At 67.2% G+C, this 48,443-nt stretch carries 79 protein-coding genes (2 of these 79 cut by a window edge); 40 read left to right on the forward strand and 39 right to left on the reverse strand.

Annotation, left to right across the window (positions count from 1 at the left end):
- Both ACO2Q0_RS02780 and ACO2Q0_RS02785 read left to right on the forward strand, forming a co-directional pair.
- Positions 1–56: the 3' end of a hypothetical protein gene (locus ACO2Q0_RS02780; RefSeq protein ID WP_423349945.1), read on the forward strand. The gene continues 133 nt to the left of window position 1, outside the view; only the last 56 of its 189 coding nucleotides appear in the window; its start codon lies off the left edge, out of view; the stop codon is at positions 54–56.
- Between the two features lie 237 nt (positions 57–293).
- Positions 294–527 (forward strand): hypothetical protein, encoded by a 234-nt coding sequence (locus ACO2Q0_RS02785; protein WP_423349946.1) that lies wholly within the window; start codon positions 294–296, stop codon positions 525–527.
- On the opposite strand, the gene ACO2Q0_RS02790 is transcribed toward ACO2Q0_RS02785, so the two are convergent.
- Genes ACO2Q0_RS02790 through ACO2Q0_RS02800 form a run of 3 tightly spaced genes read right to left on the reverse strand, consistent with a single transcriptional unit; the run spans position 478 to position 1,178 of the window.
- The gene (locus ACO2Q0_RS02790) at positions 478–786 is read right to left on the reverse strand and encodes a hypothetical protein (protein WP_423349947.1); all 309 of its coding nucleotides are present in this window, start codon (positions 784–786) and stop codon (positions 478–480) included. The genes ACO2Q0_RS02785 and ACO2Q0_RS02790 overlap by 50 nt on opposite strands.
- The gene (locus ACO2Q0_RS02795) at positions 787–966 is read right to left on the reverse strand and encodes a hypothetical protein (RefSeq protein ID WP_423349948.1); all 180 of its coding nucleotides are present in this window, start codon (positions 964–966) and stop codon (positions 787–789) included.
- Positions 963–1,178, reverse strand: a complete 216-nt coding sequence (locus tag ACO2Q0_RS02800; RefSeq protein WP_423349949.1) for a carph-isopro domain-containing protein — start codon at positions 1,176–1,178, stop codon at positions 963–965. The genes ACO2Q0_RS02795 and ACO2Q0_RS02800 overlap by 4 nt, the downstream gene beginning before the upstream one ends.
- 11 nt (positions 1,179–1,189) lie before the next feature.
- Between ACO2Q0_RS02800 and ACO2Q0_RS02805 the strand changes: the two genes are divergently transcribed.
- The 29 genes from ACO2Q0_RS02805 (at position 1,190) to ACO2Q0_RS02945 (ending at position 16,428) form a co-directional block, all read left to right on the forward strand.
- Positions 1,190–1,870 (forward strand): LexA family transcriptional regulator, encoded by a 681-nt coding sequence (locus ACO2Q0_RS02805; protein ID WP_423349950.1) that lies wholly within the window; start codon positions 1,190–1,192, stop codon positions 1,868–1,870.
- Between the two features lie 15 nt (positions 1,871–1,885).
- Positions 1,886–2,524, forward strand: coding sequence for a hypothetical protein (locus tag ACO2Q0_RS02810; protein ID WP_423349951.1), 639 nt, complete (start codon positions 1,886–1,888; stop codon positions 2,522–2,524).
- A 5-nt stretch (positions 2,525–2,529) separates the two neighbouring features.
- Positions 2,530–2,769: a hypothetical protein gene (locus ACO2Q0_RS02815; protein ID WP_423349952.1), complete on the forward strand. Its 240-nt coding sequence runs from the start codon at positions 2,530–2,532 to the stop codon at positions 2,767–2,769.
- Positions 2,766–3,098, forward strand: a complete 333-nt coding sequence (locus ACO2Q0_RS02820) for a hypothetical protein (protein WP_423349953.1) — start codon at positions 2,766–2,768, stop codon at positions 3,096–3,098. The genes ACO2Q0_RS02815 and ACO2Q0_RS02820 overlap by 4 nt, the downstream gene beginning before the upstream one ends.
- Positions 3,099–3,229: 131 nt before the next feature.
- Positions 3,230–3,661: a hypothetical protein gene (locus ACO2Q0_RS02825; protein WP_423349954.1), complete on the forward strand. Its 432-nt coding sequence runs from the start codon at positions 3,230–3,232 to the stop codon at positions 3,659–3,661.
- 2 nt (positions 3,662–3,663) lie between these two features.
- Positions 3,664–4,032: a hypothetical protein gene (locus ACO2Q0_RS02830; protein WP_423349955.1), complete on the forward strand. Its 369-nt coding sequence runs from the start codon at positions 3,664–3,666 to the stop codon at positions 4,030–4,032.
- On the forward strand, positions 4,032–4,253 hold the full coding sequence (locus ACO2Q0_RS02835; RefSeq protein WP_423349956.1) for a hypothetical protein: 222 nt from the start codon (positions 4,032–4,034) through the stop codon (positions 4,251–4,253). Before ACO2Q0_RS02830 ends, ACO2Q0_RS02835 begins: the two co-directional genes overlap by 1 nt.
- A gap of 2 nt (positions 4,254–4,255) precedes the next feature.
- Positions 4,256–5,443: a hypothetical protein gene (locus ACO2Q0_RS02840; RefSeq protein WP_423349957.1), complete on the forward strand. Its 1,188-nt coding sequence runs from the start codon at positions 4,256–4,258 to the stop codon at positions 5,441–5,443.
- Between the two features lies 1 nt (position 5,444).
- Positions 5,445–5,687, forward strand: coding sequence for a hypothetical protein (locus ACO2Q0_RS02845; protein ID WP_423349958.1), 243 nt, complete (start codon positions 5,445–5,447; stop codon positions 5,685–5,687).
- A complete protein-coding gene (locus tag ACO2Q0_RS02850) occupies positions 5,687–6,091 on the forward strand; it encodes a hypothetical protein (RefSeq protein ID WP_423349959.1) in 405 nt (134 codons plus the stop codon). Before ACO2Q0_RS02845 ends, ACO2Q0_RS02850 begins: the two co-directional genes overlap by 1 nt.
- Positions 6,088–6,282, forward strand: a complete 195-nt coding sequence (locus ACO2Q0_RS02855) for a zinc finger domain-containing protein (protein ID WP_423349960.1) — start codon at positions 6,088–6,090, stop codon at positions 6,280–6,282. Before ACO2Q0_RS02850 ends, ACO2Q0_RS02855 begins: the two co-directional genes overlap by 4 nt.
- A 94-nt stretch (positions 6,283–6,376) precedes the next feature.
- Positions 6,377–6,580 (forward strand): hypothetical protein, encoded by a 204-nt coding sequence (locus tag ACO2Q0_RS02860; protein ID WP_423349961.1) that lies wholly within the window; start codon positions 6,377–6,379, stop codon positions 6,578–6,580.
- The gene (locus ACO2Q0_RS02865) at positions 6,577–6,846 is read left to right on the forward strand and encodes a hypothetical protein (protein WP_423349962.1); all 270 of its coding nucleotides are present in this window, start codon (positions 6,577–6,579) and stop codon (positions 6,844–6,846) included. The genes ACO2Q0_RS02860 and ACO2Q0_RS02865 overlap by 4 nt, the downstream gene beginning before the upstream one ends.
- A 3-nt stretch (positions 6,847–6,849) precedes the next feature.
- The gene (locus tag ACO2Q0_RS02870; RefSeq protein WP_423349963.1) at positions 6,850–7,680 is read left to right on the forward strand and encodes a hypothetical protein; all 831 of its coding nucleotides are present in this window, start codon (positions 6,850–6,852) and stop codon (positions 7,678–7,680) included.
- Positions 7,681–7,691: 11 nt separating this feature from the next.
- Positions 7,692–7,949: a hypothetical protein gene (locus tag ACO2Q0_RS02875; protein ID WP_423349964.1), complete on the forward strand. Its 258-nt coding sequence runs from the start codon at positions 7,692–7,694 to the stop codon at positions 7,947–7,949.
- The gene (locus ACO2Q0_RS02880) at positions 7,946–8,485 is read left to right on the forward strand and encodes an NUMOD4 motif-containing HNH endonuclease (RefSeq protein ID WP_423349965.1); all 540 of its coding nucleotides are present in this window, start codon (positions 7,946–7,948) and stop codon (positions 8,483–8,485) included. The genes ACO2Q0_RS02875 and ACO2Q0_RS02880 overlap by 4 nt, the downstream gene beginning before the upstream one ends.
- Positions 8,482–9,225 carry a hypothetical protein gene (locus tag ACO2Q0_RS02885; protein ID WP_423349966.1) on the forward strand — a complete coding sequence of 248 codons (744 nt, stop codon included), beginning with the start codon at positions 8,482–8,484 and terminating at the stop codon, positions 9,223–9,225. The genes ACO2Q0_RS02880 and ACO2Q0_RS02885 overlap by 4 nt, the downstream gene beginning before the upstream one ends.
- Entirely contained in the window at positions 9,222–9,536 is a 315-nt protein-coding gene (locus ACO2Q0_RS02890) for a hypothetical protein (protein ID WP_423349967.1), read from the forward strand. The genes ACO2Q0_RS02885 and ACO2Q0_RS02890 overlap by 4 nt, the downstream gene beginning before the upstream one ends.
- Positions 9,533–10,045 carry a hypothetical protein gene (locus tag ACO2Q0_RS02895; protein ID WP_423349968.1) on the forward strand — a complete coding sequence of 171 codons (513 nt, stop codon included), beginning with the start codon at positions 9,533–9,535 and terminating at the stop codon, positions 10,043–10,045. The genes ACO2Q0_RS02890 and ACO2Q0_RS02895 overlap by 4 nt, the downstream gene beginning before the upstream one ends.
- 350 nt (positions 10,046–10,395) lie before the next feature.
- Positions 10,396–10,701: a hypothetical protein gene (locus ACO2Q0_RS02900; RefSeq protein WP_423349969.1), complete on the forward strand. Its 306-nt coding sequence runs from the start codon at positions 10,396–10,398 to the stop codon at positions 10,699–10,701.
- Entirely contained in the window at positions 10,702–11,079 is a 378-nt protein-coding gene (locus tag ACO2Q0_RS02905) for an HNH endonuclease (RefSeq protein ID WP_423349970.1), read from the forward strand. It abuts the gene before it with no gap.
- Positions 11,080–11,182: 103 nt separating this feature from the next.
- Positions 11,183–11,716, forward strand: coding sequence for a hypothetical protein (locus ACO2Q0_RS02910; RefSeq protein ID WP_423349971.1), 534 nt, complete (start codon positions 11,183–11,185; stop codon positions 11,714–11,716).
- A 121-nt stretch (positions 11,717–11,837) separates the two neighbouring features.
- Positions 11,838–13,268, forward strand: a complete 1,431-nt coding sequence (locus tag ACO2Q0_RS02915; RefSeq protein WP_423349972.1) for a hypothetical protein — start codon at positions 11,838–11,840, stop codon at positions 13,266–13,268.
- An 88-nt stretch (positions 13,269–13,356) separates the two neighbouring features.
- Entirely contained in the window at positions 13,357–13,530 is a 174-nt protein-coding gene (locus ACO2Q0_RS02920) for a hypothetical protein (protein ID WP_423349973.1), read from the forward strand.
- A complete protein-coding gene (locus ACO2Q0_RS02925; protein ID WP_423349974.1) occupies positions 13,530–13,787 on the forward strand; it encodes a helix-turn-helix domain-containing protein in 258 nt (85 codons plus the stop codon). Before ACO2Q0_RS02920 ends, ACO2Q0_RS02925 begins: the two co-directional genes overlap by 1 nt.
- On the forward strand, positions 13,784–14,077 hold the full coding sequence (locus ACO2Q0_RS02930) for a hypothetical protein (protein WP_423349975.1): 294 nt from the start codon (positions 13,784–13,786) through the stop codon (positions 14,075–14,077). The genes ACO2Q0_RS02925 and ACO2Q0_RS02930 overlap by 4 nt, the downstream gene beginning before the upstream one ends.
- Positions 14,074–14,652, forward strand: coding sequence for an HNH endonuclease signature motif containing protein (locus ACO2Q0_RS02935; RefSeq protein ID WP_423349976.1), 579 nt, complete (start codon positions 14,074–14,076; stop codon positions 14,650–14,652). Before ACO2Q0_RS02930 ends, ACO2Q0_RS02935 begins: the two co-directional genes overlap by 4 nt.
- The gene (locus tag ACO2Q0_RS02940) at positions 14,642–15,130 is read left to right on the forward strand and encodes a hypothetical protein (RefSeq protein WP_423349977.1); all 489 of its coding nucleotides are present in this window, start codon (positions 14,642–14,644) and stop codon (positions 15,128–15,130) included. The genes ACO2Q0_RS02935 and ACO2Q0_RS02940 overlap by 11 nt, the downstream gene beginning before the upstream one ends.
- A gap of 227 nt (positions 15,131–15,357) precedes the next feature.
- On the forward strand, positions 15,358–16,428 hold the full coding sequence (locus tag ACO2Q0_RS02945; protein WP_423349978.1) for a tyrosine-type recombinase/integrase: 1,071 nt from the start codon (positions 15,358–15,360) through the stop codon (positions 16,426–16,428).
- Positions 16,429–16,574: 146 nt separating this feature from the next.
- On the opposite strand, the gene ACO2Q0_RS02950 is transcribed toward ACO2Q0_RS02945, so the two are convergent.
- Positions 16,575–17,039, reverse strand: coding sequence for a pyridoxamine 5'-phosphate oxidase family protein (locus ACO2Q0_RS02950; protein ID WP_423349979.1), 465 nt, complete (start codon positions 17,037–17,039; stop codon positions 16,575–16,577).
- A 139-nt stretch (positions 17,040–17,178) separates the two neighbouring features.
- Between ACO2Q0_RS02950 and ACO2Q0_RS02955 the strand changes: the two genes are divergently transcribed.
- Positions 17,179–17,715 carry a DUF2239 family protein gene (locus ACO2Q0_RS02955; protein ID WP_423349980.1) on the forward strand — a complete coding sequence of 179 codons (537 nt, stop codon included), beginning with the start codon at positions 17,179–17,181 and terminating at the stop codon, positions 17,713–17,715.
- Positions 17,716–17,889: 174 nt separating this feature from the next.
- Here the strand turns inward: ACO2Q0_RS02955 and ACO2Q0_RS02960 are convergent, their stop codons facing one another.
- The 6 genes from ACO2Q0_RS02960 to ACO2Q0_RS02985 all read right to left on the reverse strand — a co-directional run bounded on the left by ACO2Q0_RS02960 (position 17,890) and on the right by ACO2Q0_RS02985 (position 21,754).
- The gene (locus ACO2Q0_RS02960) at positions 17,890–18,276 is read right to left on the reverse strand and encodes a hypothetical protein (protein ID WP_423349981.1); all 387 of its coding nucleotides are present in this window, start codon (positions 18,274–18,276) and stop codon (positions 17,890–17,892) included.
- Positions 18,273–18,704, reverse strand: a complete 432-nt coding sequence (locus ACO2Q0_RS02965) for a D-Ala-D-Ala carboxypeptidase family metallohydrolase (RefSeq protein ID WP_423349982.1) — start codon at positions 18,702–18,704, stop codon at positions 18,273–18,275. Before ACO2Q0_RS02965 ends, ACO2Q0_RS02960 begins: the two co-directional genes overlap by 4 nt.
- Before the next feature lie 19 nt (positions 18,705–18,723).
- Entirely contained in the window at positions 18,724–18,960 is a 237-nt protein-coding gene (locus tag ACO2Q0_RS02970; RefSeq protein ID WP_423349983.1) for a hypothetical protein, read from the reverse strand.
- Positions 18,944–19,216 carry a hypothetical protein gene (locus ACO2Q0_RS02975; protein WP_423349984.1) on the reverse strand — a complete coding sequence of 91 codons (273 nt, stop codon included), beginning with the start codon at positions 19,214–19,216 and terminating at the stop codon, positions 18,944–18,946. Before ACO2Q0_RS02975 ends, ACO2Q0_RS02970 begins: the two co-directional genes overlap by 17 nt.
- Entirely contained in the window at positions 19,216–20,043 is an 828-nt protein-coding gene (locus tag ACO2Q0_RS02980; protein ID WP_423349985.1) for a hypothetical protein, read from the reverse strand. Before ACO2Q0_RS02980 ends, ACO2Q0_RS02975 begins: the two co-directional genes overlap by 1 nt.
- A gap of 178 nt (positions 20,044–20,221) precedes the next feature.
- Positions 20,222–21,754: a hypothetical protein gene (locus ACO2Q0_RS02985; RefSeq protein ID WP_423349986.1), complete on the reverse strand. Its 1,533-nt coding sequence runs from the start codon at positions 21,752–21,754 to the stop codon at positions 20,222–20,224.
- Positions 21,755–22,229: 475 nt separating this feature from the next.
- On the opposite strand from ACO2Q0_RS02985, the gene ACO2Q0_RS02990 reads away from it, so the two are divergent.
- Complete coding sequence (locus ACO2Q0_RS02990) at positions 22,230–22,631, forward strand: hypothetical protein (protein WP_423349987.1); 402 nt, start codon at positions 22,230–22,232, stop codon at positions 22,629–22,631.
- 573 nt (positions 22,632–23,204) lie between these two features.
- Here ACO2Q0_RS02990 and ACO2Q0_RS02995 read toward each other — a convergent pair.
- The 10 genes from ACO2Q0_RS02995 to ACO2Q0_RS03040 form a co-directional block, all read right to left on the reverse strand.
- Positions 23,205–23,612 (reverse strand): hypothetical protein, encoded by a 408-nt coding sequence (locus tag ACO2Q0_RS02995; protein WP_423349988.1) that lies wholly within the window; start codon positions 23,610–23,612, stop codon positions 23,205–23,207.
- Between the two features lie 10 nt (positions 23,613–23,622).
- Positions 23,623–24,213, reverse strand: coding sequence for a hypothetical protein (locus ACO2Q0_RS03000; protein ID WP_423349989.1), 591 nt, complete (start codon positions 24,211–24,213; stop codon positions 23,623–23,625).
- A complete protein-coding gene (locus tag ACO2Q0_RS03005; RefSeq protein ID WP_423349990.1) occupies positions 24,213–24,458 on the reverse strand; it encodes a hypothetical protein in 246 nt (81 codons plus the stop codon). Before ACO2Q0_RS03005 ends, ACO2Q0_RS03000 begins: the two co-directional genes overlap by 1 nt.
- Entirely contained in the window at positions 24,458–25,081 is a 624-nt protein-coding gene (locus ACO2Q0_RS03010) for a phage adaptor protein (RefSeq protein ID WP_423349991.1), read from the reverse strand. Before ACO2Q0_RS03010 ends, ACO2Q0_RS03005 begins: the two co-directional genes overlap by 1 nt.
- Before the next feature lie 13 nt (positions 25,082–25,094).
- Entirely contained in the window at positions 25,095–25,697 is a 603-nt protein-coding gene (locus ACO2Q0_RS03015) for a hypothetical protein (RefSeq protein ID WP_423349992.1), read from the reverse strand.
- A gap of 12 nt (positions 25,698–25,709) precedes the next feature.
- Entirely contained in the window at positions 25,710–26,660 is a 951-nt protein-coding gene (locus ACO2Q0_RS03020; protein WP_423349993.1) for a hypothetical protein, read from the reverse strand.
- 190 nt (positions 26,661–26,850) lie between these two features.
- On the reverse strand, positions 26,851–27,018 hold the full coding sequence (locus ACO2Q0_RS03025) for a hypothetical protein (protein ID WP_423349994.1): 168 nt from the start codon (positions 27,016–27,018) through the stop codon (positions 26,851–26,853).
- A gap of 94 nt (positions 27,019–27,112) precedes the next feature.
- Positions 27,113–27,532 (reverse strand): hypothetical protein, encoded by a 420-nt coding sequence (locus ACO2Q0_RS03030; protein ID WP_423349995.1) that lies wholly within the window; start codon positions 27,530–27,532, stop codon positions 27,113–27,115.
- A 281-nt stretch (positions 27,533–27,813) separates the two neighbouring features.
- Positions 27,814–28,254 (reverse strand): DUF6973 domain-containing protein, encoded by a 441-nt coding sequence (locus ACO2Q0_RS03035; RefSeq protein ID WP_423349996.1) that lies wholly within the window; start codon positions 28,252–28,254, stop codon positions 27,814–27,816.
- A gap of 83 nt (positions 28,255–28,337) precedes the next feature.
- Positions 28,338–29,513: a P22 phage major capsid protein family protein gene (locus ACO2Q0_RS03040; RefSeq protein ID WP_423349997.1), complete on the reverse strand. Its 1,176-nt coding sequence runs from the start codon at positions 29,511–29,513 to the stop codon at positions 28,338–28,340.
- Positions 29,514–29,836: 323 nt separating this feature from the next.
- Here ACO2Q0_RS03040 and ACO2Q0_RS03045 point away from each other — a divergent pair, with 323 nt between their 5' ends.
- Both ACO2Q0_RS03045 and ACO2Q0_RS03050 read left to right on the forward strand, forming a co-directional pair.
- Positions 29,837–30,409 (forward strand): hypothetical protein, encoded by a 573-nt coding sequence (locus ACO2Q0_RS03045; RefSeq protein ID WP_423349998.1) that lies wholly within the window; start codon positions 29,837–29,839, stop codon positions 30,407–30,409.
- Positions 30,410–30,419: 10 nt separating this feature from the next.
- Complete coding sequence (locus ACO2Q0_RS03050; protein WP_423349999.1) at positions 30,420–30,770, forward strand: hypothetical protein; 351 nt, start codon at positions 30,420–30,422, stop codon at positions 30,768–30,770.
- Positions 30,771–30,830: 60 nt separating this feature from the next.
- On the opposite strand, the gene ACO2Q0_RS03055 is transcribed toward ACO2Q0_RS03050, so the two are convergent.
- From ACO2Q0_RS03055 to ACO2Q0_RS03065, 3 genes are read right to left on the reverse strand one after another with little or no spacing between them, the layout of a single operon-like run.
- Positions 30,831–31,448, reverse strand: coding sequence for a hypothetical protein (locus tag ACO2Q0_RS03055; protein WP_423350000.1), 618 nt, complete (start codon positions 31,446–31,448; stop codon positions 30,831–30,833).
- Positions 31,448–32,269: a hypothetical protein gene (locus tag ACO2Q0_RS03060; protein ID WP_423350001.1), complete on the reverse strand. Its 822-nt coding sequence runs from the start codon at positions 32,267–32,269 to the stop codon at positions 31,448–31,450. Before ACO2Q0_RS03060 ends, ACO2Q0_RS03055 begins: the two co-directional genes overlap by 1 nt.
- Positions 32,270–32,284: 15 nt before the next feature.
- The gene (locus tag ACO2Q0_RS03065) at positions 32,285–32,767 is read right to left on the reverse strand and encodes a hypothetical protein (RefSeq protein WP_423350002.1); all 483 of its coding nucleotides are present in this window, start codon (positions 32,765–32,767) and stop codon (positions 32,285–32,287) included.
- A 51-nt stretch (positions 32,768–32,818) separates the two neighbouring features.
- On the opposite strand from ACO2Q0_RS03065, the gene ACO2Q0_RS03070 reads away from it, so the two are divergent.
- Positions 32,819–33,583, forward strand: a complete 765-nt coding sequence (locus ACO2Q0_RS03070; protein WP_423350003.1) for a hypothetical protein — start codon at positions 32,819–32,821, stop codon at positions 33,581–33,583.
- Here the strand turns inward: ACO2Q0_RS03070 and ACO2Q0_RS03075 are convergent.
- Positions 33,580–34,017 carry a hypothetical protein gene (locus ACO2Q0_RS03075; RefSeq protein WP_423350004.1) on the reverse strand — a complete coding sequence of 146 codons (438 nt, stop codon included), beginning with the start codon at positions 34,015–34,017 and terminating at the stop codon, positions 33,580–33,582. The genes ACO2Q0_RS03070 and ACO2Q0_RS03075 overlap by 4 nt on opposite strands.
- Before the next feature lie 70 nt (positions 34,018–34,087).
- Between ACO2Q0_RS03075 and ACO2Q0_RS03080 the strand changes: the two genes are divergently transcribed.
- Positions 34,088–34,726 carry a hypothetical protein gene (locus tag ACO2Q0_RS03080; RefSeq protein ID WP_423350005.1) on the forward strand — a complete coding sequence of 213 codons (639 nt, stop codon included), beginning with the start codon at positions 34,088–34,090 and terminating at the stop codon, positions 34,724–34,726.
- Here ACO2Q0_RS03080 and ACO2Q0_RS03085 read toward each other — a convergent pair.
- Complete coding sequence (locus ACO2Q0_RS03085) at positions 34,698–36,569, reverse strand: portal protein (RefSeq protein ID WP_423350006.1); 1,872 nt, start codon at positions 36,567–36,569, stop codon at positions 34,698–34,700. The two genes, ACO2Q0_RS03080 and ACO2Q0_RS03085, sit on opposite strands and share 29 nt — an antisense overlap.
- Before the next feature lie 239 nt (positions 36,570–36,808).
- Here ACO2Q0_RS03085 and ACO2Q0_RS03090 point away from each other — a divergent pair, with 239 nt between their 5' ends.
- On the forward strand, positions 36,809–37,255 hold the full coding sequence (locus ACO2Q0_RS03090) for a hypothetical protein (protein WP_423350007.1): 447 nt from the start codon (positions 36,809–36,811) through the stop codon (positions 37,253–37,255).
- On the opposite strand, the gene ACO2Q0_RS03095 is transcribed toward ACO2Q0_RS03090, so the two are convergent.
- From ACO2Q0_RS03095 to ACO2Q0_RS03115, 5 genes are all read right to left on the reverse strand, one after another.
- Positions 37,215–37,682 (reverse strand): hypothetical protein, encoded by a 468-nt coding sequence (locus tag ACO2Q0_RS03095; protein ID WP_423350008.1) that lies wholly within the window; start codon positions 37,680–37,682, stop codon positions 37,215–37,217. The genes ACO2Q0_RS03090 and ACO2Q0_RS03095 overlap by 41 nt on opposite strands.
- Positions 37,639–38,394, reverse strand: a complete 756-nt coding sequence (locus ACO2Q0_RS03100) for a hypothetical protein (RefSeq protein WP_423350009.1) — start codon at positions 38,392–38,394, stop codon at positions 37,639–37,641. The genes ACO2Q0_RS03095 and ACO2Q0_RS03100 overlap by 44 nt, the downstream gene beginning before the upstream one ends.
- A gap of 655 nt (positions 38,395–39,049) precedes the next feature.
- Positions 39,050–39,415 (reverse strand): hypothetical protein, encoded by a 366-nt coding sequence (locus tag ACO2Q0_RS03105; protein ID WP_423350010.1) that lies wholly within the window; start codon positions 39,413–39,415, stop codon positions 39,050–39,052.
- Positions 39,416–39,610: 195 nt separating this feature from the next.
- Complete coding sequence (locus ACO2Q0_RS03110) at positions 39,611–40,180, reverse strand: hypothetical protein (RefSeq protein ID WP_423350011.1); 570 nt, start codon at positions 40,178–40,180, stop codon at positions 39,611–39,613.
- 39 nt (positions 40,181–40,219) lie between these two features.
- Positions 40,220–40,888 (reverse strand): hypothetical protein, encoded by a 669-nt coding sequence (locus tag ACO2Q0_RS03115; RefSeq protein WP_423350012.1) that lies wholly within the window; start codon positions 40,886–40,888, stop codon positions 40,220–40,222.
- 267 nt (positions 40,889–41,155) lie between these two features.
- On the opposite strand from ACO2Q0_RS03115, the gene ACO2Q0_RS03120 reads away from it, so the two are divergent.
- A complete protein-coding gene (locus ACO2Q0_RS03120) occupies positions 41,156–41,515 on the forward strand; it encodes a hypothetical protein (protein WP_423350013.1) in 360 nt (119 codons plus the stop codon).
- 8 nt (positions 41,516–41,523) lie between these two features.
- Here the strand turns inward: ACO2Q0_RS03120 and ACO2Q0_RS03125 are convergent, their stop codons facing one another.
- From ACO2Q0_RS03125 to ACO2Q0_RS03160, 8 genes are all read right to left on the reverse strand, one after another.
- The gene (locus ACO2Q0_RS03125; RefSeq protein WP_423350014.1) at positions 41,524–41,907 is read right to left on the reverse strand and encodes a BlaI/MecI/CopY family transcriptional regulator; all 384 of its coding nucleotides are present in this window, start codon (positions 41,905–41,907) and stop codon (positions 41,524–41,526) included.
- Positions 41,908–41,909: 2 nt separating this feature from the next.
- Positions 41,910–42,407 (reverse strand): hypothetical protein, encoded by a 498-nt coding sequence (locus ACO2Q0_RS03130; protein ID WP_423350015.1) that lies wholly within the window; start codon positions 42,405–42,407, stop codon positions 41,910–41,912.
- Between the two features lie 83 nt (positions 42,408–42,490).
- Positions 42,491–44,035, reverse strand: coding sequence for a L,D-transpeptidase family protein (locus ACO2Q0_RS03135; RefSeq protein WP_423350016.1), 1,545 nt, complete (start codon positions 44,033–44,035; stop codon positions 42,491–42,493).
- 56 nt (positions 44,036–44,091) lie between these two features.
- The gene (locus ACO2Q0_RS03140; RefSeq protein WP_423350017.1) at positions 44,092–44,331 is read right to left on the reverse strand and encodes a hypothetical protein; all 240 of its coding nucleotides are present in this window, start codon (positions 44,329–44,331) and stop codon (positions 44,092–44,094) included.
- Positions 44,332–44,509: 178 nt separating this feature from the next.
- Positions 44,510–44,767: a GlsB/YeaQ/YmgE family stress response membrane protein gene (locus ACO2Q0_RS03145; protein ID WP_423350018.1), complete on the reverse strand. Its 258-nt coding sequence runs from the start codon at positions 44,765–44,767 to the stop codon at positions 44,510–44,512.
- Positions 44,768–45,047: 280 nt separating this feature from the next.
- Positions 45,048–45,521, reverse strand: coding sequence for a response regulator (locus tag ACO2Q0_RS03150; protein WP_423350019.1), 474 nt, complete (start codon positions 45,519–45,521; stop codon positions 45,048–45,050).
- A 382-nt stretch (positions 45,522–45,903) separates the two neighbouring features.
- Positions 45,904–47,244, reverse strand: coding sequence for a hypothetical protein (locus ACO2Q0_RS03155; protein WP_423350020.1), 1,341 nt, complete (start codon positions 47,242–47,244; stop codon positions 45,904–45,906).
- Positions 47,241–47,534, reverse strand: a complete 294-nt coding sequence (locus tag ACO2Q0_RS03160; RefSeq protein WP_423350021.1) for a hypothetical protein — start codon at positions 47,532–47,534, stop codon at positions 47,241–47,243. Before ACO2Q0_RS03160 ends, ACO2Q0_RS03155 begins: the two co-directional genes overlap by 4 nt.
- A gap of 170 nt (positions 47,535–47,704) precedes the next feature.
- Here ACO2Q0_RS03160 and ACO2Q0_RS03165 point away from each other — a divergent pair, with 170 nt between their 5' ends.
- Positions 47,705–47,926: a hypothetical protein gene (locus tag ACO2Q0_RS03165; RefSeq protein ID WP_423350022.1), complete on the forward strand. Its 222-nt coding sequence runs from the start codon at positions 47,705–47,707 to the stop codon at positions 47,924–47,926.
- A 295-nt stretch (positions 47,927–48,221) separates the two neighbouring features.
- Here the strand turns inward: ACO2Q0_RS03165 and ACO2Q0_RS03170 are convergent, their stop codons facing one another.
- A protein-coding gene (locus tag ACO2Q0_RS03170) for a hypothetical protein (protein WP_423350023.1) crosses the window boundary here: on the reverse strand, positions 48,222–48,443 show its 3' end. It continues 345 nt past the right edge of the window; the window shows 222 of its 567 coding nt (coding positions 346–567); its start codon lies off the right edge, out of view; it ends in the stop codon at positions 48,222–48,224.

Raw genomic sequence — 48,443 nt, forward strand, 5'->3', positions numbered from 1 at the left:
ACCTGGACAACGTGAAGCGGCTGGCGGTCGAAGTGGCCGCAGCCCTGAAACCGTGACGAAGGAAGGCGACCGCTGGCCGGACGCTCAATACGGCCAGCGGTCGAAGGTTCGCGCGCCAGAGTGGCCCTCTGATCGGTGCGCGCGGGTCGGATGGCCCCGCCGGCCGGGGAGGTCTTCGGCCGGCGGGGCTCTGCGCACCGACGGGGGGGGCGGTTGGCGCGCAGATGGCGATTGTCGCTATGGCTCGGGTGTGCTCCGGTGACGCTGTTCATCGACAGCGGGAGCGCGGGGGAATGGCGGGGATCGAACTTGCTCGGGTGGACTACGGCCGAAGCGCCGAAACGGGCGCCGCAACGGTGCTCATCACCTTTGCGGTCGACACGGGCCAGATGCCCGATCCGGTGGTTCAGAACTTCAAGGTCGAAGTCTTCGGCTTGGCGAGCGGGGATGTGGCGGAAGACGTCGCCGTGGCGCGCGCTACGCTGCATCGGGTCCTCCGCAGTCTTGGGGAGGAACCTTCGGAATAGCGCCCTTGAGCGTGCGGGGCTCGCCGCCGGCCAGCGGGTGGAAGGCAACGCCATGGACGCTGCCATCCACGCCCTTCCAGTGCTCGGTGTCGGCGGGCTCAGGCCGCACCGCCCCAGCCAGGAGGTCGGCGGCAATGGCGAGCAACTCGCCAAGCTCACCGGCCGCCGCGAACGACGCGCCCTTACAGCGCTCGGCCACGGTGAGGTACAGCGCTGCGTCGAGCGCGTCCTTGGGGTCTTGGGACATGGGGGTTTCCATCTAGGCGGCCTCCCCATCGGGCGGGTTGTGGTCGCCCAGGATGAGGTCGGCGCGAGCATCGAAATCGACACAGCAGCTCGCTGCGCACCGCTTGGCCGCGATGCGATCAAGCACGGTGATGATGGCTGCTGCGTAGCCGCACAGGCCGCCAATCATGCCGAAGAGGTCCAGGGCGCTCATGCTGCAGCGCCTTGTTGGTCAGAGACCACGCGAGCGAGTTCCGGCGAGAGTTCCTCGAGCGTGGTGCAGCCGGCCGCGATCAGTGCGGCCCAGCGGTCATGAGGGATCGCCCCCCGCTGCGCCCACGAACGAACCGTGTGAACGCTTACGCCAAGGCTGTCCGCCAGCACCTGGGGCCCAGCTTCTTTGATGATTTGCTCGTGTGTCCGCATCGGGGGCCATGATGCATTCTGCACTACAGGAAGGCAAGTGCCTTTTGCATCACTCTCGCCGCTACTCTGTCGCGGTGCAGGGGCCGGGGGACAGACTCAAGCAGGCGCGGGAGCGTCGCTTTGCGACCGCCAAGGAGGCGGCCGAGGCGATGAATGTGCCCGTCTCCTCGTACATTCAGCACGAGAACGGCTTGCGGGGCTTCCGCGCCGACAAGGCGAAACAATACGCCGATTTCTTCAGGGTGACGCCAGAGTGGCTGCTCTACGGCCGCGAAGGCCCGAAGCCGCCGACCATAACCGCGCGTCCGTCACGCGGCTATGTGCCCCTCGTTGGCTACGTTGGAGCGGGCGCCGAGGCGCATTACTACGCGAGCGCAGACGAGGGGCTTGGAGAGGTTGAAGCGCCAGACAATGCCACGCCCCAGACAGTCGCTGTAGAAATTCGTGGAACGAGCCTCGGGCCGCTATTTGAGAGCTGGCTGGTCTTTTATGACGAGGTCCGCTCACCAGTCACACCAGACATGTACGGGCGTCTCTGCGTCGTGGGTCTGCCCGACGGGCGCGTCCTCGTGAAGCGAATACGCCCAGCGCGCACGCCAGGCGTCTACCATCTGGAATCGAACACCGAACCCACCATGCCCGACGAGGAGGTCGTGTGGGCTGCGCGGGTTAAGAGCATGACGCCGAGATAGAGGGGGCGGTAAGCCATGATCAAGCACGCCATCGCACTCGCCACTGCGTTGAGCCTAGCAGGCTGCGCAACCACACCCGGCCCGACAATGACGCAGAGCCGCTACACCCGGCCGGACGTAGGGCAGGTAAGCACCCGCGAGATCGGGGAGCCTCTGTTTGAGGTAGAGGTGGCCACGAGGTTCCCTGGGGCCCGCCTCACTGGCGGAAACCAGATCGCCGGCCCGTTCGGGTCCAAGATCACTTTCGCGACGGACCAGCTCTTCGCAATGCCATTCGGTGGCAAAACCGCCTACTGCGGGCCGGCCACAATGCAGCCGGTGCTCGGCTTTCCCTCGCCGATGCCGAACTACTGCATGACTGAGGACCAGCTTCGGAAGGCGAACGCGGCCTTCGTGGTCACAGACCTGACCCGGGTAGATCCAGCCAACTTCCGCCAGGAACTGCTCTACCAGGGCAAGTCGGGTAATACGCTCAAGATCAGCTATCGGGAGTTCTCCGCGGACCTGGCCCGGCCGGCGTTTTCGCAGGATTTGACCTTCGACCTCTCAGAGGGATCGACGATCGGCACCAAGGGCGCGCGCCTGGAGGTGATCGAGGCGACGAACACCTCGATCAAGTACCGCCTTCTGCAGCCCTTTACCTCGGCTCGTTAGCCCCCATGGCCGAGAAAGAGCCCGATCCTTGGGCGAAGTTCAGCCCCGAAGAGAAAGCGTGGCTGCTCGCGCCGCCCACCCGCAGCGAAGTCTACCGCCTCTTCCTACAGATTACAGTCATCCTGGGACGTCTTTCTGCTGCTGGCGGCGAAGGTGGTGACCGCGCGGAGATCTTGTCTGACGCGGAGCGGCGCCTGGAGAAGCTGCGCGAGGAGCTGTCGAGGATACCGGGGATGGACAGATGAGCGAGCAGAGATCGTTCGACCCGACCGCAGATAACGTAACCCGAATATATCCGAAGCCGCCCCTTGAAACTTCCAGCGACGGCGGCGATTCTAATGACATGGACAGTCGCGTTACTCGCCTGGAGGCGCACATGGAGTACGTGCGGCGCGACCTTGATGAGATCAGGGGCGACCAAAAGGCGATCCTGGCGAAGTTAGTGGAGCTTCCCACCAAGAGGGACCTCGACACGTGGCGCTGGCAATGGCTGGCGACGGGCCTGGCGATTGTCGCCCTGACGGTCGGCGGCATCACTGGTGGACTGGCGCTAATAGCGAGATTCGCTGGATAGCGGACGCCCGGACATTCTGAGCCCCGCCCTAACCGGCGGGGCTTTTTCGTTTCGGCTGTTGTGATGCATTTTGCACTTGACCCTGTCGAATGCATTTTGCATCATGATCCCAACACCAAGGGATCACCGAGATGCCCCACACCTTCCAAGTCGCCCGCGCCCAGGTCCAGGCCCGAGAAGCCTTCCGCCGCCGGGCCTATGAAGCCGACTACGCCAAGGGCCTGATCGAAGATCACGTCCCCTTCCGGCCGATGTCGGATGAGGCGATGGACGCGGAAGCCCGCCGCCAGGTGAAGGCCCGCGCCGACTGGAAGGCCAGCCCTCAGGGCCGGTTCTTCGCCATCGCGGTCGCCATCGGTGAAATGGGGCTGTTCGACGAGAGCGAAGAGCTTCGGGCCATCTACGGCCGGTCGATGTCGGACGGTGGAACGCCCTCCGATGCTGACGCTCGCCGCGCCCGCCGGGTCCTCGACAGCATCTCCCATCCCCCGGCGACTGAAGCCGTCCGTCAGGCCCACAACCTGCTGGCCGTGATGGTCGGCGGGCAAGCGAAGGCGGCTTAGTCATGGCCCGCCGCTACACCCACACCCTGAGCCTGAGCCTTGGCGGCGATGAGCCGACCTGGGAAGGTGAAGTCGACGTGATCTACACGGTCGCGTGGGGCGCGCCCGAGCAAGGCCCAAGCTACGCCAGCGGCGGTCAGCCGGCGGACCCCGATGAAGTCGAGGTTCAGGAGATCGGCTTCCCGACCGATTGGGCGGCCACGCAGTCGATGCCGGCGCTGATCGAGTTCACCGACCGGCTGATCGACAAGATCCACGGCTCCGACGCGCTGCTCTCCGAGCTGCTCCAAGCCGCAGCCGAGGACGAGATCGCCGCCCACGAGGACGCCATGGAGCGTCGCCGGGAAGAACGCCGCGCGGAGGCCTTCTGATGGTCGCGCCCCGCCCCCAACGCTTCGGCTCCTACGAGGTCCAAGGCTCAGATGTGTTCTGGGTCACGGATGGCGGCTGCTTCTTGCTGAGCGAGAGCGACCGGGAAGCCCTTCTCGACATCTTCCACCGGAGCGGCGCCAAGCGCGCCTTCCTGGATCTCAGCAGCGCCCACGTCGCGGCCGGCGGGATCGAACTCTTCACACAGAACAAGGCGGCCTGACCATGGCTTTCGTCTCTTTCACGAACCCCGGCCTCATCCCCATGGAGGCCGTGACCACGATGGGCGTCAGCGCCAAAGAGGGCGAAACCCCCATCGGCATGTTCGGCACAGGGCTCAAGTACGCCGTCGCGTGCCTGCTTCGGACCGGCCACAAGATCACCATCTGGCGCGGCCTGGACCGCTACGATTTCGCCAAGGAGGCGACCGCCGTTCGCGGCAAAGACTTCGACTTCATCTACATGACCGGACCTGAGGGCCGGGAACGCCTGGGCTTCACCACGCACCTCGGCGCCCACTGGGAGACCTGGCAGGTCTTCCGCGAGCTGTATTCGAACTGCCTCGACGAGGGCGGCGACATCTGGACGTCCGAGGCCGATCCTTCGGACGGCCACACGACCATCTGGGTGGAGGGCGCAGCCTTCGCCGAGGCGGCGCAGGAGCGCGAGCGCTACTTCTTGCAGACCGCGCCGCTCTACAAAGGCGTGCTGGTCGAGGTCCACCCCGGCGCCAGCTCCTGCATCTACTACAGGGGCGTGCTGGTGGGGCGGCTGCAGCAGACCGCGGCCTTCACCTACAACCTCATCGGGAGCGTGACCCTGACTGAGGACCGCACACTCAAGGACAGCTACGTCGTGCCGTCCTGGGTGTCCCACACGCTGGCCAACTGTGATGACCGCGCCGTCATTGAGCAGGCGCTCACCTCGCAAGGGTTCGAGAAGGGTCTGAGCTTCAGCAGCCCTTGCGAGACGTTCGCCGAAACGACGCTCGAACTGTGCGAACGCAAGGGCACGGCGGCCATCCTCCCCTCGGCGGTTACCGCGGCCGAGACTTGGGCTCAGCGCGAGGCGCGGGTGAAGCCGGTCCAGCTGACCAAGCGCGAGGCCGGCGAGATTGATGACGCGAAGGCGTTCCTGGCCCGCATCGGGTTCACCGTCACGCACGAGATCGTCGTCGCCGACACCCTGGGGCCGGACGTGTTCGGCCTTGCGCGCAACGAGAAGATCTATCTCTCGCGCCTGACGCTCAACCGCGGCGGCAACTTCCTGATCGGCACGATCCTCGAAGAGCACCTGCACCTGACGCAGGGCTTCGCCGACGAGAGCCGGGGCTTTCAGAACTTCCTGATCGATCTGGTCGTGAAGTACGCCCGCGAAGCGGACACCCGGCCAGCCATCCGCGAGGCCGCCTGATATGTCACACAAAGCCACGCTCATCGACCAGCCCATCACCAACAGGTGGTCCGGCGAGGTGATGTTTACGGCGCAGATCGACGCCGACGAGACGACGCCGCTTGGCGTGAGGATCGGCCTCGCGGTCAAGTGGGCGGTTGCCGAGCGAAAGCCCCTCGCCAGGGCCAACCTCGCCAGGGCCAACCTCGCCGGGGCCCGATGTGCCGCTCTGGGCGTGTCCATTCCTGAGCCGGAGGTCGCGTGATGGCTGACTTCCAACTCGATACGAGCGGCGCGGTCGGACCCTACACGCTCGACGCGGCCACGCCTGGCTTTGTCGCTCCAAACGGCGTTCGGACCTGCTTCCTCACCTGGGACGAACTCACGCCCTTCCAGCAAGGGTACGTCCGGGCGGCGCTGGCTGACGCACCCGCAGTCGGCCCCGCTGCTGACCTTCGCTTCCCGCGCTTCTCCGACCTCTCCCCCGCCACCCTAGAGGCGATGCTGGGGGACTGTGAGCGGCGGCGCGGTCGGGTCACGGGCGAGCGCGTGGGCGCGCTGTTCTGGAAGAACCGGCAGGGCGGCCATGAGGTCGATGAGGGCTTCCCGCCCCTCACCCTCTTCCTCGCCGATGACGGCCTGATCCATCACCGGGAAGCGGGACGATGATCGCTCCCGCTTCCTTCACCCGGGCCGGCAAGCCGCTCGCCGCGATCCCCGCCGTCACCCAGACGCCCTGCCCCAAGTGCGAGGCGTCGGCCGGCGAGTTCTGCCGCACCACGAACGGCCATCGGACCAGCGAGCACTCTGCCCGCATCCAGGCCCACATCGCGGCTCAGTTCGGAGGAGCGCCCCGCTGATGCGCCCGCTGTCCTGGTACGCCGCCGAACTCGCTCGGATCGGCGCCCTGCTGGCGCTGCTGATCTTCGCTGTCCAACTCATGGGAGTCCCCGCATGACCGAAGACGAAGCCAAGACGAAGGCCTGCTGCGGGCCGCGTAACAACGGCGCGAACGGCGCCGACGACGACATTCTCTGCATCGGCTCTGCCTGCATGGCGTGGCGCGAGTGGCGCGATGTCGCCACCAGCGCCAAGACGGGCATCTCTCGCGCCGTCGTACTCGGCGGCTACTGCGGCCTTGCCGGAGCGCCGCAATGAGCGAAGCCACCGTCACCCGCCTGCCGCGCGCCGGCCGAACGCCCTCCGTCGCCGACCTGATCCGCGAAGCCCAGGCCGAAGTCCTGCGCCTGTCGGACACCCAGCGCCAGGAGTTCATCTCCGCCATCGAGCGGGCATGCGCGCTGGCCTCGGAGGTCTCCGACAACCCCGCCCAGCCGGTGGGCGTCCGCGACCTCGCACGCCGCTTCATCGACGACGAGCAGCAGCGCGTCTCGACGATCCTGTCCATCATCAACCGGAGCTGAGCCGTGAACAAGCAAGTCACCAAGCTTCACCCCGAAGTCGAGATCACCGATCCGACGCTTGCCGGGCTGGCGCTGTTGCGCGCCCCCTTCCCCGACAACCAGATCAGCAAGCTGCCTAAGGAAACGAAGGCGCAGGCTGAGCAGCGCAAGCGGGAGCAGGACGCCGGTCGCTGGCCCGCGAAGTGCAGCGTCTGCGAAGGCTATCATCATCCGAACGCCGTGCACCTGGATTACGTCGGCCACGCCGCGCTGACCGACCGCCTGCTGGACGTGGATCCGATGTGGTCCTGGGAACCTCTGGCGACCCGCGACGGCCTGCCGGCGCTGGACGCGAACGGCGGCCTCTGGATCAAGCTCACCGTCTGCGGCGTCTCCCGCCTGGGCTACGGCGCCGCGGACGGCAAGAGGGGCGGCGACGCGATCAAGGAGTTGATCGGCGACGCGCTCCGCAACGCTGCCATGCGCTTCGGCGCGGCCCTGGACCTTTGGCACAAGGGCGACCTTCACGCGCACAACGAAGAGCCTGCGGCGACCGCCGAGGAGCTGGCGATCAATCTCCTGCGCGGCTGCGCCACCAAGGAGTTGTTCGCCGAGGCCTGGGCCAAGAACAAGGACGGATGGAAGGGCGTCATGGATGGCCCGACCTACGCCCGCGTCGTCGCAGAGATGAAGCGGCTGGCGGCCAAGTTCCAGGCCGACGCGCCGGCCGCCGAGCTGAACAACCCCGCCCCGCCCCCGCCGACCGAGCGTCCGATCAGCAGCCGCGCCCAAGCTCAGCCGCCTCAGGACGACGGCTTCGGCATCGGCGACGACGACCTTCCGAACTTCGACTGAGGAGCCGCACCATGACGGCCACGCACTACAATTCCAGCAGCAAAGGTCCCGTCGAGATCAGCTCGATGAACCTGCGGCACGCCACGAACGCCCTGTTCGCCCTCCAGCGGAACCGCCAGGACGACAGCCGGGACGCCGAGATCGAGGCCCTTCAGGCCCACGTCACCAAGCTCTCCGAGGAGGCCGTGCAGCAGCAGGCCACCGGCGGCGGCGAAGACACCCTCCCGGCCGGCGCGTCGTTTGGCGACCTCGCGGAGGTGACGCTGTGAACGCGGTCACCCCCACTGTCGCGGAGGAGTGGCGAGACGCACCGGGATACCCCGGCTACCAAGTCTCGTCCGAGGGCGGCGTGCGGTCGCTGGATCGCTACGTCACGGCACTCCGTCGCGGGAAGCCGTGGGTGATGTTCCGCCGCGGCGCAGCGCTGAAGCTGAAGCGCGACCGGACGGGCTATCTCCGAGCAGAGATGGGCAAGGGCAACTACGAACTGGTCCACCGTCTGGTGCTGGCCGCCTTCGTGGGCCCCTGCCCGGCCGGTTGCGAGGGCGCTCACAACGACGGGCGTCGCGACAACAACCGCCTCGCCAACCTGCGGTGGGCGACCAAGTCCGAGAATCAGCGGGATCGCTTCGTCCACGGGACGATGCTCACAGGAGAGCGCGCGCCGATGGCGAAGCTCACCGCAGAGCAGGTCGCAGAAATGCGGTCGCTCGCTAACACCCGAACCCAGACCCAGTTGGCTGCGGAGTTTGGCGTCTGCCAAGCCCACGTCAGCGACATCCTCCGGCGAAAGGCTTGGGCATGAACGCTATCGCCCCCATTGGCCACAACAATCCTCCTGAGCCGGCGCCCTTCGAGGCCATCAGCGTCCACGTCTCGGATCTGATGGTGGAGGCGCGCGCATGGTGCGACGGCGCCCAAATTGAGAACCAGGAGCAAGCGGACGTCGTCGCGCGCTTGATCGACGAGTTTCGTCAAGCGCAGAAGGCTGCGGACGACGCTCGCCGGGAGGAGGCCAAGCCTCACGATGAAGCCAAAGCGCGCATTCAAGAGAAGTACGCGCCGCTCCTGGCCGAGACGAAGACTAAGACCGGCGCCATCCCGCGCGCCCTCGCGGCGCTGAAGGCGACGCTGACTCCCTGGCTGCGGAAGCTGGAGGATGAGCGGCGCGCCCGCGAGGAGGCTGCTCGGCAGGAGGCCGCCGCGAAGGCCAAGGCCGCTGCGGACGCCATGCGCGCGGCCGACGCCAGCAACCTCGAGGCCCGAGAAGCCGCCGAGGCGATGGTGCAGGACGCCCGCGTCGCGGAGTCGGCGGCGAACGCCGTCGGCCGCGAGAAGGCCCACGCCAAGGGCGACGGCCGCGCGATCGGCCTGCGCAAGACCTACCGGGCGGTGATGACCGACCGGAAGGCGGCGCTGATCCACTACGCCTCCACCCAGCCGGATGCGCTGACGGCCTTCCTGCAGCAGCTCGCCGACCGCGACGTGCGCGAGGGCAAGCGGCAGATCCCCGGCTTCGACGTGCTGGAGGAGGCGACGCTGTGACGACGGTCCCGCCTCAAATCGTCGCCAATGGCGCCATCTTCGCCGAGTGGCTGGGTGTCCAGCGCCTCGCCGGGCGCGTCCTGGCGCTGCTGTACGAGCGCAACGGCGAACTCGTCTCGCACGTCGAGCTGTACAGCACGCTGGGAGCTACGGGCGGGAGCCTATGCGTCGCGCTTTCACAGCTCCGCGCCTCCGACATGCCCGCTAACTGGTACGTCAACCATCGCGGCAAGGGCTATCGGCTGACCGAGGCCGGCGCAGCGGAGTGCCGCGCGGCCTTGGCGGACCATGCGCGGAGGCTCGCCGCATGAGCCGGGACAGCATGTCGTTCCAGCGGAGAGGCTTCGGCTTTGTGCCGACCCGCCGTTTCGCCGAGGCCTTCGATGAGCGCTTCGCCGACGGCGCCGTGTACTGGCTGACCGAAGAGCCGGAGCGCACCGAGAGGAGCCACAATCACGAGTTCGCCTTCATCGCGACCGCGTGGAAGACGCTGCCCGACCACCTGGCGGCGGAATACCCATCGAGCGAGGCCCTGCGGAAGCGAGCCCTGATCGCCACCGGCTGGTGTACGGTTCAGGACTACGTGTGCGGGTCCAAGGCCGAGGCCGCCCGCTGGGCCGCCAACCTCCGCCGTGAGGTCGACGAGTACGCCCTGGTCGTGGTGAGCGAGTCCGTGGTGCGGGTGTTCCGCGCCCGGTCGCAGTCACGCAAGGCGATGGGCGGCGTGGACTTCGCCAAGTCCAAGTCGGACGTCCTGCACTGGATCTCCGATCTGATCGGCGTCTCGCCCGAGCAACTCAGCGTGGCGAGGGCGGCATGAGCCGGCTCGACCGTAGGTGCCACATTCCCGACTGTGAGGGGTCGGTGTGGGCGCGGGAGATGTGTCGGAAGCACTACATGCGCTGGCACACGCATGGTGACCCCCATTTTGTTGGCCGCCGCCAGTCGCCCGCCGGAGCTCCAGCCGCCTTCCTGGCCGCACTGCCCGCACATGGGGTTGGCTGCGTTACGTGGCCGTTCGCGACCAATGGCGCTGGTTACGCCCAAGTCCACGTCAGCGGCGTGGGCCGGATGCTCGCGACACGGCTAATCTGCGAGCAGGTCCACGGTCCCCCACCCTCGCCCCATCACCTTGCGGCCCACTCGTGCGGCAAAGGTCACGAGGCCTGCGTGGCGCCGTGGCATCTGTCGTGGAAAACGCCCGCCGAGAACTCCGCAGATCGCGAGCCTCACGGAACGCTCAGGCACGGCGAGGCCGCAGCCAAGAAGCTCACGGCCGAAGACGTCGAGGAAATTTGGGCCCTGCGTGGCTCCGAGCCGCAACGCGTCACGGCCCACCGCTTCGGGATCAGTCAGACCATGGTCAGTCGCATTTACCGCCGCAAAGCCTGGGCGCGCTGGACCGATGAACACCTTTCACGCGCCACCGCTGACCGGGGGCTGGCTTCGGCTGGCTCCCGGCGGGAGGCGGCGTAGATGGCCCGCGCCACCATCCAGATCGGCACGCGCCGCGCGGTGGCGGAGTGGATCGCTGACCACCCCGACCAAGCCATCCCTGACCGGATCAAGGCCCGCATCTTCGACCGCTACGACGGCAAGTGCGCGCTGACCGGACGGAAGCTGCAGATCGGCGAATACGACTTCGACCACATCAAGCGCCTGCGGGATGGGGGCGAGCACCGCGAGAGCAACCTGCATCCCGTCTGGCGCCCGAAACACCGTGAGAAGACGGCCGAAGAGAACAAGGCCGGCGCCAAGGCGGAGCGGATGCGTCGCAAGCACCTCGGGCTCTGGAAGGGCTCAGGCCGAAAGCTCAAGTCGCGAAACACCTTCAAGGACAGGAGGCCGGCATGAGCCGCCGTTCGACCGTCGCGGATTCTTCCAACATGGCTGAGGCCAACCAACAAGCCGCGCCCTCTGCCGGTGAGGGGGTGTCTGCGGCGCGAGGCAGCAATTGATGGACCTGTTCAACGAAGACCCGCTCATCAGCTTCGACGTGATCGGCCTCGACGAGCTCAACTGGTGCCTGACGAAGTGGGGACACAAAATGGGGCCGATCAACAGGCCCACGCCGACGCTCGCCCACGGACTGCGTCATCGGGGCGAGCTGGTCGCCGTCACTTCGACGGACCACCTTATGGCGGCCGCCGTGCAGGGCCTCACACGCGCCGAAGCGGTCGAGCTTTCGCGGGTCTGCGCTGCGAGGCCGGACCTGTGCCGAGCGGCTGTGCGGCTGTGGCGAGAGTTCGTCTTCCCCGACCTGTCCAAGCACCGTGGGTGCTCTTGGGCGGTCAGCTACCAAGATGCGGTGATCCACGGTGGCAACCTGTACCGCTTTGATGGGTGGGTGCGTCTTGGCTTCTCGCATAGCGGCGCTGACCGCCGCACCGGTCGACCGGGCCGGGACAAATACATCTGGGCTTGGCACGCCGACCCCGCGGTTCGCGCAGCCGTCGTAGATCGGAGCCCCGCGCGGAGGGCCGCCGCATGACGAAGACACCCACGCCAGCAGCAGGCCCGCAGGCCTCCAGTTTGGCCCAGCGGCAGCACACCCCGGAAGGCGGAAACAGCCCCGGGAGCGCTCCAAGCCAGACCTTCAAGGACCAATCCCTATGACCTCTCAAGACATTCAAGGGCTGATCGAACCCGCACCCACGCCCGGCGGCATCGACTTCAGCAACTGGACCTACAACACGCTGCCCGAGCGGACCGGGAACGTCGGCTGGCGGCCCGATCTGCAGGACCTCATCTACACGGCGATCAACGCGGTCGAAGGCGACTATGAAGACGCTGACGACAACGCCGCCGAACAGGTGATCGAACGCCTGGTGCTGGCCGTGAAGTCGCTACTCGGGGACCTCGACACCCTGAAGCGGGAGAACGAGGAACTGCGCCTTGCGATCTGCGGCGGCGAGGACGCGCCGGGCTATGCGGCCAGCCTGCCGCACAAAACGGTCGTGAGCCTCGCGGCGGACAACTACCGCGACTTACGACACGCCAGCGACAGCGCCCTAGCCGCAGAAGCCAGGGTGAAGGAGCTTGAGAAGGCGCTGAACGGGTTGTGGCCAGCGAACCTGCTGCGCGTCCCCGACCATCTGCCGGATGACTCCGTGTTCCCGGTCGATGTCACGGCAGGAGAACTCCGCCGAGCCGCTGAAGCTCTCTCTCAAGGAGAAGAAGGAAGTAGGTCATCCCGGGGCTCTGGCTCCGACCTGTGCGCGGCCGGGGCCCTGCCCGGCCTGACTGCGAGCGCGGTGTCTCCGAAGTGGTGGCAGGTTGCCGACAGCGAGACGGTTTGGCGTGTCTGCCACGCCCGCCGTAAGGCTCACGGCAAGGCGTGCGAGCGCTGTCCCTCTTCTGAACTCGCGGACGGCGAGAGCTTCACCCGGGGCTGCTACCTGCAAGCCGTCGAGACGGTGAACATCGTCCAGACTGGCAACCCATGGCGAAAGACGGAAGGCGTGAAAGCGCCCTGGGTGGTCTATCCCTCGCCAATCGCGAGCGAGTTGGTGATCGCTGACTTGCAAGCGCTGGCGGCGGCCGCTCGGTTGATGTTGGACGACCATCAGACCAGCGAAACGCACCACCCAGATCATGTGCTTGTGCCACTCGCCGCGTTTGAGGCAATGCGCGAGGCGTTCTGCTCGCCCTCCTACGCGGACCTAACCGCAGAGAGCGCGGGAGAACGGTTGGCAGCGGGCACCGGCACCGCTGAACCTGTCAGCAGCCCCGGGACGCCCCCTCCTCACCAGCCTTCTGCCGAGGGCGCGGTGTCTCCGTGGCGGCCTATCGAGACGGCATCAGAACATGATGTGGCTTACAAGGCCCTCGGGATCGCGTTGGCGGCCCTTCAGCACATCCAGGGCATGGAGCCAATCACCCAGGAGATCACGCTTCCGACCGTGATGGCCCAGCACGCTGTGGACGCGCTGAAGGAGATCGAGGCTCTAGGCGCTACGTCCTGCCCGAACCCTTGTGGCGAATGTCGCGGCGTAGTGCGTGCGGGCAAGTGCGGTGTTTGCGGGTGGGAGCCCGTGCCGTGAGATGGACCCTCATCACCATCAACTTGACCCTGATAGCCGTGGCGATCGAGCTTCACCGGATCGCGGCGTTCCTGAAGGAGATCGCGCGATGAAAGACCTTCTGACCGAGATAGCCGAGTTCCTTGAGGACGAAGCCGACAACCGAGCCGCCGCCGGGTCGGAGATGTCCGACTACGAGCGTGAGCCTCGCGAGCTTGCGGAGCGACTTCGCGGGGCCATCGACCGCGCTCGCGGGGCATCGGCCAGGGCGGAGCTGGGCTGATGGCCTGGAACGCCACTCGCCGCCGCAAGCTGGCTGTCCTGCTCTCCGCCGGGCTCAGCTTCTCCCAGGCCGCCAAGCGCCTCGGCTGCTCTCGCGGCTCCGTCTGCTGGCAGACCGCTCGCCACGGCATCGGCCGCGCGCCTGATCCGAAGCTCCAGCCGAGCGGCGAGCCGCCGAAGCGGCCGAGCCACAACCGCAGAACCGATTGGAACGAGTGCCTAGTCGAGCGCTGGGCCGACCGGAGGAAAGCGGCATGACCATGCCGACGCCAGAACAGGCCGCGCGCAAGGCCGTCCGCATCGTGGAGGTCGCTCGGGCGATGCTCGTCGATCCGAACAACATGGAGAAGCGCCGCACGTACATGCAGGCGACCTTCAACATCGACTGGACTGCCGCAGCCATCGTATCGCTGGCGAGGTCGCGGTGCGGCCTTTGCCATGGGGTCGGAAACGCCCCTCCAGCGGAGAGCGGCGCCAGCAGTCCGCCGAAGGCGTGCAGGCACTCTTCTCAAGATGAACCCCAAACCAACCTGGGAGAGAAGGCTTGAACAAGCTGACGAAGGCGCAGGCCAAGATCGTGCGCGACAACCCCGCAGCGGCCCGCCTGATGAGCCGGGTGGTGGAAGGCGCCGGCGGATGCTGGCTCTGGACCGGGAGCACCAACGAGAGCGGGTATGGCCTGATCGCCTACAACGGCAAGAGCACCAAGGCGCACCGGCTCGCCTACGAGCTGTTCGGCAGTCCCATCCCAGAGGGCTTCCTCGTCTGCCACCACTGCGACGTGCCGAACTGCGTGAACCCGGCGCATCTGTTCCTGGGCACGCCGCGCGACAACATGCGCGACATGGCCCGGAAAGGGCGCGGCAAGCGGGTTATCTCCAGCGCGCAAGACCACTTCAGGGCCGGACGTGCGCCGCGGGGCGAGCAAGCCAGCGGGGCGAAGCTCACCGAGGCGCAGGTGCTTGAGATCATCGCCAAGCGCCAGGCTGGGGTCGGCACCAAGGCTCTCATGGCGGAATACGGCGTCGGTCGATACGCCATCCAGGCCATCAACCGCGGCGAAACGTGGTCCCACCTGTCCGGCCGCCAAGCCCTTCAAGGGAGGGAAGCTAATGGGCGGTGAGAAAGAACCCCCGCTGATCGCCGACGAGGGCAGCACCCCGTTCGGTTCGCCCGTGATCGACTTCGCCGAAATGCGGATCAAGTTCGGCCGCCCGCCCCAGGGGCGCATCAAGACCTGCGAGCACAAGAGTCTGATCTACTCGACGGCCGACCGCCGGGTGTGGTGCGAGGATTGCGAGCGGACCGTCGACAGCTTCGACGCCTTCAAGACGCTCGTGGACCACTTCCACGCGATGGAGCGTGCCGCAGCCGGGAAGCTTCGAGCCGCGAAAGAAGCCGTCGCCGCCGTCGTGCACAGGAAGGCCGCCAAGGTTTTCGACCGTGCTTGGAGCGGGCGCCAGATGGCCGTCTGCTGCCCTCACTGCCGGCGCGGGCTGCTCCCCGAGGATTTCGATCACGGCGGCTCCCAGGTCTCAGCCGAGATTGAGCGCGCGCGCCGAGCAAGAGCCACCCCGCAAGGAGACACCAATGGGCGGTGAAGGACGGAATAGCGCCTCCCGGGGCAGCGAGACGGGAGCCGGGGTGGAGCGATGAGCGCCTTCGAGGTCCGCACGATCAGCGACAAGGAGGCCGCGAAGCTCCTGGGCTTCCCGGTGCGCGCCATCCGGCCGCTGCTCGATCGCCACTCCCTGTGCTTGCGGCAAGGCCGCCAGCGGCGCCTTACTGAAAGCGACTTCGTTCGTCTCCAAGCTCTGCTGAGGCCGGAATGCCCGTCAAACTCTATCAGCGTCCGAGCGGGATCTACCACCTCCGCGGCACCGTCCAAGGCGTTCGTGTCGACCAGAGCGCGCGCACGTCTGACAGAAGAGAAGCTGAAGCGCTCCGCGCAAAAGTCGAAGCGGATCTCTTCAAGAGGGCGGTCTACGGCGACAAGGCCGTAGCGACCTTTGATGAGGCGGTAGAGGTCTATCTGAATGCTGGCGGCTCGCCGGACCACCTCGAGCCGATCATGGATCGGATCGGTCACCGACGCCTGTCCGAGATCAAGCAGCCGGTCATCGACAGCCTGGCCAAGGAGCTGAAGCCCAAGGCCAGCGCGGCGACACGCGTCCGTCAAATCTACACGCCCATCTTGGCGGTTATGAACGCGGCGGCGGGCGCCGGCCTGTGCGACCAGATCCGCGTGAAGAAGCCGAAGGTGGTCGGCGGACGGACGGCCTACCTCACGCCCCAGGAGGCTGAGGATTGGCTTGATGCCCTGCCCGCCCACCTACGACGCGTCGTGACCTTCTATCTCGGCACCGGCTGCCGGGCGACGGAGGGCCTTTCGCTGATCTGGCGCGACGTGACCCTAGGCGAGCGGCGCGCGGTGTTCTGGGACGATCAGACTAAGGGCGGCTATGCGCGCGGGGTCGACCTGGGCCGACGAGTGCGCGCGGAGCTACCGCAGCGGCCGAAAAAGGCGGACGCCTTCGTGTTCGCCAACTCGCGCGGCGAACCCTGGCACGCCTACGACGCGGTGAACCTGATGCTGAAGCGCATCCGTGAGCGCCGCGAGCGGCAGATTGCGGAGGGCGCGAACCTGCCACATCTGGCGCCGGCGCACTGCCACCTGTTTCGCCACACTTGGGCGACATGGGCCTACGCCTGCACCCGCGACTTGACGTACCTCATGAGCCACGGCGGCTGGAAATCAGCGTCGATGGTGATGCGCTACACGCACGTCGCGACTGACGACCTGGCAGAGGCCGTCCTGGCTGCCGGCTGGGAGTTCGGTGGGAGGGAGCTTCCCACAACTCCGAAAAGCCGCACAAAGACAAGGACTTCTCGCAGGTGACAAGCATCCTTGGTAAGGCTGAGGTCGGCAGTTCAATCCTGCCCGGCGGCACCATGTTCCCCCAGGCCTTCAAGGGCTTGGGGGAACGCCCTTCCCCACCACCACTTGGCCCCTGCAGCCGATTGCAGGGTGGAAGGCTTGAGCCCTTACGCCGCCTCAGGTTCGCCGATCAGCCAGACGTGCTCTACGTGACCGAAGCCCTTGCGGTAATCGAGGACACCGACATTCTCGAGCGTAATCTCGAAGAGGGCCATCTCAGACTGGGCGGCGTCCACCTGAACGAACGCGGCGAGCTGAGGAAACTTCCTCAAGAAGAGCATGCCGGCTCGTTCGGCCTCGCCACCGTCAAGCCGGCGGGCGCGGCCGATAGCCGACAGGCCCCGGATCTGGCTCCAGTCGGCGTATGGCAGACTGATGGTGACCGCGACGCGCGGATCCCGGGCGATGTTCTTCGCCTTCTGCGATTCGGCCGAGCAGCCGAAGAAGACGACATGGCCATCGCTTGCGTAGCTCACCGTAACGGCGTGCGGGCCGCCGCTCTCGAGCAGAGTCGCGATGGTCATATCTCGGCCCTCCATCAGCACGGCGGCCAAGTCTTCGCGGATCGTCATGGCGTCCTCCTTCTGTCGAGAACACCATGCGCAAGCCTAGGTCCGCCGCCTTGCGTCAGGTCAAACCCGCGATTCAGACGCCCCTCCCTTCTACCCGGATGATATTGGTCGTTTCGCGGGCGTCAGCTAGAAGCCTGACATGACATTCACAGCCTTCGAATCTGACATCCAGCTCGCCGCCGGCGATCTCGCCTCGGTCAGCCGCGCGGTCGTCGAGGCCCAGGCGAAGGGCGCTGCGCGGGTCCTCATCGTGAATGACGAAACCGGCGCCCAAACGGACCCGGATCTTCACGCCTCGTCGTCGGCGCACGGTCCTGAGAAGCCCTCGCGAGGCCGCCCCCGACTCGGGGTGGTGGCCCGCGAAGTCACGCTGCTTCCGCGTCACTGGGACTGGCTGTCGGAACAGCCTGGCGGAGCTTCCGCGGCCCTGCGTCGGCTGGTCGAGGAGGCGCGTCGCGCCAACGCACCGGCAGACCAGGCGCGTAGGACCCAGACCGCCGTCTATCGCGCCATGTCCGCGCTGGCGGGCGACAGGCCAGGTTTCGAGGAGGCGCTTCGCGCGCTGTACGCCGCAGACGACGCGCACTTCGACGCTCTGATCGCAGACTGGCCGCCCGACATTCGGGCCTACGTCGCGCGACTGTCCGCCATCCATCGCGCGGCGCGAATGGCTTAGCGGCGCCCGCTCCGTTCGCGCACCTCCGCCTCCAGGGCGTGCTCGGCGGCGTGCGTTTCGACAGCGAGCCGCCGAGCGGCGTCGCAGGCGACAATCTGAGCCCCGCGAAGCGCATAGCCGACCTCCAGGTCGGCCTGGGTCGGCCGGTCCGGGAGGCGATGGAGCGCACAGGGCTTAGCGGCTTCCGGCGGCGTCTGGATCTGCGGGGCAGCCGGCAAGCCCCGGCGATATGCGGCACAGCTCGTCGTCGTGATTGCGCAGGCGAGCAGCGCGATCTGCAGGCAAAGGCGCATATGCGTCCTCCGAAATCATGGCGTCTTGGGTCAGTCGTGCGACCGAGCCGGAAGCCGCGTCCCGCTGGCGGACGACGACTTCGACTCGCTGCGCGCTCTCGCGCTCGCCGGCGGCTTCCAGACTAGCGACTGCCGCCTGGGCCTGCGCGGCTTCGATCTTCGGCCGCTCGCGGGCCGCGCCCTCCAGCCGGCCTTTCCAGTAGAGGCCCAGCGCCGCTGCGAACACGATGCCGCCTGCCGTCAGGCCCGCGATCGAGCGCGGCGTCACGACCGCAGCCCCAGCTCGTAGCCGCCGCCTGGCCGTTTGGTGAGCACCTGGCGGCGCATGCGCGGATCGAACGAGACGTGCACCCACTGCCCTTCCTCGATCAGTTGGTCGAAGCGGATGTCCGAACCGACGATCGTTCGACAAACCTCGCGCGGCGGGCCGAAGCCGTAGCAGTTGAAGTCCACCGCATGCCCTGTGAGGTGGGCGGAGGTCTTGGATCCGCCCACCGCCCGGTTCAGAGCCGGCGATCGATAGCCGCTGCTGACGGTGATCACCCGATCGCCCAGCAGGCGCCGGATTTCCTCCATGCGCGCCGCCGTGGTCCTAAGCGTGCCCACCACCTCGGCCGGTGGCGTGTTGTCGAGCTCGCGGTGCTGCGTGCATGCGAGCTCCTCCAGCGCGAAATGCGCGGTGAGTTTGGTGGTCATTAGATTGTCCTGAGATGGGTCAGTCGCCGCGGCGCGCGGACGCGGCCAGCTTGGCCCAGTCGGTGACGGTGGCGCCGGCAAGGTAGAGGGTGGCCATGATCACATTGGCCCCGATCAGGGCCAGGCCAAGCCACTTCAGTGCGGCTGCATCGTCGAGCCGCCACACGATCACCGTGAGCCCGACGCTGTTCAGCACCGTCGTGGCGTAGGTGTAGATCCGCCGCCAGAGCCAGCGGACCTCAATCGGCGGCGACATGGCGCACCTGTTGCAGCGTACCGGCGCCAGTGGCTTCGAGCCGGTCGAGGCGCGCGGCGTTGACGCTCCAAACCTGCGCCAGCGCCCAGGCCAGCAACGCGACGACCAAGGCCCAGGACCGGCTCTTCAGCCCCTCCACCGCGCGAAGCGTGGACGCTGCGGCGGCTTTGATTTCGCCGAGCCGTTCCTCGCAGCGAGCTTCATGATCGGTCAGCCGCTGCTCCAGGGCCGCGAGACGTTCGGCTTGGGTGGTCATCACGACCAACCCGCGCTTGCGCTTAGGCTCATGCCCTTCGTCTTTTGCGTGCTCGCGGAATGCTCGGCCTCATTGGTCTGCTCGCCCGCGAACAGGCCAAGCGGGAGGCCGCCAAGCATCGCCACCAGCTGTTGCGTGCTCGTCACGGGCGCCAGTCGCTGCTCCTGGTCGATACCGCGCAGCGTCTCGCCGAGCCCCGCTTGAGCGGCGATGTTCGCCCGTTGGTTTGCTTCGTTATCATTGCCGAGGCTGGCGAGTTGCTGAGCGGCGCGGAGCCGCTGATCCTGCCCAGCCATGTACTGGCCGACACGCTGGTTCCAGTCTTGTTGAGTCAGTTGCGCATTGAGGCTGGCGGCCTGCTGTCGCCGATTTGCATCCTCGCTGGAAAGGGACGCGCCGCGCGTGAACGCCTGATCGAGCAAGGTCGCGCTCGTGTTCGCCCGCCCCCGAGCGAGGGCGTCCTCGGTCATGGATTTCGTAAGCGCCGCCCCCGAACCACCGAAGGCGCCGGAACCTGCGAGATCGAGGTCCTGTTGCGCGCGAGTTTGTCCGGCGCTGTAGTCGAAATCGGCCAAGGCCGAATCCACGACATTCTTGGTGTACGGGCTCATGTACGCCTGCAGGTTGTCGAGCAGGCTCTCGCCTCGCACAGACGTTGCTGGCGCTTGCATGTAGTTGTCGAGCCAGCTCGAGCTTGCCACGCCGCGGGTGGCCTCGACTGCGCCTTCGTAGTTCCACGGTTGCCCGCCCAGGCTCTGTACGGCGTTCGCAGCTTGAGACTGCAGGCCATGCGCTGGCGCCACCATGTTCACGGGATCGAGGGACATCAGTCCCCCCACCCGTCCCGCGACGCCTTGCGTTAGGTTCGACGCCCACTCGGGAATGATCGGCGTGCGTGTGGCGTTCGCCGTCCGGTCGGACGTCGAGCTCGACTTTGACTTGCTCGCACCAAGACCCAGACTAAAACCCATTGAGTTCGCCCTTTGTTCTAAAAATTCGCGAGTTTCATCGCCCGCCGCACGCGGCGACGTCGAACATCGGCTTCCCGATCCGACATCCTGTCGGCGCGCTCTCGCCTGAGAAGCGCACCCGGAACAGGCGCCCGCTCATGAGGAGGTCCGTCTTCGCGTCGCCCGGCGTCATTGCGGCCGGAAGCGACGTCTCGGCGCCATCCTGCGGGCTGAACCGCGCGGACAGCGCCACCGACACCGGCCCGGCCTGATCCTTGAAGTCCGGCCAGAGTTCTCGGACGAGCAGCGTCCGCTCCGGATCCAGCGCACTGTCGGCGCTCTCGATGAACCAGGCGAACTTGCCGCCGTCCGCCGAGCGTCCCTTCTCATGGAGATAGACGCTGCCGTCGAAGGTCACCCCGATCGGATAGGCGGAGGGCCCAGCGTCGACAAAGGCCGTGCGGGCCATGACCCCCTTGTGCCAGGCGCCCGCGTCCGGCCCGCTCAGGGCGACGGCGATGTAGCGGCTGTTCTCATAGCCGTCGCGGCGGTCCGGATAGTCGAACCGCACCTCCGAGAATTCGGAGTTCGACGACGCCACCACCTTGTCGCCCTGACTTGCCGCCAGTTCCTCGGCGAAGTCGCGCCGGATGGGACACGGGATCGGCTCGGGCTGTCCGCCAAGGGCATAGCGATAGAACTGCCGATCGGGGCTCACCCAGAACGCCTGCTGCCCCACGATAACCGCGGCGTTCGGCCCGATCAGCCCGCAGTTCCGCCCCACCCGGTCGAACCGCCAGGGCTGATTGAGCGCGCCGACGAAGCTGCCGAGGAAAAGCGCGTCGCTGGTCCACACCAGCATGTAGGGACCGCACATGCGTCCAGAGACGATCCGCCCCCCGCCGGTCAGGATGTACTCCCGGGATGTCGAACCCGAGGCGCTCGTGCTCCACTGCGTGTTGTTGCGGATCGACGAGTGGCGGATGCACAACGGATTGAAGGTGCCGGAGACCTCCTCGTTGCAGCCCAGGGCGAACACCTGATAGCCGCCGTTCAGCGGCGCGACCAGCATGTGGGTGACGTTCGCCGGCGCATTGGCCAACGCCTGCGCCTTCGCCGACGTGTTGTTCGTCCAGGCGAAGATCGTCTGGCCGCGCGGCGACGCCAGCAGCTGCTGCCCCCAGGCGCCGAACGACCAGGTCAGCGGGAAATAGTCCATGGCCGAGGCCAGCCCATAGCCGCCCATGCCGAACCCGCCGGTGCCGTAACCGGCGGAGCCGGCGCCATCGATGGCGCCCGGCGTGAATCCGCTCGCGGGCGTGATGTCGAACATCTCGCCGCCGCGCCAAAGCTGCAGCTTGGAGTGCGTGCCGAACCCGATGTTCAGCGTCCCGGCGTTGTCGGTCCACGGAAACACCGCCCGGCAAACGCCCGTTAGCTTCTGCTGCGTAAGGCTCTCCCAGCCGCCGATCGTCTGCGGAAGGCCCAGGCGGAACCGAACGTTCGATCCATCCGCCCAGCGCCCCGCGCCGGCAAAGCTGGTGTCATCGCCGAACAGCCCGGGAGGCGGTTCGAGGGGAATGCGCATGAGTTGTCCTGTGGTAGAGAGGGGCATGGGGTCTGATGGGGCGAACGAGATCGATGCGCGATGGAACCTCGCGCTGTCCCTACTCGCGCAAGGCCGAGCAGAGGGATGGGCGGCGTACGAGGCGCGCCTGATCCACCCTTCGCTGCCGAAACGCGCTCCACCTTTGCCCGTGTGGTCGGGCGAGCCTCTCGTCGGGCGGAGGCTAGTCGTTTGGCCTGAGCAAGGACTTGGCGATCAGATAATGGCTACACGATTTGTGCCGATGTTGCCCGGCGTAACTCCGCTGTTCTGCTCTCCGCCCCTGGTGCGTCTATTCCAAGCGATGGGCCTGGACGCCCGCACTACGATGGGCGCAGCTTTGGAAGCAGACATGGTCGCGGTGCCATGTATGTCACTACCTCTTCGCTTGCGGATTGATCCGCTTCACCCCCCGCCGCCACTTAATGTCGCCGTAACGCCTCGAGGGCTTGGCCGCGTGGGCGTGATGTGTACCGGGAATCCCGCGCACGGCAACGACAGCAACCGCTCGCTGCCAGCTACAGCAGCTCGCCGTCTGCTCGACATCAGGGGTGCCATCAACCTCGCACCCGAAGTGAGCGGCGCATCGGACTTCCTCGACACAGCTGAAATCGTCGCCGGCTTGGATTGCGTCATTACCGTGGACACGTCCGTCGCTCACCTCGCCGGCACGATCGGAAAGCCGACATTCGTCCTTCTGCCCTCTGTCGGTGTGGACTGGCGTTGGATGCGAGGCCGATCAGATAGCCCCTGGTATCCGAGCGTAACGCTGGTGAGGCAAGCTGAGGGAGAGTCGTGGAACAGCGTATTGGATCGAGCAATCGCGCTCGCGGAGGCGGCTACCGGAACACTCGATTGACTATTACGAGACCATCGGCTCCGTAGGTCGTACGCAGATCACCGGAGCCGCCGCCCGGCGCGCCCCCTTTCCCTCCAATCGTCGCCTCCGGCTGCCCGCCGACGTAAATGTTGCCATAGCGGCTTGTGTAGTTTGGGGCCGCAACCGGGTTGGTAGTGCCCGCATTGCCGGAAATGCCTACGTCATAGACGCCGCTCGGACTAGGTGGGGGCCCTGACGTTGCGCTAGTCGCCGTCATTGCCGTTCCATCCGGCCATGTTACCACCGTGTTGGTGTTTACGCCGGCCGAGCTTCCGCCGGTCCCGATGTTTGCAGTCGCGCGTCCTACGGCAATGCTGATCGATTGCCCCTTTGCCAGATAGATGACTCGAAGGGCGAACGCTCCAGACGACGTAGCTCCATCAATGGAGACCGTACCCGTTCCCCAGGCAGCCACCTCATACCACCCGGCTTCTGGAGCAGCGAACGCCTGAACTGATGGACTGGCAGGGAAAACGCGCGACACGGGACGGGGGGGTGCCCCGCGCCGCCCAGCAAGCCCCTGCCCAACAAGTCCCCTAAGACCTTGCCCCATCAGTAATCCGCCCATTCGGCGATGAAGTGGTAGTTCTTGGTGATGCCGGTCGCGACGTAGATCCGCTCGTTCGCTTGCAGGAGCATCGGATTGTCGTCTGAGAAGCCGAAGTCGACGATCGCCGGGCCATCGGCTCCGCTCACCGTGTCCGAACCGCCGGTCGCCGCCGCGCACAGGTACTTCGTCGTGCCGCTGTCAGTGGAGCGATACGCCTGCAGGAAGTTCGCCGTAACGGTTTCGAGCGGGATCGCTTGAAGCTTCGTGAGGCGCCCGCCGCTCGCGCCGGCGGAGACAAGCAGGACGGTATTGGTCGGTGTGGTGCCGAACGTTGTGTTCGCGGTGCTCACGGCCGCGGCCGCAGACCGCGGCGTCTGCGGCGTGATGATGCTGTTCGGGGTAACGGGCATTGCTGATCTCCTAGAGGGCGACGGCGAGCGCCACCTGCACGCCCAGGATCTTCTGGGCGTAGTCGGTTAGGTCGGTGCTGTTGATTGAGGCCCAGCTCGCGGTGCTGCCGTTCGTCTTCACGAACTTGCCCGCGTTGCCGGTCTGGGCCGGAAGGCTGCCGGCGTTGTAGGTCCAGGCGACGCCCTCAACCCACTGCTTGATCGAAGAGCCGCCGTAGCCCGGGGTCTTCACCTGTCCGCCGTCGGTAGCGATCCAGACGATGTCGCCGGGGTCGATCGTCACGTTCGCGCCGCCCCCCGTCGTGAGCGTCACCGGACCGGCGCAGGCGTTCCACACCAGGTAGCTCTTGCTGACCGGGGGGATGGTGACCGTGAAGGGGCCCGCTCCCCCCGTGAACTTGAGCATTGCGGCGCGCGCTTCATCGTCACCCGCGTTGGCGGTGGTGAGCGCGGCATCGCCGGTTAGGGGCTTGGTCAGCCATCCCGCCACCGCGTAGTCGGCATGGGCGAGCGTGGCGTTCAGCTTCTCGCCCCAGAGGTTGATGTTTTCGCCCGTGAACTGCAGCTCGAAGCGCAGCGATGGCGACCAGGAGGAAGGCATCAGACGATCACGGCTCCCGTATCTTGGCGGATCCAGTGCACCCCGTCCGAATGGGCGAGGATGTTGAGGTCGGTGACGAGCACCAGGCTTTGCGGATAGGCGGCCGCCGACGGCAGACCGGTCTGGCTGGTGGCGAAGAGCGCCGTCGGGGCGCCGGGCGCCTGCAGCGCGAAAATGGCGTCGTGAAAGCTCTTCAGGACCGCCCGCACGCCTTCCGGCAGTCCAGGGCCGATGGGCAGCAGCATCAGGCCCGCTCCACCAGGAGCGCCGGCAGCTCGGTCGCGAGCGTGCTCTTCGCCAATCGCCGCCCATCCCTTGCGTTGGCTTCCGCGATCGCCCGCTCCAGCCGCGCCTCGTAGGAGTTCGACAGCTCCAGGTCCCGCAGGAACGGCGCCGCCTCGCATAGGGTCGCGAACAGATAGATGTCCGGGGCTTCCGCGATCAGCGCGTTCACGGGCGCGACGTCCGACAGCGAAAATCGCTGCCGCATCCGCAGGATGACGCGATATGGGCGGTCGCACGGCCGCTCGAACGCCAGTCCCTCGCCGTCGACGCCGCAGAGCTGCGGACGTCCCGGTTCTTCCAAGGCGTCGATGATGGCCGGGTCCACCAGACGCAGCGGGTGACGAGCGCCGTCGACCTCGAGCCACACGGCCAAGGGCTCGACGAAGCCCGCGGGCAGCGCGACCACGCGGTCGCCGGGTCCCACGTCGGCCGATTGCTCGACCTCGCCCAGCCGCAGCCGCAGCACGCGGTTCAGCCGGATTTCCGCCAGGGCGATGAATTCCAGAATCCGTGCGGTCAGGTCGCTCCGCACGAGCCAGGCCGCCGCTGCGGCTTGCAGCTCGGCATAGTTGGTGATGGCCATGATGGTTCCGTTCTCAGGCGGCGGTGATCAAGGCGATCTCGGCGTCCGTACACCCGATCGCCGCGAGCGAGTTCAGGAGGCCCGGATCGTCCGCGTAGACCGAGGGCCAATCAGGCGAGAACCACTTCGACTGCAGCTCGAAGTTGGCCTCAAACAGGGCCTCGACCTCGGGCTGCTTGCCGAGGCCGAACACCCGAGCCATGACGGCCGACTTGGGTAGCGTCGGTCGCGCCGGAGCCGGCGGGTTCCTCAGGGCGTCGAGTTGCGCCTGCAGAGTTCTGACCTGTTCAGCCTGCGCCTCGAGGTTCGCCTCCCTCTGCGTCAGCGCAGCGCTCTTCTCCTCCAAGGCGGCGGTCAGCGCTTCGATCTCGGACGCCCGTTCGGCCGCCATCGCCGCAGCCGCGTCGCGTTCGCCCACCAATTCGGGAAGGATCTGGCCGACCACGCCAGCGACCCCCTCGACGTCGACGATGGGCTTGGGCTCCGAGGTTCGGGACACCTGGACGACGTCGCCGTCCCAGACCTCCTCGACCTCGATGTAGTGAGCCGCCCACTTTCCGCCCGGACCGAACCGCACCAGCAGTTCGTAGGGGCGCCTTTCTGTTGCGATAGCCAAGCTTGGGTTCTCCTAGACGTAGAGCCAGTTGGCGCCGTTGGAGCGCACGAGGGCGCTGGTTGAGCCTCCGCCCGTTGCGGTCGCGCCACGCGTGTTCGAGGTCGCGTCAGAAACGTTCGCGAGGGCGCCGGCGCCGGCCACCGAGGCGGACGGCAGGGTGGCCACGGTGAACATGCCGGGCTTCACATAACTGCCCGAGTTCACCGGCCCGACCGCGTCGACGCCGGCGGCGGCGGAGAACACCACCCTCCCCGTTCCCCGGATGATCTGAAGGGGCTGGCTGACGAAGGCCCCGGCGTCATTGTAGAGGTTGATGAAGAAGTTCGAGCCGGCGTTGGAGCCCTCGGCGGCGTTGTCGAGACCCATCACGAAGCGGTTCAGGCCTGCCGTTGTGAAGGCGAACAGCCGGAAGGTGCCGGCGGCGCCGGCCAGGGTGTATCCTGGGGCGGTCATCCCTGAGGTGATCGTGAGCGCCCCGCCCGTCGTCACCGCCATGAAGTCAGCGCTGCCGTTGTAGAAATTCAGGCTCGTGCCCGTTGGGTTGTACACCACAATGTTGGAGCCCGAACCGCTACGGGGCGCGGCGATGATGCCGCCACCTGCTCCGGTCAGGACCAGGCTCGTGTTGATGACGACTTGCCCGGTCGAGCGGCTGATCTGAAGGGGAGTATCGATATAGGCGCCAGCGTCAGTGTAGCGCGCCACGCCCCAGGTCGTACCAACATTGCCACCCGTTTCGAACGAGCCGTCGGCTCCGATGTACCATCGCATCGACCCGCCAGTGCCGAGGGCGAGACCCTTCGAGAAGCCGGCCGCTCGATCGACGAACGGTTCCGAGCTGAAGGTCTTCACACCGGCTATGGTCTGGTTGCCGGTCAGCTTAACGACAGCGTCGTCGGCCGCCGCGCCGAGCGCCAGGCGCGCCGCGGATCCGGTCGTCGCGCCCGTGCCGCCGTTGGCCAACGAGAGCGGGCCGCCCGACCAATCGCCGTCGTCCACCGTGTCCTTCGTCGCGAGCTGCCCAAGGGTCTCCCCCACGAGGCCGCTAATCGCCGCTGGAGTGGTCCGCCGCGTGACGCCGTTCTGCACGACAGCCACCATCTCCCCGCCGCTCAGCGGAGCGGCGGCTGGAAGTTCACTGATCCTCGGCATGTCAGCTCCAGGTCTTCGGGCTCGGGCCGGTCGGCGTCCACGCGCGCTTGGTGCGCTCAGCGCTGATCGCCTCGCCGCTGGCGAGGACCAGCGGCTGGCCGTCTTCCGTCAGGATGTCGTCGTCGTCCCGCCATTGCTCGGCCGCGGGCGTGGCCGGGGTCCAGGGCATGCCGCTAGACCGCATCCACCGTCGGGTGGCTCGCCATCGTCATCTGTTATGTCCAAAGAAAAGGCCGCCCGGAGGCGGCTAATGGAAGAGGCTGTCAGCCGCCGAACGGTGGCGTGATCGTGCTTTCGCCTTCGATACTCAAGCGCTGTCCGCCCCGGATCTCCAGCTCGGTGAAAGCATCGCCACCAGAAACATAAGCGCCGCCTGACGCGATCTCATGACCATCCTGGGCCAATACGCGGAGCCTGGGGCCGCTTTCCCCCAGCAGCGTCCTGAGGACCAGATCGTCACACGGGCCGACGCAGATCTGTTCGGCCTCCAGACCCCGACCATCAGCGAGCACGAGGCGGGCGGCGCCGTGACGGTCCAGATCGGCGCCATTCGCCGTCACTTGGAAATTGGCCTGCAGGGTCAGGAGGCTCGGAGCGCCCCAGGCGACGACTGCGGCCGACCCGGCGAAGCCGAAGAAGACGCCCAGGACGGCGGCGCGGTGTAGCAGGAGGCGAGCGATCATTGAGCGCCGCGCCGGATCTGAAGCGTGTCGCAGGCTCCGCGGCAGGCGAGTTGCGCCGCCAGCCGGCCTTGCTTGAACTCGACCCTGCGTCCGCCCCCGTCCTGCTGGAAAGTTCGACGACTTTCGGACGCCCTCTCAGAGCGCCAGCTATCGACAGCTGTCACGCTGACCAGCAGCGCGGCGAAAGCCGCCCCGCCGGCTAAAAGCCCAGCCAAGAACTTCACGATCCACATGAGGCGGCCCCCCGCGAACGTTTGCAGAACAACAGCAGCGCCGTCAACTCAGCGCTGCGGAGCGCCTTGCGGATACGCCGTCCCCACGCCGGCTGGGCCCCTGACGTTCAGCTGAAGTCTCCTAGGGTCGATCGGCCTGCCTTCGAGCGCCGCGCGCCGGCCTTCCGCATTGTTGCGCAGGTCCATCAGCTCTTCGTCCCGAGGCTGATTCCTTAATCGCCCCTCAAGCTCGTGCGCCCCTCCGACCAGGAACGCGGTGATCGGATCGATCTCGGACGTCATGCGCTGCGACCAGCGTGCATGCCGCATCGCGTCGAGTTCGTCGTTGTGGGGATCGCCCGCGCGGCGTTGCCGCGCGTGAGCGAGCTTGGCCGGCACGTTCCAGAACTGCTGGTGAGCAGGTCGTCTCGGCCCGTTGGCCAGATTGACGTGGTCTTCTAGGGTCATCCGCGGCATGCGGATGTCGAACTTCGTGTCACTGATGGCCATCGATGCCTTCCTTGAAGGCAGGATGCAGGCGGCCCCGCCACGATTGAGCGGGGCCGCCCGCGGCTAGCGGCGGAGGGGGACCGCTAGTTGTTCGCCAAGCGGCAGGCGAGCTGCGGCCGGAGCGTCTTGAAGCCGTAGAGGACGTCCAGGCGGCACGGGAACTTGTCCGAGTTGATGTCGTACTGGCGCACGATCCGCATCGAGATCCCGTCGAACACCTCACGGCTCGCGAAGTCGACGCCGCGCGGCATCACCATGTCGGCCGTGGCGAATGCGAAGGCGCCCTTCTGGTAGGCCATGGAGATGCCGTGGGCCGCGCCGGCGCCGCCGGCGAAGGTGATGGCCCCGCCCGCGGCCGGCGAGCCGGTCACGTTCTGCGCCGCGCCCGTGGTCACGATGGCCGGGCTGATCTGGATCGTGCCGGCGCCGCCCGCGAAGTCCTGCGTCACCACGAACTGCTGCGGAATGCCCGTCGACTGCTTGGTCTCGGGGTGCACGCGGTTCACGCCGGCGATCGTGAAGACATCGCCGGCCTTCACCGCGCCGGTGCCGGTGTTCACCGCCAGGCTCGAGCCGGTCTGGCCCGCGCCGTTGACGAGATAGCCGTTGCCCGCGCCGCGCACGTGCGCCGGCCACAGGGTGTTCTCCATGAAGTCGAACCCGGCGGTGCGCCCCATGAAGCCTTCGCGGTTCTGCTTGCTGATCGTGGCCTTGTCGTTGAACAGACCCTTCAGCGCGTCGACGAGGTCGACGTTGTCCTGGGTGTTCAGGTTGCAGGTCCGGGCGTTCAGCGGAGCCAGGTTGTCCACCAGGGTCTTCCGGGCCTGCAGCACCTTGGCGAAGCTGGCCGGCTGACCGGTGTTGGTCACCTGATTGTAGACGTCCTTGTACATGCTCATGGCGTCGGCCTCGATGTTGGCCGCCAGCACGCTCATGGCGGGCTCGATCACCCGCTCGGAAAAGTCGTCCAGGCTCATGGTCAGATCGACGCTGGTGAAGTTCAGGTCGACGCCCTTCTGGGTCTGCACCTTCAGGTCCACCGAGCTCTCGGTGGTGTCCTGGGCGGCCAGCGCGGCCCCCGTGCGGACCGTGTACTGGTTGGGCAGGCGCACCTTCAGAGTGTCGCCCACCTTGGCGCCCTGGCGGGCGAAGCTGTCGTCGTATTCGCGCGTGATCGTGCCCACGAAGTTGAGCTTCTGGTGCAGCACGCGCAGCGCCTCCCGCGTCACCGCGGTGGCGGTCAGGATGGAATTGGCCATCGTTGTCCTTTGATGATGTTGACGTGGAGCCGCGCGAAGGCGTCCGAGGCGCGAGGTGCGCGTGTTCGGAGGCGGCCGAGCCGGCGGCGGGTTGAAACGGCCTGGACGAGTGCTCCCGGCGATGGCGCGAAGCGCGCGTCCGGGAGGGCCTAGGCCGTCAGGATTTCAGAGGGGCTGATGATCTCCGGTGTTCCGGAGATTGCCCGGAGGGCTCCCGGAAGCGGAGCGTTGCGGTCAACAGAGGAAGCCTGTAGGTTCGGGAACAAACTACGAACCGAGGTGATAGATTGCGCCGGTACCGGATCGCCATCGCCGTCGCTGCGATGTCCGCCATCGCCGCAGGCGTTCTGCGCCTGATGGGTTCGGACGCCGCGCTGAAAGCGGCCATCGTTATGACGCTGGGATTGCTCGCCGGACTGGTCCAGGTCCTTGTCACCCGGCCCGAGCAGCGCTCGGACAACGATGCGGTCTGGGCCCTCGAGGTCAATCCGCACGCGGCGCCGGCGCTCATCATGCTCTTGGCCGGCCTCATCGTAGCAGGCGCGTTCACGATGGAGCGGCCTTGGACGACCAATCCCGTCTTCTGGTACGGCATGTTGCTGCTGGCGGCGGCTCAATGCATCTGGCTCCTTCGCCTCGCCACCCTGCCGCTCCGGCGCAATCGCCGCGCATTACGGCTCTTGGCCATCACGCTTGTCGCCGCGCCGACCGCTCCGTATGCGCTCGTGTTTCTGGGCGGCGTGCAACAGTACGGTGCGGCCGGCTTGATGGCTTGGCCCGTGGCCCTTCCCGCTCTCATCGTCCTGCCGTTCATTGTGATGGCTTATGGCGGGGCGCTGACCGGGAGCGACGTCAAGCGAAACGTCGACGTGCGTCCGGCGGCCAAGAGCAAGTAGTAGGATAGCCATGGCACGTTACCTCGCGCCTTCGGTCCTCCTGTCGCTCGGCCTGGTTCTTTGGGCCGCTCAGGAGCAGCTGCCGTGGCCCAACGTCCCGTTTGCCGCCATGCTCGTCTATGCGGTCGGGGCGGTCTGGTGGGCTATCGTCGCGGCTGGCGCCCCGCCCCCGTTTCTGAGGCACGCGCTCGCCGCTTGGGTCCCGGCGCTTCCCTTGGCGTTCGCGTTTATCTGGATTCAGCTCAAGACTGGCTTCGACGGGCCTGGCGCGCTCATGACGCTTGTCCTGCTCCCCCTGCTGGTAGTTGTCCTCCTCTCCTGCATCCTGGCCAGCATGACGCTGGGGCTGCGCAAGGCGTAGCTGGCCCTCCAGGCTAGCTTGCCGAGGGCGCTGATTGCTTCCGAGGCCCAAGCCCTCCGACTAGTACTCGCGTCGGGGTGCGACGCCGCGGCGAGGCAGCCTCGCTTCGATCGGCGTCTCCCAGCCGGGTGTCCGCTCGTCACCGACCCGGATGCCGAACTGGGCTTCCGTTCCGTCGGCGACCACGCCGTTCGAGTTTGAATAGAAGACCCGATAGGGCGCTCCGGACCGTTCGATCCGCTCCCCCTCAGCTTGCGCCGGCCCTATCGCCGTCCGCGCGGTCACGCCCGGCAGGTCTGTGCGGTACAGCACCCGCCCGCCCTTTCCATAGTCCGGACTTTCCCGCGCAGGCGTCAGTTGAGCATGGACGCCGTGCAACGATGGGCCGCCCCGATAGATGTACTGCTCCCGACCGTCGTCATACTCGGTGTACATGTGCTCGTCCCTGCCTGGCCACGGCGTGTCGTAGGCGCGCACGGTTACGCGGGTGCCTGGCCTCTTCGGCGCATCCGCCAGCGCGATGTGCTCGTCGATCGTCATGGGGCGGAACGCCTTCGGATCTCCTGTCTTCGCCCGGAATGGGTTCGTCGCAGGATCGGAAGGTCTCAAGGGGGTGCTGGCGGCGGAGAAGCGGTCCACATCGTCCCAGGACATCGTCTTGTTCGATCGACCCGCCATCAACGCCCCCTCGCCGTCTGTTCGTTGCGCCGGGCCATCCACTCCTTGGTCCCCAGCTCGTCGCGCACGCCGCCACCGCCGGCGGCCGCGCCCGTCACCCGCACCGCTGGCCGGATCGCCTGGGCGCGTGTGGCGGCGTCCTGCTGCGACGCCTGATCGGCGCGCCACGCCTTGTGCAGGAGCTTCCACAGCCGCGCGTCGGCGGCCTCGGACAGCTCCTCCAGCGTCACGCCAAAGGCCTGGGCATATTCAACGAGCTTCGCCGCCGTCTCGGGCGACCAGCCCTCGATCTCCTGCGACAGCGTCCGCCCGGTCTCGGCCATGCGCTCGGCCGCCGCCCGCGCCCGCTCCAGCTCGGCGCGCGACCTCCCGTGCGACACCGCCTCGGCGAGCCGCTCGCGCGTCTGCGCCAGGTCTTCGAACTTCCCCCAGAGACGCCGCGCGCCCTGCGGGTCCCGCGCTTCGTACGCCTGCCAATCCACGTCCTGGAACTCCGCCAGATAGTAGTCGAGGACGGTGAGCCGCTGTTCGTCCTCGCTGGTGGCCGCGCCGCCGCCGCGCGCCAGCGCCTGCCGCTCGGCCTCCAGGGCCCGGCGCTGCTCGGCTAGCTCCTGGGTCTTGCGGGTATAGTCCGCTTGCCGAAGGAACGACCCCTTCAGCGCACCCGGCAGCACGTGAACCTGCCCGTCCAATTCGAGCTCGAACAGGTCTTCGTCTTCCGGCGCAGCCTCCTCGGTCAGGCCAGCCTTATCCGCCTGTAGGGCGAGTTCTTCCGCGCGCGCGAGCTCGTCGCCCGCCGCGATGGGGTCTTGGTCTTCCATGCTTGTCCTTAGGGGTTAGCGCCCGAGGGCGCGGTAATAGTCGTCGCCGCGCCAGTAAGGAGCGGCCGCGCGGGCGGCGGTCTCAGCGATCCTTCGTTGGCGCACCTTGACCCAGTCCTTGGCGGCGCCGGCCCCGCTGCGCAGCGCGCGCTCCACGTCATCAGCGTATTCGTCGTAAAGGTACTCGGCCGCCTCCTGGCCGGCGACCGAGCCGACGCCGGCGCCGATCGGCCCACCCGCAGCCCCGCCTGCCATGCCAACCAGCCCGCCGCCGATCAAGCCGGCGAGGGCTCGGCCCTTGTCTTCGGCCGCGAAGAGTTGGGCGCCGTTGTAGACAATGCCGGGCGCGCCGACAGCGCCTTTGGCCACCGACCGGGTGATCCGAGGCGCTTCCTTCGGAAGCTTGTTGAGGAGCTGGTCCTTCACGAAGCTCCGCTGAGCCTCGAACGTACCGTCGGCCACCATCTTCGCGCGCTCCTCGCGCTGCTTTGACGTCATCGGAATCCTTCCTGTTGCGGCCGAAGGCCACGCTGGTAGTGTTCAGAACACATGAAGAACGATCCTCCGCCCGCCGACGACCCGCTGAACCGACCTTTGGACCCGATCGCGCCGATCCCGGGGGTAGACGTCGATGTGCAGGCGGAGGCGAACGCGCGCATCATCGGGGCGCGAATTCCCAGGCCGCATCAGCCGAACTCCGGTTGGGAGCAGACCCGCATCGTCTCCGAAGGCGCCTTCTCGTTGGGCGATCCGGTGAACAGGGCGGCCAGCCGCACTTGGATCAACATCAGCGGTGCGATCGGCGCCGCGGGCATCGTGTCGGCGATGTTCTATCCCGTAGGCATCGTTCGCAGCGGCTGGATCCCAATGATCTGGGGCATGCTCGCGTTGAACATCCTTCTCTTGCCAGTCGTCGAGCGCATCGATGGCTACGAGTACGACGACGTCTGGCGACGACGCGCGGCGAACGCGCTCGCCACGGCGCCGCTCACGGCTGTCTTGTCCTGGTGGGGGCCGATGACGACGCCTGCTGTATTCGCCGCGGCCTTTCCGGTGCTGTTTGTGATGAGCATCTTGCAGTTCATCCTGGCTCTGAAGCGGCACGTCCGCCCTGCCACGCGGCGTCGCTTGATCAAGGCGGCGACAATCGTCTGGGGCCTCGCAGGCGCGGCGGCCGTCGCCAAACTCGTCGTCATGTTCCACGGTGGCGGTGTGGATCAGATCCCGGCGATTGTTCCCTTGGCGATCGCTCTCCTCTGCCTCGCCCAAGCCATCAGAACCGCCCAGGCTCCACAGCCCGCCGCCGCGACCTAGCCTCGCTGCTGCGCCTGGTTGCGGGCGTCGTTGATGCGTTTCGTCTCTGCGATCTTGCGACGGTTCTCGATCTCGTCAGGCGTCAGTAGGTCCTCGACGGCGTCGCAGAGGTGACCGCCGGCCCAGCTTCCGGCGGCGGCGCCGACCGTGCCGGTGACCGGCGCGGCGATGCCGCCACCCAGGCCCGCGCCGATCGCGCCGCCGACCAGTCCGCCTGCAGCCTCGGCCAGCGCCCGCGGCTTGTTCTTCGCAGTCGCCACATTCGCAACGCTCAGTACGATGCCGCCGGCGCCGCCGATCGGGCCAGGCAAGCGCCAGCGGCCACTTACGAGGTGGCGGACCCTCGGAGCGGCGCGCAGGCCTTTCTGGACCTGAGGCAGGTTGTAGATGTTCTCGACCGCAGAGACGGCGCTCTCGCCGATCTGCTTGCCCATTGCGTCTCGTTGTCTTTGGTCCATCTCAAGCCCTCTTGTCGCCGGCTTCGTTGCAGGGCTATGGGAACGTATGCCGAACGCGCTTGAGCCGCATGATTATGACCGAGGCTTTCCCGGCATCCTGCGGCGCCTCACAGGGCGCTTCGGCTACCTCGGGATCGCCATGTATCTCTTCAACTTCGTCTGGGGGGATCCGGAGCTGTGGCCGTATGCGCTGGGCTGCTTCGCCGCAGGCTATCTGGCGCTCATCTGGAGCTCGCTCATCGGCGAGGATCACGAGCGGTTTCGACAGGGCGACTTCTGGCGCTGCGCTGGCCTTTTCAGCTTAAGCCTCGCGCCTTGGCTGCTCTTCATCCCATTCTGGAGCCTGCTGACTACGATCCCGGGGCTTATCGTGATCACGGCGACGATCATGGTCTCAGGTTGCGTCGCGACGTGGCTCGTATTTTCTGGGAAGCGCCTGCGGACGACGAACGCCCGAGTTCAGGTGCTGAAAGCGGCGGCGATGTTTTGGTGTGTAGTCGCGGTCGTGCTTGGAGGACTATGGCCCCTCGTCGCCCCCGCCGGCGGCTGGCAGGTGGCAAGTTTGGCCGTTGGCGTTACGTCGGCCCTGTTCAGCTTCTGGCTCGCCCGCCGGTTTTGGACCCAGCCGCCCGAGCCATACCGCCATCGGATCGACTTCAACTCCGTATCGCCTTCAGCCGATTAGTCTCGGCCTCGAAGGCCTCGATCTCAAGCTTCCGCGCCTCGTGCGCCCGGTCGCGTTTCAGCGCCTCCACCTCGGCCTTCGCGGCGGCCAGCGCCTGGACCAGCTTGCCCATCTGCTGCTTGGCCTGCTCGATCTCGGGCGAGGCGCCTTTCACCTGCGGCGGTAGCAGCGCGCCCAGTCGCTGAGCGATCTCGTCGGCGCCCGGCCAGTCCAGGTTCTTCGCCAGCAGGTCGCCGATCAGCGGCGCAGCGGCCGGATAGGCGCGCATCAGCTCCATCATCTGCGTCGCGGCCTCTTCCCGGCGACTCGTGAAGCTCGGCCCCGAGCGCACCGTCAGGTCGTACTTGCCCGCGGTCAGGTCGTAGATCTTGCCGATCTTCTTCAGCTGCTCGCCCGCCTGCGGGCCCGGCGCGACGCCCACGCTCTTCGGGGCTCCGTCCGGTCCCAGCACCCGCACCACCCGTGGCGTCGCATACACCTTGGGGATCAGGTCCAGCATGATCCGCCCGGCGTGCCGGATCGCGCGGCTCAGGTTGTCGATGTAGTGGAAGGTGGAGACGTCCCCTTCCCTCTGCCGGGCCATGATCGCCCGCCCGCTGGTCTCGTTCGACCGCGCGCCCAGGCTCGCGTCGTACAGGCCCATGATCGACTTCATGTCGTCCGAGGCGTTCATCGCCTCCTGCAGCGCGCCGGCCGGCACGCCGGCGAACGGCTGCCGCATCGGCGGCTCGGGCCCGTCGTATTCGATGTAGGCGTGACTCTGGACGTTGGCCGTCGCCCACTTGGCGCTGTCGGTCTCGAACGCCCCCTTCCGGCCGATGAACGGCGCCTTGGGCGCCAGAGCCACCAGCTCGGTGGACGTGGTGCGCCAGTAGTTGAACATCCGCTGCGGGTCCTTGGCGTCGCGGACCAGGCTGCGCAGGTGGCGCTTGCCCTCCACCATCAGCTCCTCGCCATAGACGGGGACCAGAGGGATGAACTTCCCCGCCCACTCGACCGTCTCCAGCACCTCGGCCCCAGTCATGATCCGCTGGACCACCTTTTGGCTCGCAACGTGCCGCGGCCGGCCGACGACGCTGACTCCCAAGGCGTCGAACATCGCCTTCTGCGCCTTGTAGGTGGCCTCGTCGATCACCTGGCCGTCCGACAGCGCCAGGATCGTCCGCGTGGTCCGCTCGCGCCGCCAGCACTCGGCGATCATCACCCGGTCGCCGTCCAGCCATGGGCCGGTGAGCTGACCGTAGGCGTCGCTTTCCCAGTCTAGGGCGTCGGCGCCCTTCCACCGCGCCTCGAACGCCGCCTTCGGCAGGGCGTCCACCACGAACGCGGTATTCCAGTCCGAGCTGTCGGCCGCCGTGGATTCCGGATCGCCGTAGATCGCGAACGGGTTCGCCACCCGCTCCACCACGATGTCCTGGTCGAAACCGTCGTCGGTGGAATAGCGAGTGTTGATCCGGAAGTAGCCGACGCCGCTCGTCACCGCGAAGTCCAGCGCCGTATCGTAGGCCACTTCGGCATCGGAGCTCTGCTCGATGTGCCGGATCAGGCCGTTGAACACCTCGGCCGTCTCGGGATCGGCCCCTGAGTCCACCGGATGCACCGCGATCGCCGGCTTGTTCTGCCGCGCGTCGTTCACGACCTGGCGGATGAAGGCCGGCAGTCGGTTGATGGTCAGGACCGGCCGCCCCTCCAGCTCGCGTTCCCGCCGCACCTTCTCGGGCCACTGCTCGCCCAACCTGGCGAAGCGCAGGTCATCCAGCGCCTCGCGCCGGTTCTCGGCCTCGGCGTCGGCGGCCAGCTCGAAGGCCTCGCGGGCCTCCCGGATCAGTTCGTCGTCGGACAAGGATGAAGCCCCATAGGCAAACGCCCGCGCGAGCGAGCTCTGGCGGGTGAAGGCGGCTGACGCCGCTCGGATGATGTCGCGAAGGAAGATCGTCGGAGGCTCACCGCACCGCGGCGGGCGCACTCATCAACGTTGACAGAAGTCTCTCAAAAACGCGCGCGTATGTCAAGAACAAAATGCGAACTCCCTCTTGCCTTGCTCAAGCGCGACCTTAGACTGACGTCATTTCGGAGACCGTGATGGCTCGCTTCGCCCTGTTGGTCCTGTGCCTGCTGCTTCCCGCATGCGCGCGTGCACCCGCACTACCTGAGATCGCCGATCAGACCCCCTATGGCGAGGTTCGCGAGCGGATGATCCAAGCCGGCTTCTCTCCGCTTGCGGTCAACCATCGCCGGGTCGACTTCGATGAGCGGCCGCGACCCGCTAGTGAATGGTGTCCCGCCGACAGCAACAAGCCTGTCTGCGACCGCTATCCGGAGCTGATGTATTGCACCGACGGGATGCTGCAGCGATGCGGCTGGCTGTATCGCGCGGACCACGGCGGCCGCTACGCGGTCGTGACGACGCGATGCAACAACTTCGAAGCCAGCTACTGCTTCGAAAGCCTACGTTGGAACGACGACGAGCGGGAACTGAACGACTACCTCATCGAGCCGCTGGGGCGGCCCGCCTCAGCACGGCGGTGACTTCTGCGTCCGTGGTTCCGAGCGGTTGATCGTGCCCCGGAACGTCGCCGGGCAACGGGACGGAAGCCCACGCCTTGTTCAGCCTCGCGCGGAATTCCTGCTCGCTGAGCTCGCCCGCCAGATAGCGGTCGTAGCCGGCTATCTGAAGGCGCTTCCGCCCGAGCCGCTCCTGCAACTCAGGCGTGAAAACTTCTGAACCACTGAGCCTGAGATTGCGTCGGAGATCGCGCAATGTATCTCGCGTAAACTGATACTTGCCGACGGGCGTGCTCCCTCGCGGGGCGCGCATTGCCGCCTGGAAGCGATCGATCTCGTCCAGCGTCATCTGCGTGATCGGCTTGTTGAAGCCGGATGGATCGTACCTCCCGAACCCGAAGGTGACGTCATAGCTCACCGGATGCCCCTTCACCTCGGCCTGGGCGATCACGTCCAGCAGATCCTGCGCCGGGTCGCGCGGCGGCTGGATGGGCTTTGGCGTCGCAGGCTTGGCGACGGCGCTTGGCGCCATTGCGTTCGCCTTCCGCATCTCCGCCTCCACGGCGGCCTTCAGCTTGTCGACCGGCGCAGCGCGCGGCCCGCGCCTCCCGACCCATGCGTTCCTGCATCCGCGCATCGTAAAGCTCGGAGCCGCTAAGCTTCAGCCTGCGGCGCAGGTCCGGCATGAGCGCCGAAGTGATCTGATACTTTCCAACCGCCGAGCTGCCTTGCCTGGTCGGCCTCCCGCTCCTCCTGCCGAGTTCGCCCTGGAAGCGCGCGAGTTCGTCGACGGTCATGGCGGTGACCGGCTTCCCGTAGCCCGCGGGATCGTACTTCCCGAACCCGAAGGTCACATCGTAGCTCACCGGATGCCCCTTCACCTCGGCCTGAGCGATCACGTCCAGCAGGTCCTGCGCAGGGTCGCGCGGCGGCTGGACGGGCTTCGGCGTCGCGGGCTTGGCGACGGCGCTTGGCGCCATTGCGTTCGCCTTCCGCATCTCCGCCTCCACGCCGACCTTCAGCTTATCGACCGGCGCATCGCGCGGCCCGGCCAGGTACTGCAACCCGCCGGCGATCGCTCGGGTGGTCGCGTCGTAGGTCTGCCGAACCCGGGCGATCGCCTCCTCCTTCGCCGCCTCGAGTTCGGCGGAAGACTTGAACATGCGGCCCCAAAGCGGGTCGCGGTCGCGCGTCTCGAGCGGCGGCATCGGCAGGTCTCCATGTAAAGGCAAAGGCAAGCGCCCGCGCGAGCACGCTCGCCGGGTCGAGACGGCGCGACGGCTGGCTCTCATCGCCATGCATTTCGAAAGCGTCGGAGGCTCACCGCACCGCGGCGGGCGCACTCATCAACGTTGACAGAAGTCTCTCAAAAACGCGCGCGCATGTCAAGAACAAAATACGAACAGCGTATTGCAAAGGTCGTAATTCTCGCGGTAGAGCTTGGCTGGAGGGACCAAGTGCAATGCGCGTCTTCGCAGCCGTTCTTCTCACCGCGGCCTCGGTCGCCTCGTGCACGCCTGGCGGGGGGCCGCGCTATACGCGCGGAATGCCGTACGTGGAGGCGCGGGCCGCCTTCATCCAACAGGGCTATGAACCCGTTCCTGCGACCGATCCGGGCTATCCGCCTGACGCATGCTCTGAACAGCACCCTTGCTTCCCCGAACGGACGGAATGCGGGGCCAGCGTGGGTCAATGCTTCTATACATTCCGCAGGCGATCCGATGGGGCGCTCTTCGAGGTGGTCGCCGCCCATGAAGGCTGGAACCGTCGTGCGTGGAATGGCGGGCCCGCGCGTGTCTCGCAGATACGACCAATCGCTCAGTGAGCTGTGGCGCGACTACCGCTGGTTTCGCGCCGCTCTGCCGCGCGCAAGAGCGTCGACGACAGCGGCGTCATCCGTTCCGAGTGGCTGCCGTCCCAGGCGCTTGTTCCCCGGCAACGACACCGACGTCCAAGTGCGTTCGCCTTCCGCATCTCAGGCTGCATCCCGACCTTGAGCTTGTTGACCGGCGCGTCTCGCGGCCCGGCGAGATGCTGCAGCCCGCTGGCGATGGCGCGCGTGGTTGCGTCGTAGGCCTCCCGCGCCCGCGCGATCGCCTCGTCCTTGGCGGCTTCCAGTTCGGCGGAAGACTTGAACATGCGGCCCCAAAGCGGGTCGTGGTCGCGCGTCTCGAGCGGCGGCATTGGCAGGTCTTCATGTAAAGGCAAAGGCAAGCGCCCGGGCGAGCACGCTCGCCGGGTCGAGACGGCGCGACGGCCGCTCTCATCGCCATGCATTTCGAAAGTGTCGGAGGCTCACCGCACCGCGGCGGGCGCACTCATCAACGTTGACAGAAGTCTCTCAAAAACGCGCGCGCATGTTAAGAACCAAATGCGAACTCAAGATGGCTCCGGCGGGTTCTCTTGCGAGTAACGGCAGCCTCCGCGGGGCAAGGACTGTCCGCCGCGATCCGCACAGCTGTCGCGTCGACCTGCGTCGAGGACCTGCGGCGTCCACAGGGCGGCCGAGACGATGAACATGAACAGGAACGCCAGTCGGCCCCACCGCTGCCGGGCCCCGAGACGGCCTATCAGCCAGTCGCCCAGCCGCCAAAGGCCTACATAGGCGATCGACACCGCCAGCATCCCGACCTCATAGAGTATGGTCAGGAACCCGACATCGCCGGGCTCGGCGACGTCGAACAGCCCCAACACCAAGAGCGAGACGGGCCCATAAAGGGCGACCACAACGTAGCCCGCGCGAAAGAAGGGCAACTCCCTCCGCCAGGCGATCCCTGCGGCCAACGCCAGCGGGCTCAGCGTCAAAATGACCGGGGTGGCCAAGGCGAGGCTGGTTACGACTCCCTCGGTCCCGAGCGGCGTCAGCAGGAGCAGCACCGTCAGATGAGCGGCGAGCATCAGCCTGGCCCCGGCCGTCGCGACGGCGCGAACGACGTTGAGAATCCGCATCATGCCATTCGAACATAACACGAACGACGGGCAGCGGGTCTAGTACCTGTCGGGCAATCCGTGAGGGCGGTAGCTGGCGCATAGCGCGGAACACTGCGCACCCGGATTGCGGCTGCCCTGCTGACGGCCGAAGGCGTTCGCGCGCTGATCCGCGGCCTTGTCAGAAGGCGGGTCGCCCTTCCATCGACCATAGATCTCCCGCGCATTGCCAAGCCGTTCTGCCGCCCTGACTGCAAGGGGCCCGCGCTGCGCAGCCTCGCAGTTGCCTTTGCAATGGAAGTACTTGTCGGCGCCGATCCAATCGGCCTGGACCATATCGTTGTAGTTCCGCCGGAGCGGAGAGACCGCCGAAGGCGCGCCTGCGGCGTCCCCGAGGTCCTTTCCGCGCTGAGCGCCGTGTGCGCCTTCGTATTCCCGAGCCGTGCGCTCCGCCTCCAAATGAGCCCGTCCGAGCGCCTCGAGTTCAGCTCCGGTTCGAGCTTGGATATTACGCCCCACCCGGGTGGCTACATTCCAGACCTGCTCACCTGCCTCCCGCCACGCCCGTCGCGCCGACTGCAATTGTTCGGAAGACATGCGGAAGCCACGCCCGAAATTCGGGTCGCTGTCGTTTATCATGGAGAACTCCAGAATAGTGAGCCGGCCCCAGACGCGAAACCGGCGGCCCAGCGCCATAATAATCGCGTCGGAGAAGCGTCGGAGGCTCACCGCACCGCGGCGGGCGCACTCATCAACGTTGACAAAAGTCTCTCAAAAACGCGCGCGGATGTCAAGAACAAAATGAGAACCCGTACTTCTACGCCAAGCTTAACAATTCGTTGACATTTGCGCGGGCGCTGCGTTCGTTGGTCGTGGGGAAGTGGGGGCGACATGCGGCTGGCGTGGCTGATCATTGGCGTGGGTTTGGCCTTGTTGGCCCAGCCGGCGTCAGCCGCCCATGCCGCGGACGATGCGCGTTCGGCGCGCACACATGTGATGTGGTTTCCCTCCGACCGTCTCTGGAGCGCAGCCCTGCCGGGCCAGGCTTGCGGCGCCCGAGCGATCGCGCCGACCGGAGATCTCGTCCTGACGACGCCGATCCGACGCGCCACTTTCGAGCGGCGGGGCGAACTGGTGGCCGAGTTGCGCGGCGCCGCCCATAGCGTGAACTTGATCGACACCGCCCGCACATGCGCCGCCCGCGCCGCCGACCCGGCCCTCACCCCGGCCCTGCTCACGGGTGCGGCGGCCCCATGGTCCACGTTCCAGGGCGCTCTGAGCGCCTGCATGAAAGAGAAGGGCGCGCCCAGCCTTGGCTCCATGACCCTTTGGATCGACACCAGCTGCAACTGGTGAGCTGACGCTCAGTCGTCTTCCTCCGCGTCCAGTTCGGCGAGCAGCCGGCGCAGCTTCGCGACCTCATCCGGCGAAAGCACCTTGTTGCGGGTGAAGTGGGCCACCATCGGGGCCATGCTTCCCCCGAACAGCCGGTCCAGGAGACCCTGGCTCTCGGCCGTGACGTAAGCCTCGCGCGTGAGGAGCGGGACATAGGCCACCCGCCCGCCCCGCCGCTCTGACTTCAGCGCCTGCTTTTTGATCAACCGGCTGATCAGGGTCCGCACGGTGGCTTCCCCCCAGCCGTTCTCGGCCGACACGGCGGCCATGATCTCGTCGACGGTCAGGGCCCCGCGCGCCCAGACGGCTTCCATGATCCGGCTCTCCGCGGCCGAGATGCCGTGCGCGGCCATGATCAGGCGGCGGCGCGCCGGATCCGCGCCTCGAGGTGACGCTCGCAGATCACCGCCACCGTCGAAGCGAGCAGCCCCAGCATCACGGCCAGGCTCGCCTCGGCGAAGCCCGGCGCCAGCACTGTCAGGCTGGGCGTCGGCCGTACGTTAGCCACCCCGATGAAGCCCGCGAGCAGGATGAAGCTCGCGGTGAGGACGCCGAGCAGCACGCCCGCCGAACGGATGATCTTGAGCCACCCCAGGCCGCCCGCCAGGGCGCGGGTATCCGCCCGTCCGACCTTCGAGAGGTTCATCGCCCAGATCACCAGCGAGGCGATCGCGCCGGCGATCATCAGCGCCATGGCGATCTGCACCTCCAGAGAAGCATCCGCGAACACGCCGCCGAAGGTCAGTCGTTCGGCCACCGGCACGACCGTGTAGTCCGCCTCGGTCTGCGCGCCCGCCGCTCCCGCGGCCGTGCTCAGCGCCACGGCCGCCACTCCCAGAATCCCGCCCTTCATGAAGGCCTCCCGTTTTCTACGTTTGTAGAAACGAAAAGCTACATCTGTAAAATTCAATGTCAACCACCGCGCGTCGGCCGGACCTACCGACCGCCCGGCGATGTCGCTCCGGTCTGGGCGTGCTGGGCTTCCCAGGCGGTGTCGCGACCGTAGGCATCGGGCCGGAATTCGAACCCGTCGGCCGTAGGCATCGCCGTGAAGTAGGTGATGAACACGGGCACAGGCTCGCCAAGATCGACGCGCCGCTCCTCGCCGCCCTCCGCGCTGGCCGCGTCGGCGGTCTCTTCGCCCACCAGCACCCGCGCCAGGTGCATGGCGTCCTCCAGGCGGACGCAACCCGAACTCGCCAGCCGCTGCGACTTGGCGAAGTCCCCCTTGTGCGGGGTGTCGTGCAGATAGATTCCCAGCGGATTGGGCAGCATCAGCTTGACCTTGCCCATCATGTTCTTCGGGCCGGGTCGCTGCCGCACGCGCACGCTGACCTTGCCGGCCTGCACGGCGCGCCAGTCCACCTGCGCGGGATCAAGGACAGTGGCTTCATCGGAGTAGTCGGACAGCACCTCCAAACCCTCGCTCTCGATGTAGCCGAGCCCCTGCGCCAGAACCTTGGGCGCGATGGAGGTCTGCACCAGATCCTCGGGCACGTTCCAGTACGGATTGAAGATCAGGTGACGCGCCATGCCCACCATCATCGGCGTCGGCTGGCTGGGCTTTCCGGTCACCACCTTCATCGTCACCTGCGCCTGGCCCTGGTCGTAGAACCAGAGCTCGCCCGCGGCGGCGTCCACCAGGATGAAGCGGTCGCCCATCGGCGGCAGGGCCTGGGCGCGGGCCATGTTGGCTTCGATCAGGCGTTCGTAGTGCGCGGGTCCGGCGTTCAAGGCGCGGATCGTGGCGCCGTCGGCGCGGCCGGTCGGGGTCAGGCCGTGGGCGAGCTGGAAGGCGCTTACCGCCGCCTCCAGGGTCAGGTCATACCTCTCGCCGGTCTCGGGCAGGCCAAGCCGCATCCGCAATTGCTCGACCCGGGGCCCCTCGTCGCCCAGGCCCACCTCGGCGCCGGCCGCGATACGGATCGCGGGAAGGCCGGACCACTGCAGCCGGTAGCGCTCTAGGCCCCGGGCCATGTCTTCGTAGATCTGGTTGCGCGCAGCCCCGCTCGCCGTCCCGGCGACCACGTCGGCGACGGTCGGTGCATCGGCGGCCGCCTCTAGCGCCGCGCGGCCGTCCGCCTGGGTCTTCACCTTCACCAGGGGATCGATATAGGCGAGTTCCTCCGATCCCCCTGTCGCCGCCCGCTGCGCGCGCTCCGCATAGGCGGTCGAAATCTCAAGTTCGATCTGCGCCAATCGCCACGGATCGTCGCGCGCCGCGGTCGCGTCGACGTTCAGAGCCTCGGCCAGGCGATCCACATCCAGCCGCAGGCGCCCCGGCGCCCAGAGCGGCCGGTAGTCGCGGTCGCGATAGAAGGCGGCCACATCGGCGGCGACACCACCGGACTCGACCTGCGCGCGCAAGGCGTCGGCCACCGCGGCGCTGCTCGCCGTGCGGGTGGAAACGTCACCCCATGACTGCGCCCTGGCGGGCGAAACCGTGAGCCCGGAGAGGCCCAAGGCGACGACGGCCGCCAAGGCCAGCGGGAGGCGTGCGCGCCCGGGCTCGGCCGCGCACGCTCCTAGGACTGGCCTCAGCCCCGTTCCCCGGCGCGGGTCGTGGCGCCGGCGTCCGAAGCTGCGCCCGTGTCGGCAGGCGCCGGCGCCGGAGCCGGCGCAGGGGCAGGCGCCGGCATCGGCTCAGCCGCGGGCGCGGCGGCGGCGGTGTTGGCGGAGGTGCCGACATCGGCTTGCGCCATGTCGTCGTTGTTCGAGGCGCAGGCGGCCAGGCCCATCAGACCGGCGAGAGCCACAGCGCAAACGGCAGCACGCATTCGTAGTCTCCATCTAGGTGTGAACCTGCGCTTGAAGTCGCGGGCCGAGGCCAAGGTTCCCCCGCTGAGACATTGGTGTGTGCCGTTCACGACAATGTTGCTCGACCGGAGGTCCAGACGGCAAAAGGCCGGCGGGAGGTCACCCTCGCCGCCGGCCCTGCCGTGTCAGTCTTGCGCCTTAGACGCGACGACGCTGGAACAGGCCCAGCAGGAACAGCAGCAGGATCGCGCCGACGGTCGCGATCAGCAGGCTGGGGATGATCCCCTCGCCCGGATCGAAGCCGAGCATCGTGGCGACGAAGCTGCCCAGGAACGCACCCACCACGCCGACGATCAGGTTGGTGAGCAGGCCGTGATTCCGCCGCATCACCTTTTCAGCGATCCAGCCGGCCAAGATACCGATGATGATTGCGCCGATAATGCCAACGCCATCCATGAGACCAGTCTCCTCTGTGTGCGCCGCCCTAATGCGGAGCGCCCGGTCAAGGTTTCATCAGGTGCGCGTGACCTTGAGCTCAGACGCCGCGCCGGGTGTGGGCTGCAACCGGAGCGCCGTGGCGTAGAATCGCGGGGCTCACGAGCTTCCCGGGATGACGTGGCGGCCCCTTGGCGTCTTCGAATATCTGACGAGCATCGTTTGCGGGCTCGTCCTCGGCGCCGCCCTGTCCTGGGCCGCGATGATCGCCGCATTGCTGCCGGGCTGAGGCGGCCGACCTTCAGCCCCCTCGCCGCTCCGGACCGGCGTATTCGGGGTCGTCGCGCCGGCGCCGGTCAGGCCCGAAATAGTCTGTCGACCGCACGAACGGCCGCGGCCGCAGGATGACCGATTGGAGGCGGTCATAGAGCCCTCGAGCGGTGAAGGGCTTCAAAAGGAACTCGTTCGCGCCGGCGTCGCGCGCCTCCGCCACCTTGACCGGTCGCCCATCCGCCGACAGCACGATGACGGGCAGGTACGGATTGGCGCCTTCGTGACGGACAAAGCGCAAGAGCGACAGGCCGTCGTCGACGCCCAGCTTCTGATCGAGGATGGCGATGTCGGGGCTCGCGGTAGTCAGCATCTCGAGCGCGCGTTCGACGCTGCTCGCCTCATGCATGACGGCCGCGCCCCAGGCCGCCAGCACCGAGCGGACCATGACCACCGTCTCGTGGCTGTCTTCGATGATGAGGAAGTGGACTTTGCGGAGGTCCATGCGGCGCCCGGAGTTGGCTCCAGCGCCTACGCTCCTGGAAGACGCGCCGGAACGAACTGCCGGTTGCTGAATGTACGGCCCGGTTGTGCGGGCGACCTCTGTTCGACGAACAGTCGACTATGTCCGGAACCCGACAGGTTGCGAGCTGTTATTACCGTCGCGGCGTTGATGAGCCCCCCTTTCACGCCGCGTGTCACATCGAAGGCGCCCCGGCCGGGTCTGGCCGGGGCGTTTGCGTGAACAAGGCGCGGGAGCTTCGCCCTAGGTCACCCTCCGTTCAGGCGACCGGTGGCCTTTTGGCCCTGCCGCGGCGGCCCCCCGCGAGCCCATCGACCGTCCCACTCCTTACCCCGAGGGATGGTGGCCGCCGCCGCACCTCCCGTCACCCCATCCAGGAGAGGTGGCCGCCGACCGATCGCGTCGGGCGCGGCGTCGACGGGCTTCCGCGGCGGTTCAGGGCGAACTCTCCGAACGCGTCGGCGCCGTGGCTCGCCTGGTCGTGGAGTGGCCCGGCGTAGCTGCGTGTGGTCCGGTTCCAGCGCTTGCGGTAAGCGCGGAGCCGCTCCAGGCCGCGGCCGCAGCGCTCCGCGTCGAACCAGGTCAGCGGGATCATCAGTCGCGCGGCGTTCACCCGCTCCTCCGGATCCGTGGCCTGCCCGGCCGAGACGCCGAACACGCCCAGCGAGGTCAACGTCTCCAGCCGCGACCGCCCGGTGCCCAGCTCGCGCACCATCACGTCGTGCGGCAGGTGGTGCGTCCCGTACGCGTAGGGCTTGCCGGCGATCGCTTCACGCACCACGGAGGCGAGACCCTCGCCTTGGGTCTCGAAATAGTCGATGGCCCGCACCTCACGGCCCACCTGCTGGAAGAACCAGATGGCGGTGTAGTCGTCGATCCCCAGGTCCCAGGCGGTGTCCACCTTGAGCGCCGGGTCGTAGGGCACGCGCCCGATCCGCCCCGCCTTCTCCGCCTCCCCCAGCAGGCCGGCGTAGTATGCGCCGGGCGCGGCGGCGTCGAAGTCCACCAGATATTCCGAAGCGAACCGCGCCTCCCCTTCCTCGGGCGACCCGAGTTCGGCGACGAGCTGAGCCCGCTCCTTCGCCAGCTGCTCGGGCGTGAACACGTCGGTTGTCACCGCCGAGGCGCGCTCCGTGAACCATTCGGCGTCCCTCTCCCGCGCCTCGAACGCCCGTGTCGCGTGGTTGCGGCCTCGCGGCGTCCACAGGAACAGCGCCCAGCCGCCATTCTCCGCCAGGATCGGCCGGATGAAGTCCCAGGCGTCCGGCTTGGCCAGAGCCCACTCCGAGAACACCACCCCGATCGGCGGCGAGCCCACCAGCGAGTTGAAGTTGTCCGACCCCGCCACCTGCCAGACGGAGCCGTTCTGGAAATGGATGGCCATGTCGCTGTTGCGCGTGCGCTCACGGATCGCCGGTGGGAAGGCCTCGTCGATACGCCGTTTGCCCGTGTGCGGATTCACGGCGTCCCAGATCGCTTTCCGCCCCTGGCTCGCCTCAGGCAGCAGGTGCCAATAGACGCCGGCCCGCTCCACGACCTGGGTCGCGGTCCAGTGCAAGGCGACCTCGTCCTTGCCCCAGCGCCGATGCGCCGCCACATCGGCTCGCTTGCCGCCGTGCTCCAGGTACTGCACCAGGCGCTTCTGATACTCGCGCGGCCGCCAGATCGCGGGGACGGCCGGCTTCACCGTCCGGCGGCCGCTCAAGAGTGTTCCTCGCCTTGGGTCGGCTCTTCGGCTGGCGGGTCCGTGAACTTGCGAACGATGACCGTCATCCCGCCGCCCGGCTTCGGCGTGGCGTCCGCATCGCTCAACTTGGGCCGGCCATAGCCGCGGTCCAGGATTTCGCGCGCCGCCGAGAGCCGTACCGCGACCTGACCTTCTCCCTGCATGATCTCCGCCAGTGTTTCGAGCGCCTTGTTCGCCATCCTGCGCGCGGCCTGGCGCAGCTGGATCACGGTCACGGCCTTCTCACCGTCTGACGACGACTTGCTCATGCTCAACTCCGATTGAAGAAGGGGGGCGCGGCCAGGCGTGCGCTCTGTCGGATTTTGACAGCGCCCGAATTCCCGCGGTGGTAGGTTGTTTGACTGCAGGGGCGTTCAACGAGACGTCGGCGCCGCCGGTCTCTCGCATGTTCCTTGCTTCCACGACGCGGAGGGCTCCGATGCCCGGCGACGTTGAATGTCTCGATCGTGCCCGACGGGCCCGCGCTCCACAGCCGTCCTCTGTCCGGGCAGCCGTTGCGGCCGCCTATGTGCAGCGGGCCGAGGAGGCCCTCAGCCTGCTGCCGACGCTGTCCGATCTGGACGAACGCGCCGCCGTCACCCGGATCGTGGAGACCTGGCTGGCCTTGGCCGAGGCTGAGCTGAGGAAGTCTTCGCCCTGAGGCCGCTCACGCTTCCGAGCGCCTGGTTCGCCATCTAGACGCTCATGAGGCGGCCGTCGCGACGGCATTTCAGGTCCATCCGGCGACCGTTGAGGGGCCGAGCCACTGGAACCGGCCGCGCGGTTCGCCTCGGGCGGCCAATGACCATCCTTGGAGATCCGAGAGGCGTCGGCGACGTGCGGTGGACGCACTCATCAACGATGACACAAGTGTCTCATTAATGCGCGCGGCTGTCAAGAACAAAACGCGAACTTGTGAGGACCGATCAGTTGCCGGCGACGACCGTGCCTCGACTCTAGGCGGCGGCCAGAATGCTCAGCGCCACCTTGAGCACCGCCTCCAGGCGCACTCCGTCGCGGTCGCCAGCGGCTTCGCGCGGCGTCTTCTCCTCGCCGCAGATCACGTCGCAGGCTGCGATGAGATCCTGCTGCATGAGGAGCGTCCGACGGTAGCCGGCGAGCAGGCTCTGCGCCTGCGCCGTACCCTGGGCGTGCGCGACCAGATGCTTCAGCGACGG

It is taken from the genome of Phenylobacterium sp. VNQ135 (assembly GCF_049445735.1).
GTDB lineage: Bacteria > Pseudomonadota > Alphaproteobacteria > Caulobacterales > Caulobacteraceae > Phenylobacterium.

Excerpts from the sequence above, each read along its gene's own strand:
- ACO2Q0_RS02785 (WP_423349946.1), top strand. The coding sequence starts at position 294 with ATGGCGGGGATCGAACTTGCTCGGGTGGACTACGGCCGAAGCGCCGAA.
- ACO2Q0_RS02790 (WP_423349947.1), bottom strand. The coding sequence starts at position 786 with ATGGAAACCCCCATGTCCCAAGACCCCAAGGACGCGCTCGACGCAGCG.
- ACO2Q0_RS02795 (WP_423349948.1), bottom strand. The coding sequence starts at position 966 with ATGAGCGCCCTGGACCTCTTCGGCATGATTGGCGGCCTGTGCGGCTAC.
- ACO2Q0_RS02800 (WP_423349949.1), bottom strand. The coding sequence starts at position 1,178 with ATGCGGACACACGAGCAAATCATCAAAGAAGCTGGGCCCCAGGTGCTG.
- ACO2Q0_RS02805 (WP_423349950.1), top strand. The coding sequence starts at position 1,190 with ATGCATTCTGCACTACAGGAAGGCAAGTGCCTTTTGCATCACTCTCGC.
- ACO2Q0_RS02810 (WP_423349951.1), top strand. The coding sequence starts at position 1,886 with ATGATCAAGCACGCCATCGCACTCGCCACTGCGTTGAGCCTAGCAGGC.
- ACO2Q0_RS02815 (WP_423349952.1), top strand. The coding sequence starts at position 2,530 with ATGGCCGAGAAAGAGCCCGATCCTTGGGCGAAGTTCAGCCCCGAAGAG.
- ACO2Q0_RS02820 (WP_423349953.1), top strand. The coding sequence starts at position 2,766 with ATGAGCGAGCAGAGATCGTTCGACCCGACCGCAGATAACGTAACCCGA.
- ACO2Q0_RS02825 (WP_423349954.1), top strand. The coding sequence starts at position 3,230 with ATGCCCCACACCTTCCAAGTCGCCCGCGCCCAGGTCCAGGCCCGAGAA.
- ACO2Q0_RS02830 (WP_423349955.1), top strand. The coding sequence starts at position 3,664 with ATGGCCCGCCGCTACACCCACACCCTGAGCCTGAGCCTTGGCGGCGAT.
- ACO2Q0_RS02835 (WP_423349956.1), top strand. The coding sequence starts at position 4,032 with ATGGTCGCGCCCCGCCCCCAACGCTTCGGCTCCTACGAGGTCCAAGGC.
- ACO2Q0_RS02840 (WP_423349957.1), top strand. The coding sequence starts at position 4,256 with ATGGCTTTCGTCTCTTTCACGAACCCCGGCCTCATCCCCATGGAGGCC.
- ACO2Q0_RS02845 (WP_423349958.1), top strand. The coding sequence starts at position 5,445 with ATGTCACACAAAGCCACGCTCATCGACCAGCCCATCACCAACAGGTGG.
- ACO2Q0_RS02850 (WP_423349959.1), top strand. The coding sequence starts at position 5,687 with ATGGCTGACTTCCAACTCGATACGAGCGGCGCGGTCGGACCCTACACG.
- ACO2Q0_RS02855 (WP_423349960.1), top strand. The coding sequence starts at position 6,088 with ATGATCGCTCCCGCTTCCTTCACCCGGGCCGGCAAGCCGCTCGCCGCG.
- ACO2Q0_RS02860 (WP_423349961.1), top strand. The coding sequence starts at position 6,377 with ATGACCGAAGACGAAGCCAAGACGAAGGCCTGCTGCGGGCCGCGTAAC.
- ACO2Q0_RS02865 (WP_423349962.1), top strand. The coding sequence starts at position 6,577 with ATGAGCGAAGCCACCGTCACCCGCCTGCCGCGCGCCGGCCGAACGCCC.
- ACO2Q0_RS02875 (WP_423349964.1), top strand. The coding sequence starts at position 7,692 with ATGACGGCCACGCACTACAATTCCAGCAGCAAAGGTCCCGTCGAGATC.
- ACO2Q0_RS02885 (WP_423349966.1), top strand. The coding sequence starts at position 8,482 with ATGAACGCTATCGCCCCCATTGGCCACAACAATCCTCCTGAGCCGGCG.
- ACO2Q0_RS02895 (WP_423349968.1), top strand. The coding sequence starts at position 9,533 with ATGAGCCGGGACAGCATGTCGTTCCAGCGGAGAGGCTTCGGCTTTGTG.
- ACO2Q0_RS02905 (WP_423349970.1), top strand. The coding sequence starts at position 10,702 with ATGGCCCGCGCCACCATCCAGATCGGCACGCGCCGCGCGGTGGCGGAG.
- ACO2Q0_RS02910 (WP_423349971.1), top strand. The coding sequence starts at position 11,183 with ATGGACCTGTTCAACGAAGACCCGCTCATCAGCTTCGACGTGATCGGC.
- ACO2Q0_RS02915 (WP_423349972.1), top strand. The coding sequence starts at position 11,838 with ATGACCTCTCAAGACATTCAAGGGCTGATCGAACCCGCACCCACGCCC.
- ACO2Q0_RS02920 (WP_423349973.1), top strand. The coding sequence starts at position 13,357 with ATGAAAGACCTTCTGACCGAGATAGCCGAGTTCCTTGAGGACGAAGCC.
- ACO2Q0_RS02925 (WP_423349974.1), top strand. The coding sequence starts at position 13,530 with ATGGCCTGGAACGCCACTCGCCGCCGCAAGCTGGCTGTCCTGCTCTCC.
- ACO2Q0_RS02930 (WP_423349975.1), top strand. The coding sequence starts at position 13,784 with ATGACCATGCCGACGCCAGAACAGGCCGCGCGCAAGGCCGTCCGCATC.
- ACO2Q0_RS02940 (WP_423349977.1), top strand. The coding sequence starts at position 14,642 with ATGGGCGGTGAGAAAGAACCCCCGCTGATCGCCGACGAGGGCAGCACC.
- ACO2Q0_RS02945 (WP_423349978.1), top strand. The coding sequence starts at position 15,358 with ATGCCCGTCAAACTCTATCAGCGTCCGAGCGGGATCTACCACCTCCGC.
- ACO2Q0_RS02950 (WP_423349979.1), bottom strand. The coding sequence starts at position 17,039 with ATGACGATCCGCGAAGACTTGGCCGCCGTGCTGATGGAGGGCCGAGAT.
- ACO2Q0_RS02955 (WP_423349980.1), top strand. The coding sequence starts at position 17,179 with ATGACATTCACAGCCTTCGAATCTGACATCCAGCTCGCCGCCGGCGAT.
- ACO2Q0_RS02965 (WP_423349982.1), bottom strand. The coding sequence starts at position 18,704 with ATGACCACCAAACTCACCGCGCATTTCGCGCTGGAGGAGCTCGCATGC.
- ACO2Q0_RS02970 (WP_423349983.1), bottom strand. The coding sequence starts at position 18,960 with ATGTCGCCGCCGATTGAGGTCCGCTGGCTCTGGCGGCGGATCTACACC.
- ACO2Q0_RS02975 (WP_423349984.1), bottom strand. The coding sequence starts at position 19,216 with ATGACCACCCAAGCCGAACGTCTCGCGGCCCTGGAGCAGCGGCTGACC.
- ACO2Q0_RS02980 (WP_423349985.1), bottom strand. The coding sequence starts at position 20,043 with ATGTCCCTCGATCCCGTGAACATGGTGGCGCCAGCGCATGGCCTGCAG.
- ACO2Q0_RS02985 (WP_423349986.1), bottom strand. The coding sequence starts at position 21,754 with ATGCGCATTCCCCTCGAACCGCCTCCCGGGCTGTTCGGCGATGACACC.
- ACO2Q0_RS02995 (WP_423349988.1), bottom strand. The coding sequence starts at position 23,612 with ATGCCCGTTACCCCGAACAGCATCATCACGCCGCAGACGCCGCGGTCT.
- ACO2Q0_RS03000 (WP_423349989.1), bottom strand. The coding sequence starts at position 24,213 with ATGCCTTCCTCCTGGTCGCCATCGCTGCGCTTCGAGCTGCAGTTCACG.
- ACO2Q0_RS03005 (WP_423349990.1), bottom strand. The coding sequence starts at position 24,458 with ATGCTGCTGCCCATCGGCCCTGGACTGCCGGAAGGCGTGCGGGCGGTC.
- ACO2Q0_RS03010 (WP_423349991.1), bottom strand. The coding sequence starts at position 25,081 with ATGGCCATCACCAACTATGCCGAGCTGCAAGCCGCAGCGGCGGCCTGG.
- ACO2Q0_RS03025 (WP_423349994.1), bottom strand. The coding sequence starts at position 27,018 with ATGCCCTGGACCCCGGCCACGCCCGCGGCCGAGCAATGGCGGGACGAC.
- ACO2Q0_RS03030 (WP_423349995.1), bottom strand. The coding sequence starts at position 27,532 with ATGATCGCTCGCCTCCTGCTACACCGCGCCGCCGTCCTGGGCGTCTTC.
- ACO2Q0_RS03035 (WP_423349996.1), bottom strand. The coding sequence starts at position 28,254 with ATGGCCATCAGTGACACGAAGTTCGACATCCGCATGCCGCGGATGACC.
- ACO2Q0_RS03040 (WP_423349997.1), bottom strand. The coding sequence starts at position 29,513 with ATGGCCAATTCCATCCTGACCGCCACCGCGGTGACGCGGGAGGCGCTG.
- ACO2Q0_RS03045 (WP_423349998.1), top strand. The coding sequence starts at position 29,837 with ATGTCCGCCATCGCCGCAGGCGTTCTGCGCCTGATGGGTTCGGACGCC.
- ACO2Q0_RS03050 (WP_423349999.1), top strand. The coding sequence starts at position 30,420 with ATGGCACGTTACCTCGCGCCTTCGGTCCTCCTGTCGCTCGGCCTGGTT.
- ACO2Q0_RS03055 (WP_423350000.1), bottom strand. The coding sequence starts at position 31,448 with ATGGCGGGTCGATCGAACAAGACGATGTCCTGGGACGATGTGGACCGC.
- ACO2Q0_RS03060 (WP_423350001.1), bottom strand. The coding sequence starts at position 32,269 with ATGGAAGACCAAGACCCCATCGCGGCGGGCGACGAGCTCGCGCGCGCG.
- ACO2Q0_RS03065 (WP_423350002.1), bottom strand. The coding sequence starts at position 32,767 with ATGACGTCAAAGCAGCGCGAGGAGCGCGCGAAGATGGTGGCCGACGGT.
- ACO2Q0_RS03070 (WP_423350003.1), top strand. The coding sequence starts at position 32,819 with ATGAAGAACGATCCTCCGCCCGCCGACGACCCGCTGAACCGACCTTTG.
- ACO2Q0_RS03075 (WP_423350004.1), bottom strand. The coding sequence starts at position 34,017 with ATGGGCAAGCAGATCGGCGAGAGCGCCGTCTCTGCGGTCGAGAACATC.
- ACO2Q0_RS03080 (WP_423350005.1), top strand. The coding sequence starts at position 34,088 with ATGCCGAACGCGCTTGAGCCGCATGATTATGACCGAGGCTTTCCCGGC.
- ACO2Q0_RS03090 (WP_423350007.1), top strand. The coding sequence starts at position 36,809 with ATGGCTCGCTTCGCCCTGTTGGTCCTGTGCCTGCTGCTTCCCGCATGC.
- ACO2Q0_RS03100 (WP_423350009.1), bottom strand. The coding sequence starts at position 38,394 with ATGTTCAAGTCTTCCGCCGAACTCGAGGCGGCGAAGGAGGAGGCGATC.
- ACO2Q0_RS03105 (WP_423350010.1), bottom strand. The coding sequence starts at position 39,415 with ATGCCGCCGCTCGAGACGCGCGACCACGACCCGCTTTGGGGCCGCATG.
- ACO2Q0_RS03110 (WP_423350011.1), bottom strand. The coding sequence starts at position 40,180 with ATGCGGATTCTCAACGTCGTTCGCGCCGTCGCGACGGCCGGGGCCAGG.
- ACO2Q0_RS03120 (WP_423350013.1), top strand. The coding sequence starts at position 41,156 with ATGTGGTTTCCCTCCGACCGTCTCTGGAGCGCAGCCCTGCCGGGCCAG.
- ACO2Q0_RS03125 (WP_423350014.1), bottom strand. The coding sequence starts at position 41,907 with ATGGCCGCGCACGGCATCTCGGCCGCGGAGAGCCGGATCATGGAAGCC.
- ACO2Q0_RS03130 (WP_423350015.1), bottom strand. The coding sequence starts at position 42,407 with ATGAAGGGCGGGATTCTGGGAGTGGCGGCCGTGGCGCTGAGCACGGCC.
- ACO2Q0_RS03140 (WP_423350017.1), bottom strand. The coding sequence starts at position 44,331 with ATGCGTGCTGCCGTTTGCGCTGTGGCTCTCGCCGGTCTGATGGGCCTG.
- ACO2Q0_RS03145 (WP_423350018.1), bottom strand. The coding sequence starts at position 44,767 with ATGGATGGCGTTGGCATTATCGGCGCAATCATCATCGGTATCTTGGCC.
- ACO2Q0_RS03150 (WP_423350019.1), bottom strand. The coding sequence starts at position 45,521 with ATGGACCTCCGCAAAGTCCACTTCCTCATCATCGAAGACAGCCACGAG.
- ACO2Q0_RS03160 (WP_423350021.1), bottom strand. The coding sequence starts at position 47,534 with ATGAGCAAGTCGTCGTCAGACGGTGAGAAGGCCGTGACCGTGATCCAG.
- ACO2Q0_RS03165 (WP_423350022.1), top strand. The coding sequence starts at position 47,705 with ATGCCCGGCGACGTTGAATGTCTCGATCGTGCCCGACGGGCCCGCGCT.